At 62.0% G+C, this 56,895-nt stretch carries 56 protein-coding genes (2 of these 56 running past the window's edge); 38 read left to right on the plus strand and 18 right to left on the minus strand.

The features are described from left to right. Positions 1-345, plus strand: the 3' portion of a protein-coding gene (locus tag IB264_RS27310; RefSeq protein ID WP_025428154.1) for a response regulator. Its footprint begins 33 nt before the window's first position; only the last 345 of its 378 coding nucleotides appear in the window; its start codon lies off the left edge, out of view; the stop codon is at positions 343-345. Between the two features lie 163 nt (positions 346-508). Here the strand turns inward: IB264_RS27310 and cysQ are convergent, their stop codons facing one another. Continuing rightward, complete coding sequence (cysQ, locus tag IB264_RS27315; RefSeq protein WP_025428153.1) at positions 509-1,285, minus strand: 3'(2'),5'-bisphosphate nucleotidase CysQ; 777 nt, start codon at positions 1,283-1,285, stop codon at positions 509-511. A 228-nt stretch (positions 1,286-1,513) separates the two neighbouring features. On the opposite strand from cysQ, the gene IB264_RS27320 reads away from it, so the two are divergent. The 25 genes from IB264_RS27320 (at position 1,514) to ureG (ending at position 24,808) form a co-directional block, all read left to right on the plus strand. Next, positions 1,514-2,764 (plus strand): sarcosine oxidase subunit beta family protein, encoded by a 1,251-nt coding sequence (locus IB264_RS27320; protein WP_025428152.1) that lies wholly within the window; start codon positions 1,514-1,516, stop codon positions 2,762-2,764. Between the two features lie 185 nt (positions 2,765-2,949). Beyond that, positions 2,950-3,228: a sarcosine oxidase subunit delta gene (locus IB264_RS27325; RefSeq protein WP_025428151.1), complete on the plus strand. Its 279-nt coding sequence runs from the start codon at positions 2,950-2,952 to the stop codon at positions 3,226-3,228. Then, complete coding sequence (locus tag IB264_RS27330) at positions 3,225-6,182, plus strand: sarcosine oxidase subunit alpha family protein (protein ID WP_025428150.1); 2,958 nt, start codon at positions 3,225-3,227, stop codon at positions 6,180-6,182. Before IB264_RS27325 ends, IB264_RS27330 begins: the two co-directional genes overlap by 4 nt. A 10-nt stretch (positions 6,183-6,192) precedes the next feature. Next, positions 6,193-6,747, plus strand: coding sequence for a sarcosine oxidase subunit gamma (locus IB264_RS27335; protein ID WP_025428149.1), 555 nt, complete (start codon positions 6,193-6,195; stop codon positions 6,745-6,747). Between the two features lie 243 nt (positions 6,748-6,990). Then, positions 6,991-9,417 (plus strand): FAD-dependent oxidoreductase, encoded by a 2,427-nt coding sequence (locus IB264_RS27340; RefSeq protein WP_025428148.1) that lies wholly within the window; start codon positions 6,991-6,993, stop codon positions 9,415-9,417. Between the two features lie 291 nt (positions 9,418-9,708). Next, positions 9,709-10,611, plus strand: coding sequence for a branched-chain amino acid ABC transporter permease (locus IB264_RS27345; RefSeq protein ID WP_025428147.1), 903 nt, complete (start codon positions 9,709-9,711; stop codon positions 10,609-10,611). Between the two features lie 4 nt (positions 10,612-10,615). Next, entirely contained in the window at positions 10,616-12,001 is a 1,386-nt protein-coding gene (gene livM, locus IB264_RS27350; RefSeq protein ID WP_025428146.1) for a high-affinity branched-chain amino acid ABC transporter permease LivM, read from the plus strand. Continuing rightward, positions 12,001-12,888: an ABC transporter ATP-binding protein gene (locus tag IB264_RS27355; protein WP_025428145.1), complete on the plus strand. Its 888-nt coding sequence runs from the start codon at positions 12,001-12,003 to the stop codon at positions 12,886-12,888. Before livM ends, IB264_RS27355 begins: the two co-directional genes overlap by 1 nt. Continuing rightward, complete coding sequence (locus IB264_RS27360; RefSeq protein ID WP_025428144.1) at positions 12,885-13,610, plus strand: ABC transporter ATP-binding protein; 726 nt, start codon at positions 12,885-12,887, stop codon at positions 13,608-13,610. Before IB264_RS27355 ends, IB264_RS27360 begins: the two co-directional genes overlap by 4 nt. Before the next feature lie 24 nt (positions 13,611-13,634). Further along, positions 13,635-13,979 (plus strand): DUF6867 family protein, encoded by a 345-nt coding sequence (locus IB264_RS27365; protein ID WP_025428143.1) that lies wholly within the window; start codon positions 13,635-13,637, stop codon positions 13,977-13,979. Positions 13,980-14,094: 115 nt separating this feature from the next. Further along, positions 14,095-15,213: a branched-chain amino acid ABC transporter substrate-binding protein gene (locus IB264_RS27370; RefSeq protein ID WP_025428142.1), complete on the plus strand. Its 1,119-nt coding sequence runs from the start codon at positions 14,095-14,097 to the stop codon at positions 15,211-15,213. A 226-nt stretch (positions 15,214-15,439) separates the two neighbouring features. Then, on the plus strand, positions 15,440-16,414 hold the full coding sequence (locus IB264_RS27375) for a D-glycerate dehydrogenase (RefSeq protein ID WP_057216127.1): 975 nt from the start codon (positions 15,440-15,442) through the stop codon (positions 16,412-16,414). 117 nt (positions 16,415-16,531) lie between these two features. Next, the gene (locus tag IB264_RS27380) at positions 16,532-17,365 is read left to right on the plus strand and encodes an urease accessory protein UreD (RefSeq protein ID WP_025428140.1); all 834 of its coding nucleotides are present in this window, start codon (positions 16,532-16,534) and stop codon (positions 17,363-17,365) included. A gap of 25 nt (positions 17,366-17,390) precedes the next feature. Beyond that, entirely contained in the window at positions 17,391-17,693 is a 303-nt protein-coding gene (locus IB264_RS27385; protein WP_057216125.1) for an urease subunit gamma, read from the plus strand. A gap of 12 nt (positions 17,694-17,705) precedes the next feature. Beyond that, positions 17,706-17,960: a DUF1272 domain-containing protein gene (locus tag IB264_RS27390; RefSeq protein ID WP_025428138.1), complete on the plus strand. Its 255-nt coding sequence runs from the start codon at positions 17,706-17,708 to the stop codon at positions 17,958-17,960. Positions 17,961-17,979: 19 nt separating this feature from the next. Further along, on the plus strand, positions 17,980-18,285 hold the full coding sequence (locus tag IB264_RS27395; RefSeq protein WP_025428137.1) for an urease subunit beta: 306 nt from the start codon (positions 17,980-17,982) through the stop codon (positions 18,283-18,285). Between the two features lie 5 nt (positions 18,286-18,290). Continuing rightward, the gene (locus IB264_RS27400; RefSeq protein ID WP_371412313.1) at positions 18,291-18,710 is read left to right on the plus strand and encodes a lysozyme inhibitor LprI family protein; all 420 of its coding nucleotides are present in this window, start codon (positions 18,291-18,293) and stop codon (positions 18,708-18,710) included. 2 nt (positions 18,711-18,712) lie between these two features. Next, a complete protein-coding gene (locus tag IB264_RS27405) occupies positions 18,713-19,360 on the plus strand; it encodes a hypothetical protein (RefSeq protein ID WP_025428135.1) in 648 nt (215 codons plus the stop codon). A 4-nt stretch (positions 19,361-19,364) separates the two neighbouring features. Beyond that, positions 19,365-21,077, plus strand: a complete 1,713-nt coding sequence (ureC, locus tag IB264_RS27410; RefSeq protein WP_057206528.1) for an urease subunit alpha — start codon at positions 19,365-19,367, stop codon at positions 21,075-21,077. A gap of 13 nt (positions 21,078-21,090) precedes the next feature. Beyond that, positions 21,091-21,792 (plus strand): TIGR02117 family protein, encoded by a 702-nt coding sequence (locus IB264_RS27415; protein ID WP_025428133.1) that lies wholly within the window; start codon positions 21,091-21,093, stop codon positions 21,790-21,792. A 195-nt stretch (positions 21,793-21,987) separates the two neighbouring features. Next, entirely contained in the window at positions 21,988-22,527 is a 540-nt protein-coding gene (locus IB264_RS27420; RefSeq protein WP_025428132.1) for a peroxiredoxin, read from the plus strand. 94 nt (positions 22,528-22,621) lie between these two features. Next, positions 22,622-22,918 carry a putative quinol monooxygenase gene (locus IB264_RS27425; RefSeq protein ID WP_025428131.1) on the plus strand — a complete coding sequence of 99 codons (297 nt, stop codon included), beginning with the start codon at positions 22,622-22,624 and terminating at the stop codon, positions 22,916-22,918. 1 nt (position 22,919) lies between these two features. Beyond that, positions 22,920-23,393, plus strand: coding sequence for an urease accessory protein UreE (gene ureE / locus IB264_RS27430; RefSeq protein WP_025428130.1), 474 nt, complete (start codon positions 22,920-22,922; stop codon positions 23,391-23,393). After that, positions 23,386-24,057, plus strand: a complete 672-nt coding sequence (locus tag IB264_RS27435) for an urease accessory protein UreF (protein WP_025428129.1) — start codon at positions 23,386-23,388, stop codon at positions 24,055-24,057. The genes ureE and IB264_RS27435 overlap by 8 nt, the downstream gene beginning before the upstream one ends. Positions 24,058-24,187: 130 nt before the next feature. Next, the gene (gene ureG, locus IB264_RS27440; protein WP_025428128.1) at positions 24,188-24,808 is read left to right on the plus strand and encodes an urease accessory protein UreG; all 621 of its coding nucleotides are present in this window, start codon (positions 24,188-24,190) and stop codon (positions 24,806-24,808) included. 201 nt (positions 24,809-25,009) lie between these two features. On the opposite strand, the gene IB264_RS27445 is transcribed toward ureG, so the two are convergent. From IB264_RS27445 to IB264_RS27485, 9 genes are all read right to left on the minus strand, one after another. Then, complete coding sequence (locus IB264_RS27445) at positions 25,010-25,690, minus strand: Crp/Fnr family transcriptional regulator (protein WP_025428127.1); 681 nt, start codon at positions 25,688-25,690, stop codon at positions 25,010-25,012. Positions 25,691-25,925: 235 nt separating this feature from the next. Beyond that, positions 25,926-29,240, minus strand: coding sequence for an efflux RND transporter permease subunit (locus IB264_RS27450; protein WP_025428126.1), 3,315 nt, complete (start codon positions 29,238-29,240; stop codon positions 25,926-25,928). A gap of 14 nt (positions 29,241-29,254) precedes the next feature. Continuing rightward, a complete protein-coding gene (locus IB264_RS27455; protein WP_025428125.1) occupies positions 29,255-30,442 on the minus strand; it encodes an efflux RND transporter periplasmic adaptor subunit in 1,188 nt (395 codons plus the stop codon). A 536-nt stretch (positions 30,443-30,978) separates the two neighbouring features. Then, positions 30,979-31,971, minus strand: coding sequence for an ABC transporter substrate-binding protein (locus IB264_RS27460; protein ID WP_025428124.1), 993 nt, complete (start codon positions 31,969-31,971; stop codon positions 30,979-30,981). Positions 31,972-32,068: 97 nt separating this feature from the next. Then, positions 32,069-32,938 (minus strand): ABC transporter permease, encoded by an 870-nt coding sequence (locus IB264_RS27465; RefSeq protein ID WP_025428123.1) that lies wholly within the window; start codon positions 32,936-32,938, stop codon positions 32,069-32,071. Beyond that, positions 32,935-33,819, minus strand: a complete 885-nt coding sequence (locus tag IB264_RS27470; RefSeq protein ID WP_025428122.1) for an ABC transporter permease — start codon at positions 33,817-33,819, stop codon at positions 32,935-32,937. The genes IB264_RS27465 and IB264_RS27470 overlap by 4 nt, the downstream gene beginning before the upstream one ends. A 2-nt stretch (positions 33,820-33,821) precedes the next feature. Then, positions 33,822-34,157 carry a hypothetical protein gene (locus tag IB264_RS27475; RefSeq protein ID WP_025428121.1) on the minus strand — a complete coding sequence of 112 codons (336 nt, stop codon included), beginning with the start codon at positions 34,155-34,157 and terminating at the stop codon, positions 33,822-33,824. After that, the gene (locus tag IB264_RS27480; protein ID WP_225906277.1) at positions 34,154-34,576 is read right to left on the minus strand and encodes a GNAT family N-acetyltransferase; all 423 of its coding nucleotides are present in this window, start codon (positions 34,574-34,576) and stop codon (positions 34,154-34,156) included. The genes IB264_RS27475 and IB264_RS27480 overlap by 4 nt, the downstream gene beginning before the upstream one ends. Positions 34,577-34,619: 43 nt before the next feature. Beyond that, entirely contained in the window at positions 34,620-35,411 is a 792-nt protein-coding gene (locus tag IB264_RS27485) for an ABC transporter ATP-binding protein (protein ID WP_025428119.1), read from the minus strand. Positions 35,412-35,532: 121 nt separating this feature from the next. Here IB264_RS27485 and IB264_RS27490 point away from each other — a divergent pair, with 121 nt between their 5' ends. After that, positions 35,533-35,946 (plus strand): cupin domain-containing protein, encoded by a 414-nt coding sequence (locus IB264_RS27490; protein ID WP_025428118.1) that lies wholly within the window; start codon positions 35,533-35,535, stop codon positions 35,944-35,946. 98 nt (positions 35,947-36,044) lie between these two features. Here IB264_RS27490 and hydA read toward each other — a convergent pair whose 3' ends face one another. Both hydA and IB264_RS27500 read right to left on the minus strand, forming a co-directional pair. After that, a complete protein-coding gene (hydA, locus tag IB264_RS27495; RefSeq protein WP_025428117.1) occupies positions 36,045-37,499 on the minus strand; it encodes a dihydropyrimidinase in 1,455 nt (484 codons plus the stop codon). 82 nt (positions 37,500-37,581) lie between these two features. Further along, positions 37,582-38,832: a Zn-dependent hydrolase gene (locus IB264_RS27500; RefSeq protein WP_025428116.1), complete on the minus strand. Its 1,251-nt coding sequence runs from the start codon at positions 38,830-38,832 to the stop codon at positions 37,582-37,584. Positions 38,833-39,117: 285 nt separating this feature from the next. Between IB264_RS27500 and IB264_RS27505 the strand changes: the two genes are divergently transcribed. Next, complete coding sequence (locus tag IB264_RS27505; protein WP_025428115.1) at positions 39,118-39,771, plus strand: TetR family transcriptional regulator C-terminal domain-containing protein; 654 nt, start codon at positions 39,118-39,120, stop codon at positions 39,769-39,771. Positions 39,772-39,783: 12 nt separating this feature from the next. Here the strand turns inward: IB264_RS27505 and IB264_RS27510 are convergent, their stop codons facing one another. The 4 genes from IB264_RS27510 to IB264_RS27525 form a co-directional block, all read right to left on the minus strand. Further along, positions 39,784-40,713: a DMT family transporter gene (locus tag IB264_RS27510; protein ID WP_051509177.1), complete on the minus strand. Its 930-nt coding sequence runs from the start codon at positions 40,711-40,713 to the stop codon at positions 39,784-39,786. Positions 40,714-40,761: 48 nt separating this feature from the next. Further along, positions 40,762-42,438 carry an adenylate/guanylate cyclase domain-containing protein gene (locus IB264_RS27515; RefSeq protein ID WP_025428113.1) on the minus strand — a complete coding sequence of 559 codons (1,677 nt, stop codon included), beginning with the start codon at positions 42,436-42,438 and terminating at the stop codon, positions 40,762-40,764. Between the two features lie 139 nt (positions 42,439-42,577). Beyond that, entirely contained in the window at positions 42,578-42,736 is a 159-nt protein-coding gene (locus IB264_RS34820) for a VOC family protein (RefSeq protein ID WP_143347943.1), read from the minus strand. Between the two features lie 128 nt (positions 42,737-42,864). Then, entirely contained in the window at positions 42,865-43,764 is a 900-nt protein-coding gene (locus IB264_RS27525; protein ID WP_025428111.1) for a LysR family transcriptional regulator, read from the minus strand. A gap of 106 nt (positions 43,765-43,870) precedes the next feature. On the opposite strand from IB264_RS27525, the gene IB264_RS27530 reads away from it, so the two are divergent. After that, on the plus strand, positions 43,871-44,893 hold the full coding sequence (locus IB264_RS27530) for an NAD(P)-dependent alcohol dehydrogenase (protein ID WP_025428110.1): 1,023 nt from the start codon (positions 43,871-43,873) through the stop codon (positions 44,891-44,893). Positions 44,894-44,947: 54 nt separating this feature from the next. On the opposite strand, the gene preA is transcribed toward IB264_RS27530, so the two are convergent. Both preA and IB264_RS27540 read right to left on the minus strand, forming a co-directional pair. Beyond that, positions 44,948-46,261, minus strand: coding sequence for an NAD-dependent dihydropyrimidine dehydrogenase subunit PreA (gene preA / locus IB264_RS27535; protein ID WP_192434419.1), 1,314 nt, complete (start codon positions 46,259-46,261; stop codon positions 44,948-44,950). Between the two features lie 20 nt (positions 46,262-46,281). Continuing rightward, positions 46,282-47,643, minus strand: a complete 1,362-nt coding sequence (locus IB264_RS27540) for an NAD(P)-dependent oxidoreductase (RefSeq protein ID WP_025428108.1) — start codon at positions 47,641-47,643, stop codon at positions 46,282-46,284. 312 nt (positions 47,644-47,955) lie between these two features. On the opposite strand from IB264_RS27540, the gene IB264_RS27545 reads away from it, so the two are divergent. From IB264_RS27545 to IB264_RS27585, 9 genes are all read left to right on the plus strand, one after another. Beyond that, a complete protein-coding gene (locus tag IB264_RS27545) occupies positions 47,956-48,909 on the plus strand; it encodes a sugar-binding transcriptional regulator (protein ID WP_025428107.1) in 954 nt (317 codons plus the stop codon). 209 nt (positions 48,910-49,118) lie between these two features. After that, complete coding sequence (locus IB264_RS27550) at positions 49,119-50,429, plus strand: sugar ABC transporter substrate-binding protein (RefSeq protein ID WP_025428106.1); 1,311 nt, start codon at positions 49,119-49,121, stop codon at positions 50,427-50,429. Between the two features lie 143 nt (positions 50,430-50,572). After that, positions 50,573-51,445 carry a carbohydrate ABC transporter permease gene (locus tag IB264_RS27555; protein ID WP_025428105.1) on the plus strand — a complete coding sequence of 291 codons (873 nt, stop codon included), beginning with the start codon at positions 50,573-50,575 and terminating at the stop codon, positions 51,443-51,445. A 5-nt stretch (positions 51,446-51,450) separates the two neighbouring features. Beyond that, positions 51,451-52,281, plus strand: a complete 831-nt coding sequence (locus IB264_RS27560; RefSeq protein WP_025428104.1) for a carbohydrate ABC transporter permease — start codon at positions 51,451-51,453, stop codon at positions 52,279-52,281. Positions 52,282-52,292: 11 nt separating this feature from the next. Next, positions 52,293-53,294, plus strand: a complete 1,002-nt coding sequence (locus IB264_RS27565) for an ABC transporter ATP-binding protein (RefSeq protein ID WP_025428103.1) — start codon at positions 52,293-52,295, stop codon at positions 53,292-53,294. After that, entirely contained in the window at positions 53,291-54,064 is a 774-nt protein-coding gene (locus IB264_RS27570; protein ID WP_025428102.1) for an L-iditol 2-dehydrogenase, read from the plus strand. The genes IB264_RS27565 and IB264_RS27570 overlap by 4 nt, the downstream gene beginning before the upstream one ends. Before the next feature lie 40 nt (positions 54,065-54,104). Further along, entirely contained in the window at positions 54,105-55,589 is a 1,485-nt protein-coding gene (locus IB264_RS27575; RefSeq protein WP_025428101.1) for a mannitol dehydrogenase family protein, read from the plus strand. Between the two features lie 110 nt (positions 55,590-55,699). Further along, complete coding sequence (locus tag IB264_RS27580; RefSeq protein WP_025428100.1) at positions 55,700-56,368, plus strand: HAD family phosphatase; 669 nt, start codon at positions 55,700-55,702, stop codon at positions 56,366-56,368. A gap of 97 nt (positions 56,369-56,465) precedes the next feature. Beyond that, positions 56,466-56,895 carry the start of an FGGY-family carbohydrate kinase gene (locus IB264_RS27585; RefSeq protein ID WP_057206516.1) on the plus strand. It continues 1,154 nt past the right edge of the window, so only the first 430 of its 1,584 coding nucleotides appear in the window; the start codon lies at positions 56,466-56,468; the stop codon falls past the right edge of the window.

A 56,895-nucleotide genomic window follows, 5' to 3' on the forward strand; every position in this document is an offset into this window, starting at 1 on the left:
ACAGTGCTCGTTCTGGAAGACAATTTCATCATCGCGATGGATGCCGAAGAAATCCTGAAATCGATGGGTATCAGCGATGTCCAGATCGCCGCCAACGCCGATCAGGCGATGAAGCTGATTGCCGCCCAGTCGTTCGATTTCATCATCCTCGACGTCAATCTCGAGGATGAGACCAGCTTTGCGGTAGCGGATGCGATCCTCGCCCGCGGCTTGTGTTTCGGCTTTACCAGCGGCTACGGCGACGCGGAGATCTTCCCGGCGCATCTGCGGGGTATCCCAAGGATCGACAAGCCATTCAACGAGAGTTCGATCGGCAACCTGATCGCCACGGCCACCAGGCGGTGAGGCGGCTAGAGCCGTAGCCTCGGTCTCTTAATCTCGCCGGGTTCTGCATCAAGCCACCGGCTGAGAGCGGCGGTGGCGATGGTGAAATGACATCGCGTGGCGGCGAGGCGTTACCGGTCTCACGTCCATATCGTAATGACGCTCGTTCTGGCCGATTCCGGCCTCAGGTCTTGCCGCGGGAGACGAACCAGGGATTGGCAAAATCGCTGTCGCTCGTCTGATTGCGTTTGCCATAGGTGAGCGGCGTGCCTTCCATCGTCAGCGTCTCGCCGCCGGCCGCGCGCAGGATGGCATCGCCGGCGGCCGTGTCCCACTCCATCGTACGGCTGAAGCGCGGGTAGACGTCGGCAAGGCCGTCGGCCAGCAGGCAGAACTTGAGCGAGGAGCCGACGGCCTCGTAGTCGGTGATCCCATGTTCGGCGAGATAGGCAACGGTCTCGGCACTGTTGTGCGAGCGGCTCGCAAGCGCCACCAGCCGATCGCCGCGACTGCGACAGCCGATCACGGTTTCAGGTCCGACGTGAAAGGCTTCGGAGACCACTGCTTTCAGTGCCTTGCCGCCGGCGGCGGCGTAGAGGATGCCGAGTGCCGGAGCGTAGACGACGCCGGCAACTGGCGCGCCGTTTTCGATCAACGCGATGTTGACGGTGAAGTCGTTGTGGCGGCCGATGAATTCCTTGGTGCCGTCGAGCGGGTCGACGAGAAAGAATGACTTGCCTGAGATGTCGGGGATGGAGCCGGCCGCGACCGATTCCTCAGCCACGACGGGAATGTCAGGAAAGGCGGCGGCAAGATCGGCCAGGATGATGCGCTCCGCACACGCGTCGGCGTCCGTCACGGGCGAACAGTCGGGCTTGTAGGTCACTGCCGGGCCGGCGTTGTAGATGTCGAGGATGGCGCGCCCGGCGGCGATCGCGGATTTTTGCAGAATGTCGAGCATTGCCTGTCGTCTTTCGGGCCTTTGTCGGGCCATACCACACTCAACGACAGAAGTTGCCCATAGTTTTAGACGGTTCCTACGAAATGTCGTGTCGCAGGCGCCGGTTACGCGAGTTTTCGTGCCTTGCGGCAAATGGCCGGCTTGATTTTTGCAGCTGCGAGAAGCTTGCATCTTTGCTCCTCGCGCCGGCTGTGCAAATGTGCCGACGCAACTGAACTGGATGACTTCATGCGTTATTCCGCATACTCGATCGTCAGGAACGCCCTTTCCGGAAACCTGAACTGGAAACCGCAATGGCGACAGCCTCAGCCGAAATCCCATTATGACGTAATCATTGTCGGTGGCGGCGGCCATGGTCTTGCGACCGCCTACTATCTCGCCAAGGAATTCGGCGTGAAGAACGTCGCGGTGCTCGAAAAGGGCTATCTCGGATCGGGCAATGTCGGCCGCAACACCACGATCGTGCGCTCCAATTACATGCTGCCCGGCAACGAACCCTTCTACGAATTCTCGATGAAGCTCTGGGAAGGGCTTGAGCAGGACCTGAACTACAACGTCATGCTCTCCCAGCGCGGCGTCATCATGCTTTACCACAGCGACGCCCAGCGCGACGCCTATGTCAGGCGCGGCAACGCGATGTGGATGGAAGGGGTTGCGGCCGAGTTGATCGAGCGCGAACAACTGAAGAAGATGATCCCCTTCCTCAATTATGATCATGCGCGCTACCCGATCCTCGGGGGCCTCCTGCAGCGGCGCGCGGGCACCGCCCGCCATGACGCCGTCGCCTGGGGTTATGCGCGCGGGGCGGACCAGCACGGCGTCGACATCATCGAGCATTGCGAGGTGACCGGCATTCGCCGCGAGAATGGCGTCGTCACCGGGGTGGAAACGTCAAAGGGCTTCATCGGTTGCGGCAAGCTGGCGCTGGCAGCGGCCGGCAACTCCTCGCGCGTCGGCGAGATGGCCGACCTGAAGCTGCCGCTCGAAAGCCACGTGCTGCAGGCCTTCGTGACCGAGGGGCTGAAGCCGTGCATCGATCACGTGATCGTCTATGGCGGCGGACACTTCTATATCTCGCAGTCGGACAAGGGCGGACTGGTCTTCGGCGCCGAGATCGACGGTTACTCCTCCTATGCCCAGCGCGGTAATCTAGCGACGGCCGAACATGTGATGGAGGAGGGGGTGTCGATGATCCCCGGCCTGTCGCGCGTCCGGGTGCTGCGCGCCTGGGGCGGTGTCATGGACATGAGCATGGATGGATCGCCGATCATCGACCGCACCTCGATCGACAACCTCTACCTCAATTGCGGTTGGTGCTACGGCGGCTTCAAGGCGACGCCGGCCTCGGGCTACTGTTTCGCGCATCTCATCGCCAGGAACGACACCCACCCGGTGGCGCGCGCCCTGCGGCTCGATCGTTTCGCGCGGGGCTATGCGGTCGACGAGGCAGGGGCCGGGCCGCAGCCCAATCTTCACTAGAGCATCCCGCTTTCAAGTGGAATCACTGAAAGCGGATAAGATGCTCTAGAATCAAAGTGCTAGAGCGTCCTTTGTGCGTTCATCTGAACGCACGGCGCTCTAGATCGGCGCGAGCCGGATGACGACCATCCGGCTGACCAGGAATATTGAGGGAGCTGTGTTGAGGCTCCAGGATACGGAAGACAATGGCAAGCCTGATCACCTGTCCCCATTGCGGGGTCCGCCCGAAGGAAGAGTTCGCAATCCGTGGCGATGCGTCGGTCATTCGGCCGGCGCCTTCAGCCTCGGATGAAGCCTGGCATGACTATGTCTATGTGCGCGCCAACCCACGCGGCCGAACGGTAGAACATTGGCATCATGTTGCCGGCTGTCGCCGGTTCCTGGTTGTCGAACGCGACACGGTCACCCATGAGGTCTATTCGGCTGTCGACGGTGCGGCCGCGGCGCGTGAGGCGCAGCGATGACCGCTTATCGCCTGTCCGCCGGCGGTCTTGTCGATCGCAGCAAAGTGCTGAGCTTCACCTTCGACGGCAACCCGCTGCGCGGCTTTGCCGGCGATACGCTTGCCTCTGCCTTGCTTGCCAACGACCAGATGCTGGTCGGCCGCAGCTTCAAGTACCACCGGCCGCGCGGCATCGTCAGTGCCGGGCCGTCGGAGCCGAACGCGCTCGTGACCCTTGGTTCGGGCGCCCGCAGCGATCCGAATACCAAGGCGACGGTCGCCGAGCTCTATGCCGGCTTGACGGCGAAGAGCCAGAACCGCTGGCCATCGCTCGGGTTCGATGTCTGCGCGGTCAACGGCCTGCTTTCGCCGTTTCTCGGCGCCGGCTTCTACTACAAGACCTTCATGTGGCCCCGCCAGCTCTGGGAAAAGCTTTATGAGCCGGTGATCCGGCGGGCCGCCGGTCTCGGGCGGGCGGTGCTGGAACGCGACCCCGAGAGCTATGAAAAATCCTGGGCCTTCTGCGATTTGCTCGTCGTCGGCGGCGGACCGGCGGGTCTGATGGCCGCCTTGACGGCCGGTCGCGCCGGGCTTCGCGTTATCCTGGCGGATGAGGATTTTCGCCTCGGCGGATCGCTGCTGTCGGAAACCGAAACGGTTGACGGTGCGTCGGCGCCCGCGTTTGCAGATCGTGCCGTCGCTGAACTGAAGTCACTCGAAAACGTCACGCTTCTGCCGCGCACCACGGTCTTCGGCTGGTATGACGACAATGTCTTCGGTGCGGTCGAGCGCGTGCAGAAACATGTGGCCGAGCCATCGACCAAGCTGCCGACCGAACGCGTGTGGCGCATTGCCGCCAAGCGCGCTCTGCTGGCGACCGGCGCTGAAGAGCGGCCGCTGGTGTTTGGCGGCAATGATCGCCCCGGCGTGATGATGGCCGGCGCCGTTTCGACCTACGCTAAGCGTTATGGCGTTTCTGCCGGCAAGTCGGTTGCAATCTTCACCAGCGGCAGCAGCGGCTATCGCACGGCTCGCGACCTGTCGGCGAAGGGCGTTGCGGTTTCGACTATCATCGACAGCCGACCGGAGACCAACGATGTCGCACCCGATGGCGTGCGGGTGATCCGCTCCGGCTCGATCGTCGACACCAGGGGCAGGAGGCGGCTGTCGGGCATCGTCGTCGAGCGCTCGGGCTTTGAGGAACTGATCGCCTGCGATGCGCTTGGCATGTCCGGTGGTTGGAGCCCGGTCATTCATCTCGCCTGCCAGCGCGGCGCTCGGCCGGTGTGGTCGGATACCCTTAAGGCATTCGCAGCACCCGATGTCGGCAATGCCCTTCGGGTCGCTGGAGCGGCCAATGGTGTCTACACGCTTGCCGGCTGCCTGCGCGACGGTGCCGAGAAGGCGACTGCGATTGCCTCAGAGCTTGGCTTCAACGCGGCCGCAGCACTGCTGCCGGTGACTGAGCCCGAGGTTGAACCTTCGTTTGCTGCTGTATGGTATGTGCCCGGCGCCAAGTCGAAGGCCTTCGTGGATTTCCAGAACGATGTGCACGCGAAGGATCTCGGTCTCGCGCTGCGCGAGGGTTTCGGCCATGTGGAGCACGCCAAACGCTATACCACCAGCGGCATGGCGACCGACCAGGGCAAGCTTTCCAATATCAATGCGGTCGGCATTCTCGCCGGCATGCGTGGGGTGAGTCCGGCCGAGGTCGGCACGACCACGTTCCGGCCGTTCTACACGCCGGTCTCCTTCGGTGCGCTGGCGGGGACATCCCGCGACAGCCACGCGACGCCGACCCGCAAGTCGCCGCTACACGAATGGGCGAAGAAGCACGGCGCGACCTTCGTCGATTCCGGCCTCTGGTTCCGCTCGGCCTGGTTCCCGCGCGCCGGCGAAAAGACCTGGCGCGAAAGCGTCGACCGCGAGGTCCTCAATGTTCGCGCCAATGTCGGGCTCTGCGATGTGTCGACGCTCGGCAAGATCGAGGTTTTCGGAGCTGACGCGGCGGAGTTTCTCAACCGGCTCTATTGCAACGCCATGCTGAAGCTGCCGGTCGGCAAGGCCCGTTACGGATTGATGCTGCGCGAGGACGGCTTCGTCTTCGACGACGGCACCGTGAGCCGGCTGGCGGAGGACCACTTCTTCGTGACGACGACCACTGCCATGGCCGGCGCGGTCATGTCCCACATCGATTATTGCGCGCAGGTGCTGTGGCCCGATCTCAAGGTCAGGTTCTGCTCGTCAAGCGATCAGTGGGCGCAGATGGCGATTGCCGGCCCGAAGGCGCGCGATGTGCTGCAGCAACTGGTCGACGAGGATATCTCGGAAACGGCTTTCCCGTTCCTGTCGGCACGCGCAACGGCGCTTCGCGGCGGCATCCACGCCCGGCTGTTCCGCATCTCATTTTCCGGCGAATTGGCCTTCGAACTTGCCGTTCCCGCCGGTTACGGTGAAGCGGTTGCCGAGCAGATCATGGAGGCCGGGCGAGCGCATGATATCTGCGCCTACGGTGTCGAGGCATTGAACGTGCTGCGGCTTGAAAAGGGGCTTCTGACTCATGCGGAATTCGACGGCCGCGTGACACCCGACGATGCCGGGCTTGGGCGCATGTTTTCGGCGCAGAAACCCGATTTTATCGGCAAACATCTGTCCGCACGCTACGGCCTGACGGCGGCAGACCGTATGCAGCTTGTCGGGCTGAGGCCGGTGGACAAGGACAAGGACATGCGTGCCGGCGCTCATCTTCTGAAAGAAGGCATGAAGCCGTCGACGCTCAACGATCAGGGCTGGGTCAGCTCCGCCGGCTATTCGCCGGTTTTGGGGCAGCACATCGCGCTTGCCTTCCTCAAGTCCGGGCGCGAGCGCTACGGCGAAAAGATCGTCGTCTGGGACAAGCTGCGCGATCACGAGGTCATCGCCGAGGTCTGCGACCCGGCGTTCGTCGATCCCGAAAACAAGAAGCTGAAAGCCTGAGGAGGCGGTGATGGTTCGCGACTACAACAACCGCCATGCGCTCGACCAGAAGCTGCGCGGCACCCCGAAGCCCGCGAATGCGGATCACCTCGAGGTCGGCCATTGGCAGGCAATCGCGACTGTGCTCGCCCATGTCGGACTTGAAGCGGCGGTACAACGGGCGCTTTCGTCGACACCCGACCTGTCGTTGCGTTATTGCGGACCCGGCGAGTGGCTGGTGGTGTCGCAGGTCGATACGCCAGTCGGGCTCATGCGCCGTCTCGATATGCTGTGTGGCACGCAGGCGCATGTCGTCGACCAGAGCGACGGCCGCGTTCTGTTGCGCCTCTCCGGGCCGTCCGTGCGGCAGATCCTGGCCAAGGGCATCGGCGTCGATCTCCACCCTGCGGCCTTCGCACTGGGTGGCAGCACCAATGTGCTTTGCGGCCATATCGGCATCAACCTGGCGCGCACCGGCGAGAACGCATTCGAGTTGATCGTTTCGCGCAGCTTTGCCGAATCGCTCTTCGACGACCTGATGGCGATGGGCCGCGCGTTCGACCTTTCGGCCGCTTTTTCCGACTAAAATCAAATGCGGCATCGAATGCCGCATTTGGGTCGCCAACCCGCCAGCAGATGGCGGAAACGGACAAGCGTTCTTCGCAGCCACGTCTTTAACGCGGCCATCTTTCTGACTAGGCTTTGCCCTGCTCGCCGCACGCTGTTCCCGTGCCTGAACAGACCGGGTGGGCGGTAGTCGTGCCTGACCCTTTCTTCCTGAAAACTGAGCCGCGCTTCGCCCGGATGCGCGGGAAAGCGGAGTGTGCGCATGAAAAGCCATGCCAGAGTCGTCGTGATCGGTGGCGGCGTTGTCGGTTGCTCGATCCTCTACCATCTCACGAAGTTCGGCTGGACCGACGTGGTGCTGCTGGAGCGATCGGAGCTGACCTCCGGTTCGACCTGGCATGCCGCCGGTGGCATGCACACGATCAACGGCGACCCCAACGTCGCCAAGCTGCAGAAATACACCGTCGAACTCTACAAGGAGATCGAGGAATATTCCGGCCAGGACATCGGCCTGCACATGACGTCGGGCATGATGCTGGCCGCGACCAAGGAGCGTTTCGACTGGATGAAGTCGATCCTCGCCAAGGGCCGCTACATGGGGCTCGAGGCCGAGCTGCTGACGCCCAAGGAAGCGCACGACCTGATGCCGCTGCTGGATCCAGATCAGTTCGTTGGCGCGGTGTTCGACCCGGTCGAGGGCCATCTCGATCCCTATGGAACGACCCATGCCTATGCCAAGTCGGCCAAGAAGAATGGGGCCGAGATCTATCTGCACACAAAGGTCGAGGATCTCGTGCAGCGCGAGGACGGATCCTGGCGCGTCATCACCAATCAGGGCGAAATCATTGCAGAGCATGTGGTCAACGCCGCGGGCCTCTGGGCGCGCGAGGTCGGCCGCATGGTCGGGCTGGAGCTGCCCGTTCTGGCGATGGAGCATATGTATCTCATCACCGAAGATATGCCCGAGGTCATCGAGTTCAACCAGACGCGCGGCAAGGAGCTGATGCACTGTGTCGATTTCGATGGCGAGATTTACTTGCGCCAAGAGCGCAATGGCATGTTGATGGGCACCTATGAGAAAGCCTGCCGCCCCTGGTCGCCGGTGACGACACCCTGGGATTTCGGCCATGAGCTGCTGGCCGAGGACATCGACCGCATCTCGCCGGAACTCGAGGTCGGCTTCCGGCATTTCCCGGCCTTCAACAGAGCCGGCATCAAGAAGGTCATCAACGGGCCCTTCACCTTTTCGCCGGATGGAAACCCGCTGGTCGGGCCGGTGCGGGGGCTGCGCAATTTCTGGTCGGCTTGTGCCGTCATGGCCGGCTTCAGCCAGGGCGGCGGCGTCGGCCTGGCGCTTGCCAACTGGATGATAGACGGCGATCCCGGCTTCGACGTCTTTGCCATGGACGTGGCGCGTTATGGCGATTTCGCCACGCTTGCCTATACCAACGCCAAGGTGCGCGAGAACTATTCGCGCCGTTTTTCCATCCGTTATCCGAACGAGGAGCTGCCGGCCGCACGGCCGCTGCTCACGACGCCGATCTATGACCGGTTGAAGGCGGCCGGTGCCGTGTTCGGTGCTTCCTATGGCCTGGAAACGCCGCTGTGGTTTGCACTTGCCGGTGTCGAGGATCACTTCTCCTGGCGCCGCTCGACCGATTTCGACACGGTCGGCGACGAAGCCCGCGCGGTGCGCGCCGCTGTCGGGCTGATGGAAACCTCCGGCTTTGCCAAATACGAGATCAAGGGGGCGGGGGCGGAAGCCTGGCTCGATGGGATGCTCGCCTGCCGTATCCCGGCTGTGGGGCGGATGTCGCTGGCGCCGATGCTGAAAGACGATGGCAAGCTGATCGGCGACTTCACGCTCGCCAAGCTCGGTGAACAGGATTTCCTCCTCATCGGCTCCGGCATCGCCGAGGATTATCATATGCGCTGGTTCGAGGCGCACCTGCCAGAGAATGGCTCGGTCTCGATCCGTCCGTTGAAGCTGGAGCTTGTCGGGCTGTCGATCGCCGGGCCGAAGGCGCGGGACGTGCTGGCGGCGCTGACCCATCTCGACGTCGGTGATAAGGCCTTTGCGTTCATGGATATTCGCCGGATGAATCTCGGTATGGCGCCGGCGATCGTCGGTCGGGTCAGCTATACCGGTGACGTCGGCTACGAGATCTGGATGAAGCCGGAATACCAGCGCTACCTGTTCGATCTGATCCTGGAAAAGGGTGCGGCCTTCGGCATCCGGCTGTTTGGCCTTCGCGCCCTCAATGCCCTCAGGGTCGAAAAATCGTTCGGCAGCTGGTCGCGCGAGTTTCGGCCGCTCTACGGTCCGCTGGAGGCCGGCCTTGGCAGGTTTGTGGCGCTCGGTAAACCGGCGGGTTTCATCGGAAAGGCGGCGGCAATGCGCGAGAAGGCAGAAGGCGGACAGCTTCGTCTGCGCACCTTCCTGCTCGAGACGCGCGATGCCGATGTCATCGGCGACGAACCGATCTATTTCGACGGCGCGGTGCGCGGTTGGGTGACATCCGGCGGCTATGCCCACGCCAGCGGGGTGTCGGTGGCGCTTGGTTACGTGCCCAAGGAGATCGCTGATGAAGAGGCAGGCTGGGCGATCGAACTGCTCGGTGAGATCCTGCCGGCGCGGTTGCAACCCTACCCATTGTTCGACGCAAACGGTGAGCGCATGCGTGGTTGACGGGAGGCAAATCGGCGAGCTGGTCTTGTTGCTTGCCGATTCATCCACAGGCCGGATTGCACGCGGTTTTAGACTAAAGTTGACTATTCCCCAGGCGAGACGTGCATTTTTTTTGTTTTTTATGACTTCAAAAGCGTCAAATCGATTTTATAGGCGAAGATTTTGCCGCTCCCACGTTTTTTAGCTTTTCTTTTCGTTTGAAAGAGGTATGGAATCGATCAACAGAACGCTCAACAATGAGCTCAAAAAACAAGAGACCGGACCTTATGGATCTGGTCCAGGGGAAGATTGATGGAGTATTTCGTCCAGCAGCTCGTCAATGGGCTGACTCTTGGGTCTATTTATGGTATGATCGCAATTGGTTATACCATGGTCTACGGCATCATTGGCATGATCAACTTCGCCCACGGCGATATCTTCATGCTCGGCGGTTTTGCCGCTTTGATTGTCTTTCTGCTTCTCACAACATTCATGGCTGGCATACCGGTTGTACTTGCCCTGTTGCTGATGATGATCGTCGGCATGCTGACGGCGGCGCTCTGGAACTGGACCATCGAGCGGGTGGCTTACCGGCCGCTACGCGGTTCGTTCCGCCTGGCTCCGCTAATCACGGCAATCGGCATGTCGATCGCCCTGTCGAACTTCATCCAGGTGACGCAGGGACCGCGCAACAAGCCGATCCCGCCGCTCGTTTCCTCGGTTTACGAGGTGTTGGGCATCACGATCTCGCTGAAGCAGATCATCATCATCATCATCACGGCGATCCTGTTGTCCGTGTTCTGGTACATCGTCAACAAGACGCCGCTCGGGCGCGCTCAGCGCGCAACGGAACAGGACCGCAAGATGGCGGCCCTCCTGGGTGTTGACGTCGACCGTACCATCTCGGTGACCTTCGTCATGGGCGCAGCGCTCGCTGCTGTCGCCGGCACCATGTACTTGATGTATTATGGTGTGGTCGTCTTCACCGACGGATTTGTTCCGGGGGTCAAGGCCTTTACTGCAGCTGTTCTTGGCGGCATCGGCTCCTTGCCGGGCGCTGTTCTCGGCGGGTTGCTGATCGGCCTCATCGAGTCCCTCTGGTCCGCTTATTTCACCATCGACTACAAGGATGTTGCGACGTTCTCCATTCTCGCAATCGTCCTGATCTTCAAGCCGTCTGGCATACTCGGACGACCGGAAGTCGAGAAGGTATAAATCAATGGCAAACATTGCTTCTACATCTGCAAGCGCCGGCAGTGATCTGACGGCGCGGGCCCTGCGCGAGGCTGTCTTCGCGGGCCTTATCTCTCTCGGCCTCTTCGTCTTGTTCGTCGGCCTGAAGAGCGACCAGAACATTCGCAACGAGCTGGTCCTCAACCAGCGCTGGGGTCTGCTTGCGATCTTCGTGATCGTCGCCGCCGTCGGCCGGTTCCTGATGGTCGCCTATATCCAGCCGGCAATGGCGCGCCGCAAGGCCGCCAAGGCCGAAGCGGAGGAGGTCGTTAGGGAAGAGAGCTTCTTCAAGCGCAATTTCTCGAAGATCGCGATCATTGCGCTCGTTCTCTATCCGCCTGTGATCGTGGCGCTCGTCGGTGCGCAGGGCTCGCTGAAGTGGGTCGACAATTTCGGCGTCCAGATCCTGATCTACGTGATGCTCGCCTGGGGCCTCAACATCGTCGTCGGCCTGGCAGGTCTGCTGGACCTCGGCTATGTCGCCTTCTACGCGGTGGGTGCCTATTCCTACGCGCTGCTGTCGACTTATTTCGGGCTCTCCTTCTGGGTTCTGCTGCCGGTTGCCGGTATTCTCTCGGCCTGCTGGGGCATGGTCCTCGGATTCCCGGTCTTGCGGCTAAGGGGTGACTACCTGGCGATCGTCACGCTCGCCTTCGGGGAAATCATACGGCTTGTCCTCATAAACTGGACCGAAGTGACCAAGGGAACGTTCGGCGTCTCCGGCATCGCCAAGGCGACCCTGTTCGGCATCAAGTTCGACGCTTCCAAGGATGGTTTTGCAGCGATGATGGGGCTCCCCATGTCGTCGGCCTACTACAAGATCTTCCTGTTCTATTTGATCCTTGGCCTTTGCATGCTGACGGCCTTCGTCACCATCCGCCTTCGCCGGATGCCGATCGGCCGCGCCTGGGAAGCGCTGCGCGAGGACGAGATCGCCTGCCGCTCGCTCGGCATCAACACGGTCACGACAAAGCTTACCGCCTTTGCAACGGGCGCCATGTTCGGCGGCATCGCAGGTTCGTTCTTCGCCGTGCGCCAGGGTTTCGTCTCGCCGGAATCCTTCGTGTTCCTCGAATCCGCGGTCATTCTGGCGATCGTTGTTCTCGGTGGCATGGGTTCGCTCACCGGTATCGCCATCGCCGCGGTGGCGATGATCGGCGGCACGGAAATCCTGCGCGAGCTTTCCTTCCTGAAGGCGATCTTCGGACCGGACTTCACGCCTGAACTCTACCGTATGCTGATCTTCGGCCTGGCGATGGTCGTCGTGATGGTCTGGAAGCCGCGCGGTTTTGTCGGCTCGCGTGAGCCGACAGCGTTCCTGCGCGAACGCAAGGCGATCTCCGGCAGCTTCACCAAGGAAGGGCATGGCTGATGGCCCTCGAGACAACGACAATGACAAAAGATCCCATTCTCTCGGTTGAGCACCTGTCGATGCGCTTCGGCGGTCTCATGGCCATCAACGACTTCTCCTTCGAAGCCTATCGCGGTGACATCACCGCGCTGATCGGCCCGAACGGAGCCGGCAAGACCACGGTGTTCAACTGCATCACCGGCTTCTACAAGCCGACCATGGGCATGATCACCATGAAGCAGAAGTCCGGTAAGGAATATCTGCTGGAGCGCCTGCCGGATTTCGAGATCACCAAGCACGCCAAGGTCGCGCGCACCTTCCAGAACATCCGGATGTTCTCCGGCCTGACGGTGCTGGAAAACCTGCTGGTCGCACAGCACAACAAGCTGATGCAGGCGTCGGGCTATACCTTCCTCGGACTGCTCGGCTTTCCCGCCTACAAGCAGGCCTCGAAAGAATCGATCGAATTTGCCCGCCATTGGCTGGAAAAGGCGTCGCTGGTCGATCGTGCCGACGACCCGGCCGGCGATCTGCCCTATGGCGCCCAGCGGCGGCTCGAAATCGCCCGCGCCATGTGCACCGGACCGGAACTCCTATGCCTTGACGAGCCGGCAGCCGGTCTCAATCCGCGTGAATCGCTGGCGCTCAACGAGTTGCTGCAGGGTATCCGCGGCGAAACCGGCACCTCGATCCTGTTGATCGAGCACGACATGTCGGTGGTGATGGAGATTTCCGACCACGTGGTCGTTTTGGAATACGGTCAGAAGATTTCCGACGGCAACCCGGATTTCGTGAAGAACGATCCGAGGGTCATTGCGGCCTATCTGGGTGTCGAGGATGAAGAGGTCGAAGAGGTGATCGAAGAAATCGAGGAAATCGAAGGCGGACAGGGAGGATCCAAGCCATGAGCGCGCCTCTGCTGCAAGTAAAGGCCGTCGAGACCTACTACGGCAATATCCGGGCGCTGAACGGCGTCGACGTCGAAGTGCATCGCGGTGAAATCGTCTGCCTGATCGGCGCCAACGGCGCTGGCAAGTCGACGCTGATGATGACGATCTGCGGCAGCCCGCAGGCGCGCACCGGCGCGGTCATGTTCGAAGGTGAGGAAATTACCCGCATGCCGACGCACGAGATCGCGCGTCTTCGCATCGCGCAGTCGCCGGAAGGCCGTCGCATTTTTCCGCGCATGACCGTATTCGAAAACCTGCAGATGGGCGCAAGCCTCGACAACCTCAAACATTTCAACGAGGACGCCGAGAAGGTGTTCTCGCTGTTCCCGCGACTTAAGGAGCGCCAGGCTCAACGCGGCGGTACGCTTTCGGGCGGCGAGCAGCAGATGCTGTCGATCGCCCGCGCGCTGATGGCGCGCCCGAAGCTCCTTTTGCTGGACGAGCCATCGCTCGGCCTGGCGCCGCTGATCGTTAAGGGCATCTTCGAAGCCATCAAGAAGCTGAACAAGGAAGAGGGACTGACCGTGTTCCTCGTCGAGCAGAATGCGTTCGGCGCCTTGAAGCTTTCCGACCGCGGTTACGTGATGGTCAACGGCCGCGTGACGATGAGCGGCTCGGGCAAGGAACTGCTCGCCAATCCGGAAGTCCGCGCGGCCTATCTCGAAGGCGGCCGCCATTGATGCGCCGCATCTGGAGTTTGTGACATGCAGGGTATTCTCTACGAAGAAGTGTCGGTCTGGCAGTTTCTTTTCATCACCTGTGTTCTGGGCGGCTGGACCGCGTGGAGAACGGGAAAGAGCGTCGCCGAGGGCTGGGAGGAGCTTCCGCGCCTCTTCGTCTATGTGGCGCTGCTGGGGCTTGGGATCCGCTTCGTGCACCACGCCCTGTTCGGAGGTACGATGTTCAGTCTGCATTACTATATCGTGGACACGGTCGTACTTTTGTTGTTTGCTACCGCAGGTTTCCGGTACTACCGGACCAAGCAAATGACCAATAACTACTATTGGCTCTATGAGAAGGCTTCGCCTTTCTCCTGGAAAGCCAAATAATGGGAACAGCGCGCGCCGGCCGCCGCGGCCGGTGCGAAAGAAATACCGGCGCGAATTACGGTGGGCATTGCGCAGGTTGGTAACGAGACCCGCTCGGATAATTGGGAGTAACAAAATGAAAAAGTCTCTTCTGTCGGCCGTTGCGCTGTCGGCAATGGTCGCTTTCAGCGGCACCGCATGGGCTGATATTCTCGTTGGCGTTGCTGGCCCGCTGACCGGCCCGAACGCTGCGTTCGGTGCACAGCTGCAGAAAGGTGCCGAACAGGCTGCTGCAGACATCAATGCTGCCGGCGGTATCAATGGGGAACAGATCAAGGTTGTACTCGGCGACGACGTTTCCGACGCCAAGCAGGGCGTTTCGGTCGCCAACAAGTTCGTCGCTGACGGCGTGAAGTTCGTTGTCGGCCACTTCAACTCGGGCGTGTCCATCCCGGCTTCGGAAGTCTATGCCGAAAACGGCATTCTCCAGGTAACGCCGGCTTCCACCAACCCGCAGTTCACCGAGCGCGGCCTCTGGAACACCTTCCGCACTTGCGGTCGTGACGACCAGCAGGGCGCAGTTGCCGGCGCCTTCCTTGCCGCCAACCACAAGGACGCCAAGATCGCCGTCATTCACGACAAGACCCCTTATGGTCAGGGCCTTGCCGACGAAACCAAGAAGTCGATGAACGAAGCCGGCCTCAATGAAGCCCTCTATGAAGGCATCAACACCGGCGACAAGGACTTCTCGGCCCTCATCGCCAAGATGAAGGAAGCCGGCGTCTCGATCGTCTACTACGGCGGTCTGCACACCGAAGCTGGCCTGATCATGCGCCAGATGAAGGACCAGGGCCTCAAGGCTACCCTGATGTCGGGCGACGGTATCGTTTCGAACGAACTGGCCTCGATCGCAGGCGACGCTGTTGACGGCACGCTGATGACGTTTGCTCCGGATCCGCGCAAGAACCCGGCTGCCAAGGAACTCGTCGAGAAGTTCCGCGCCGCCGGCTTCGAACCGGAAGCCTACACGCTCTACGCCTACGCTGCTCTGCAGGTTGTCGCCGAAGCTGCCAAGGCTGGCGGCACGACCGATCCGCAGGCCGTTGCCGAAGCGATCAAGGCCAAAGGCCCGTTCAAGACCGCAATTGGCGAACTCGGCTATGACGAAAAGGGCGACATCACCCGTCCGGACTACGTCATGTACACCTGGAAGAAGGGTGAAGACGGCAAGTACAGCTACTTCGAAAACGAGTAAATCTCGCTTCGAGGTTCGTTGAACCACGTCAGAACTTCGAAAGCCCGGCGAGCGATCGCCGGGCTTTTTGTTTCTGGACGGGTGTTAACGGGGATGGCGATGATTCTCGTCGGACTTCGCCTCGGCAAGGCATTGCACCGGGCCTCTTTCGTTGGGCCGCGCGGGCTGTCTCTCGCCGTCATTTCGTGCACTATCGCCGAACGATTCTGTTTTTAGAGGTTGTCCCATGAGTTCCAAGCCGCGCATTCTCGTCACCCGCCGTTGGCCCGAAGCGGTGGAGCGCGTGCTGGCCGAGCGGTTTGATGGCGTCTTGAACGAGAGCGACGTACCGATGTCGGCCGATCAGCTGGCAAAGGCGCTGCGCGGCTTTGACGCGGTGCTGCCGACGGTCTCCGACCGCCTGCCGGCAAGCCTGTTCGACGGCGGCGACATCAGGGCAAAGATCCTCGGCAACTATGGTGTCGGTTACAACCACATCGATGTTGCCGCCGCCAAGGCCGCAAACATCGCCGTTACCAACACGCCCGGCGTTCTGACCGATTGCACTGCCGATATCGCCATGACGCTGCTGCTTGCCGTCGCGCGGCGTGCGGGCGAAGGGGAGCGTCAGATCAGGGCCGGCGAATGGACCGGCTGGCGGCCGACCCACATGATTGGCAGCAAGGTGACCGGCAAGACGCTGGGGATCATCGGTTTCGGCCGCATCGGCAAGGCGATGGCAAAACGCTGCCATTTCGGGTTCGACATGGAGGTGGTGTTCTACAACCGCTCGCGTGTCGATGCGGCGGAAGCCGCACGCTATGGCGCGCGCCAGCTCGGTACCGTCGACGAGGTGCTTGCGATTGCGGATTTCGTCTCGTTGCACTGCCCCGGCGGTGGCGAGAACCGGCACCTCATCAATGCCGAGCGGCTGGCGATGATGAAAAAGGGCGCCTATCTCGTCAACACCGCGCGCGGCGATGTGGTCGACGAGCCGGCGTTGATCGAGGCGCTGAAGAACGGAGTGATCAAAGGCGCCGGCCTCGATGTTTTCGAGGCGGAACCGAATGTGCCGGAGGGCCTGCGGGCGCTCGAAAATGTCGTTCTGCTGCCGCATCTCGGCAGCGCGACCGAGGAGACACGCGTCGCGATGGGCATGAAGGTGGTCGACAACATCACCGCCTTCTTCGAGGGGCGAGAGCCGCCGGATAGGGTCGCCTGAGATGGTGGCTGTTTGATGGGCAAACGCTGCCCATAAAGCAATCACCTTGCCGATTTTCTTTGCAAAACAATAGCTTGACTTGGCGCCTCGGGATGCCGACGATGTCGGCCGATGAACATGAGCAATGCGGCTATCATCGCCCCGCAGCGGGCGTTCGGAAAAGGACGACTGGTCGCGAAAGTGGCCGTCGGTCAAACGCGCGTTGCCGAGCTTTACCAGGAAGGCTGCGCAAAGATTCGGCTGCCGAAAACCTTCGATACTTCGATGGAAGCCGTGCTGATCAACTCGTCGGGTGGGCTCACCGGCGGCGACCGCATGCTCTGGGAGATCGAGGCCGGTGCGGCGACCGAGCTCACCGTCACCACGCAGGCCTGCGAGAAGATCTACAAGGCGAGTGCCGGCACGGTCGATGTCACGACACGCATCGACGTGGCGGCTGGCGCACGCGTCGATTGGCTGCCGCAGGAGACGATCCTGTTCGACCGCGCATCGCTGACACGCTCGCTCGATGTCGAGCTCGAGGACGGCGCGACGTTCCTTGCCGTCGAGGCCGTGCTGCTCGGCCGCAAGGCGATGGGCGAAGCGATGCAGACAGGCCTCTTGCGAGATCGCTGGCGCATTCGCGTCGGCGGCCGGCTGTTGCATGCCGAAAACCTGACCTTTGCCGATGATATCGCCGCTCTTGTCGCCCGGACTGCAGTGCTCGGCGGCAGCGTGGCATTTGCGACGCTGTTCTACACCGGACCGGATTGTGAATTGCTGCTGCCGCGGCTGCGCGCACTCCTCGAAACGCAAGTGGGGGCGGGCGTCAGCCACATCAAGCTCGGTGGTCGCGACAAGCTGGTTGCGCGCTTTGCTGCCGCGGACGGCTTCTCGCTCAGAAAAATCCTCATCCCGGTCATTTCGCACTTGCGCAAGCAAGAGACAGTGCCGAAAGTCTGGGTCCTCTAATCCACAATCAAACCGGTGGCGACGCATGAATCTTACCCCGCGCGAAAAGGACAAGCTGTTGATTTCCATGGCTGCGATGGTTGCCCGCCGCCGCCTGGAGCGCGGACTCAAGCTTAATCATCCAGAGGCGATCGCGCTGATTACTGACTTCGTTGTCGAAGGTGCGCGTGACGGCCGATCGGTCGCGGAGCTGATGGAGGCGGGCGCCCATGTGATCACCCGTGCACAGGTGATGGAGGGGATCGCGGAGATGATCCACGACATCCAGGTGGAGGCGACCTTCCCTGACGGTACCAAGCTCGTCACTGTGCACGAACCGATCCGCTGAGGAGGCTGAGACATGTTGGCACTGCGTCCGAACTGCGAATGCTGCGACAAGGATCTGCCGCCAGAGAGCCGCGACGCGATGATCTGCACCTTCGAGTGCACCTTTTGCGTCGATTGTGTCGAAGGCACGCTCGGTGGCACCTGCCCGAACTGCGGCGGCGAGTTTACCCGGCGCCCGGTACGCCCGGCCGCGCTGCTTGTGAAATATCCGGCATCGACCGAACGGGTGCTGAAGCCGCTCGGCTGCGCCGACGTCGACGCGGCCTGACAAGGGAGAGGGAACTCAGATGATCCCAGGGGAAATCATTGCCGCAAGCGGCGATATCGAACTCAACCACGGGCTTGAGACGGTGACGATCGAGGTCTCCAATACCGGCGACCGGCCGGTGCAGGTCGGCAGCCACTATCACTTTGCCGAGACCAATGCCGGGCTCGACTTCGATCGCAGTGCCGCCCATGGCAAACGACTGGACATTCCCGCAGGCACCGCCGTCCGCTTCGAGCCGGGACAGAAAAGACAGGTCACGCTCATCCCGCTTTCGGGCAAGCGCGAGGTTTTTGGTTTCCGCCAGCAGGTCATGGGAAAGCTTTGAGCATGATGATGCGAACGACGCTTATCGCGAGCGCCTTGCTGCTGGCGGCCATGCCCGCGCTGGCGCAGGAGGATGATGTCGATTGCGCCAATGCAATGACGCAGGCGGATATGAACATCTGCTCCAACAAGGATTATGAGGCGGCCGACGCTGAACTCAACACGGTCTACAAGCAGACCGTTGCGGCGATGCGGGCCAAGGACAAGGAACTGGGTGACATCAGCGCCGACTATGTCGGCGCGGAGGAGGCGTTGAAGAAGGCGCAGCGCGCCTGGATCGGCTACCGCGACGGCCAGTGCGAGCTTGCCGGCTTCGAAGCGCGCGGCGGATCGATGGAGCCGATGCTGGTATCCGGCTGCCTGGCGCAGCTGACTGCGGCCCGCACCACGGAACTCAAAGAGCTGCTCGAGCCCACGGAAAACTAGCGCTGATGTCTGGCCGCACCATCATGATCGTGGGGAATGGAGAAGTGCCGGAAGGCGCTGCGGCAACGATCGATACGGCCGATGTCGTCATTCGTTTCAACGATTGCCGTTCTGTCGGCACCGGCGGGGCGAGGACCGATATCGTCGCCGTCTGCAATACTGGCCGGCCGGCGCTTGCCATGCTTGGTGGCGGGCGCTGGAAGAACAGCGCCGCCGTGCGGCAGGCACGCGAGATCTGGAGCGTTCGGTCGGCTGAAAAGTTTGCCGGCATGCGCGCGGCACTGGCCGAAACGCATCCGGATCTCGACGACTTCTGCGACGACTACACTTGCGGTTTCGAGAGTTTTACAACGGCGACCGGCCGGGTGCATCGGGTCGTCCCCCTCGCAGCGCACGAGCAGCTGGACCGGGATCTGTCGCGGTTCGCGCCCACGCCTTATGTCGTGCCGTCGAGCGGCATGGTCGTGATTGCCGACGTGCTTTCCGGTTTTGCATCGGCCGACGATCTGGTCGTTCTGGCTGGCTTCGGCCATGTCGGTTGGGAGTGGCATCCCTTTGCCGCCGAGCGCCGGTACGTCGACGCACTTGCGGCCGAGGGCCGTCTTCGCCGTCTTTCCCCTTCTTCTTCAGACTTGTCCCAAGGAGCCTGAACCCATGCCCTACAAAATGTCGCGCGCGGCCTATGCCAACATGTTCGGCCCGACGGTCGGCGACAAGGTTCGGCTGGCCGACACGGAACTGTTCATCGAGGTGGAGAAGGATTTCACCACCTATGGCGAAGAAGTGAAGTTCGGCGGCGGCAAGGTGATCCGCGACGGCATGGGCCAAAGCCAGGTGACGCGAGCGGCGGGTGCGGTCGACACCGTGATCACCAACGCGCTGATCGTCGACCACTGGGGCATCGTCAAGGCGGATATCGGGCTGAAGGACGGGCGCATCGCGGCGATCGGCAAGGCCGGCAATCCCGATATGCAGCCTGGCGTGACGATCATCGTCGGTCCGGGCACCGAGGTGATCGCCGGCGAGGGCAAGATCGTCACCGCCGGCGGCATGGACAGCCATATCCACTTCATCTGCCCGCAGCAGATCGAGGAAGCGCTGATGAGCGGGCTCACCTGCATGCTCGGCGGCGGCACGGGGCCGGCGCATGGCACGCTCGCGACCACCTGCACGCCCGGGCCCTGGCATCTCGCCCGCATGATCGAGGCTGCGGACGCCTTCCCGATGAACCTTGCCTTTGCCGGCAAGGGCAATGCCTCGCTGCCCGCCGCGCTGGTCGAGATGGTGCTTGCGGGCGCGACCTCGCTGAAGCTGCACGAGGATTGGGGCTCGACGCCGGCTGCCGTCGACTGCTGCCTTGGTGTTGCCGACGAGTACGATGTGCAGGTGATGATCCACACCGACACGTTGAACGAGAGCGGTTTCGTCGAGGACACGATCGCGGCGATCAAGGGCCGCACGATCCATGCCTTCCACACGGAAGGGGCGGGTGGCGGCCATGCGCCGGATATCATCAAGATCTGCGGCCAGCCGAACGTCATTCCGTCGTCGACCAACCCGACCCGACCCTACACCAAGAACACGCTGGCCGAGCACCTGGATATGCTGATGGTCTGCCATCACCTGTCGCCGTCGATCCCCGAGGATATCGCCTTTGCCGAAAGCCGGATCCGTAAGGAGACGATCGCCGCCGAAGACATCCTGCACGATATCGGTGCGTTCTCGATCATCTCGTCCGATAGCCAGGCGATGGGCCGCGTCGGCGAGGTGGCGATCCGCACCTGGCAGACGGCCGACAAGATGAAGCGCCAGCGCGGCGCGCTGCCGCAGGAAACCGGCGACAACGACAATTTCCGGGTCAAACGCTATATCGCCAAATACACCATCAACCCGGCGATCGCCCATGGCCTCAGCCATGAGATCGGTTCGCTCGAAGTCGGCAAGCGCGCCGACCTCGTCCTCTGGAAACCGGCTTTCTTCGGCGTCAAGCCCGACATGGTGCTGATCGGCGGAACGATCGCCGCAGCACCGATGGGCGACCCCAACGCCTCGATCCCGACGCCGCAGCCGGTGCACTACCGGCCGATGTTCGGCGCCTATGGCAAGAGCCGCACGAACTCCTCCGTCACCTTCGTCTCGCAGGCCTCGCTCGATGGCGGGTTGGCGGCCAGGCTCGGCGTTGCCAAACAGCTCGTCGCCGTCAAGAACACCCGCGGCGGCATCGGCAAGGCATCGATGATCCACAACAACCTGACGCCGCATGTCGAGGTCGATCCGGAGACCTACGAAGTGCGGGCCGATGGCGAGCTCCTCACCTGCGAGCCGGCGACGGTTCTGCCGATGGCGCAGCGTTATTTCCTGTTCTGAGCGGCAAACGATTTTGTCTCGAAAAAGCGGTAGCTGGCGGGCCTTCAAGTGGACCGCCTACGGGGTGTCGGGTCTTGTCCTGGCAGTCGTCCTCGGGATGGTCGTGCCGCGACCGCTGTTGCCGAAGACGGCCACGGCCGCTGCGGTTGAGCCGGCTGTTGCCGGCGAACGCGTCCTGATCCTCGCCAGTCCGATCCACACCGATATCGCCATTCCCCTCAATGACGAGACGCGGACGCGGTTTGCCTTCGCCGGCGAGGCAGGCGTGCCTCTGGATCACCCGGAGGCGCGATGGCTGATCTTCGGCTGGGGTGGCCGCTCGTTCTACCTGGAAACGCCGACATGGTCGGAGCTGAAGCCAATGCCGGTCTTGAGGGCGCTGGCGCTCGACCGTTCCGTTATGCATGTCGATATTGCCGGGGCGATCGTCGAACCCCAGCCGTCGGTTACGAGCGTTGACCTCAAGCGCGCCGAGTTCGAGAAGCTGATGACGTTCATCTCCGGAAGCTTTGCCAGGAACGGCGGCGCCGTCTTTCCGATCGAGGGCTTTTCCTATGGTTATGCCGACCGCTTCTTTGAGGCGGAGGGCAGCTTCAATGCACTGTTTGGATGCAACACCTGGACGGCGCGGGCATTGAGAGAAGCCGGACTGCAGACGGGGTTCTGGAATCCCTTGCCTTCCACTCTTGGCCTGTCCCTGCGGCTACACAACTGAGACATTGTCCGCGCCGGTTCGGGATCGCCACAGGCATGCGCTTGTCGCATGTCTGCCATGCGCGGGTGTGAATCGACGCCTTTCGTGCTGCACCGCAGCGGAATTTCCGGTAGGAAACGAGCTGATATTTTCCTCGATCGCGACTGTTCTCCCAAGGCCGCTCGCAATCGAGTGCCTGCACTGAAGGAGATGACCATGCTCGGCAGAAAAGTACCCTCCGTAACGTTCCGCACCCGCGTTCGCGATGAAGCCGTCGGCGGCTCCAACCCGTTCCGTTGGCACGACGTTTCCTCCGACGATTACTTCGCCGGCAAGCGTGTCGTGTTGTTTTCGCTGCCGGGCGCCTTCACGCCCACCTGCTCGACCTTCCAGCTGCCCGACTTCGAAAAGCTGACGGCCGAGTTCCGCTCCGAAGGCGTTGACGAAATCTACTGCATCTCGGTCAACGACGCCTTCGTGATGAACGCCTGGGGCAAGTCGCAGAGCCTCGAGAACGTCAAGCTGATCCCCGATGGCTCGGGCGAGTTCACCCGCAAGATGGGCATGCTCGTCGCCAAGGATAATCTCGGCTTCGGCATGCGCTCCTGGCGCTATGCTGCCGTTGTCAACAACGGTGTCGTCGAACAGTGGTTCGAAGAGGAAGGCTACTCCGACAATTGCGACAGCGATCCCTACGGCGTTTCCTCGCCGCAGAACATTCTCGAGACGCTGAAGTCGCAGAAGCTCGCAGCCTGATCCGGCTGACGACGGATCGATTTTTGAAACCCCGGTGCTAGCGCCGGGGTTTTTTCTTGCTACAGTGCCAGGCAGAAAAGATGTCGAGGGTTCAATGGTTTACATTATTGCATATCTGACGGCGCACCCGGGCAAGGGCGTGGAAATCCTGACGCTGGCCGAGCCCCTGATCGAAGGAACGCGGCGGGAGGCAGGCTGCATCAGCTACGAGCTCTATCAAAAGCCTGCCGATCCCGACGCGCTGGTGTTTGTCGAAACCTGGAAGGACAAGGCCGCGGTCGACGCCCATTTTGCCGAGCCGCATCTGAAGGCGTTCCAGGTCGCGACGGCGGATCTGCTGGTCGAAGCGCGCATCGAGCTCGTGCACCCGGAAAAGGTCGAGGTGCTCTGAGATGCCCTATCGGTCGACCGAGGTACTTTCGCCCGGACCCAGGGACGAGGCGCCGTTGCACAGCATCACCTTGGCCCACGATGCGCGGCATCTGCGCCGCAAGCTGCTGCATCTCGAAAACGACGATGTCGTCATGCTTGACCTGAAGGAAGCGGTGATGCTGGCCGACGGCGACCTGCTGGTGCTCGAGGGTGGCGGTCATATCCGCATCGTTGCGGCATCCGAAGCGCTTTACGAGATCCGTCCGCGCGACCCGTTGCATCTCGTCGAACTGGCCTGGCATCTGGGCAATCGCCACCTCCCGGCGCAGATCGAGACAGGCCGCATCCTGATTTCCCGCGATCCGGTCATTCGGGCGATGCTTGAGGGGCTGGGGGCGGCGGTCGTCGAAATCTCCGAGCCGTTCCATCCGCTGCGCGGCGCTTATCACGCGGCCGGAGGCCACGATCACGGCCACCACCATCACCATGGCTGAACGGGTCGACACGCAGGCGCTGCTTCGCCTCGTGACCTGGCTGTCGCCGGCTTTCCCGGTCGGCGCCTTCTCCTATTCGAACGGGTTGGAGCAGGCAGTTCACGATGGCCATGTCAGCGATATCGAGAGCCTGCGGCTGTGGCTGGAGACGCTTCTTTGCCACGGATCCGGCTGGAACGATGCGGTGCTGCTTGGCGAAGCCTATCGCGGTTTCGGCGAGCCGGTGCAGCTTCAATCCGTGATCGAGCTTGCCGAGGCGATGGCGGCAAGTTGCGAACGGCACATGGAAACCATGCTGCAGGGCGAAGCCTTTCTGGCGGCAGCGCGGCATTGGCCGCACACCGTGCTCGATCGGCTGGGAGAAAGAACCGCCTATCCGGTCGCCGTCGGTGCGGTTGCGGGTGCCCACGCCACAGGCCTCGAGCCGGCGATTGCCGCCTATCTGCATGCGTCCGTATCCAATGCCGTATCGGTGGCCATTCGCTGCGGCGTCACCGGCCAACGTGACGGCGTCGGGCTGATCGCAGCCCTTGAGCCGACCATCGCTGCAGTGGCGCGAAAGGCGAGCGCCGCATCGCTGGAAGACCTTGGCTCGGCCACGATCGCAGCCGATATTTCATCTCTCAGACACGAGACCCTGCATTCGCGGCTGTTCCGCTCGTAAGCGTGCGCGGCCATAGAGCGTTTCCAGTTCGGACGGAGACGTGGAAACGCTCTATCTCTTTGTTTTTACGCGTTTCCTAGCGGAGAAGGTTTCACGCTTTTCCTGGAAATGCTCTAGAAAGGAACGTCACATGGCATCGAAGAATGGTCCCCTGCGTGTCGGCATCGGCGGGCCTGTCGGTTCGGGTAAGACGGCGCTGACGGACAAGCTCTGCAAGGCGATGCGGGAGAATTACTCGGTCGCGGTCGTGACCAACGACATCTACACCAAGGAAGATGCCGAAGCGCTGGTGCGCATGCAGGCGCTGCCGTCGGACCGCATCGTCGGCGTCGAGACCGGCGGATGCCCGCACACGGCTATCCGCGAGGATGCGACAATCAACTTGCAGGCAATCGCCGATCTCAACCGTCGCTTTCCCGATCTCGATATCGTCTTCATCGAATCCGGCGGCGACAATCTGGCCGCCACCTTCTCGCCTGATCTGGCCGACCTGACGATCTATGTCATCTCCGTCTGCCAGGGCGAGGAAATCCCGCGCAAGGGCGGGCCGGGCATCACCAAATCTGACCTGCTTGTCATCAACAAGCGGGATCTGGCGCCCTATGTCGGCGCCGACCTCGACGTCATGGATCGTGACGCGACCCGGATGCGGGCGGAAAAGCCCTTTGTCTTCACCGACATGAAACGCGGCGACGGCGTCAACCGGATCGTCGATTTCCTGACGCTGCATGGCGGGCTTAGCTCGAGGTAGCGCCTGGGTCGAGCCGGGGCCACAGGGAGGAATGGTCGTCCTTCGTGATCGTGGGCGACGAGATTCCGCTTTTGCGTTGTGGCCTGCTGCGACCGCTAGCTAGAGCGCTTCCGATTTAGACGGAACCGCACAAACGCTCTATCTCTTTGTTTTTACGCATTTCCGGACGGAAAACCGCTTCGCACTTTTCCTGGAAATGCTCTAGAACCGTTCCAGCGCCTGACGGTCGTGGATCTCGATCATGCGTCCTTTAACGGTGACGCCGGAGCGGCGAAGAGCCGAAAAGGCCCGCGACAGCGCCTCTGGCGCCAGGCCCAGCTTGCCCGCCAGCACATTCTTCTGGAACGGCAGCCGGAACGAGAAGGTCGTCGAGCCATCCGGGCAGTGACCGAGGATGTAGCTCGCGACCCGCTGTGGCGCCGTCAGAAGACGATCCTCTGCCAGGCAGTCCTCGGCCATCTGGCCATGACGGCAGAGCAGCTCCATCAGCGCCTGGGCAATATCCGGATGCTGCTCGGCGAGCTTGCGCAGATTGCGGCTGTCGAGGCGGGCGATGGTCGAGGACCCGATGGCCTGTGCGTTGGCGGTGGCGCGGTGCCCGAGGAACATGGCGCTTTCACCGAAGAGCTCACCCTTTGGAAAGACGGCGATGTCGGCCTCGCGCCCATCCTTGCCGAGCCGGTAGACGCGCACAAGGCCGGACAGGACGCAGAAGACGCTGTCAATGGGTTCGTCCTGATGAAACAGAATGTCGTGTTCTTCGTGGTTCGTTACGACGGCGCCTTCGAGAACGGCATCGGATGCTGTCGGTGACAGCTTCTCGAAGAAGCGGGAGCCCAGCAGCACCGCTCTGTCATTCGAGTTCAATCGCAAGGTCTTCATCACACCGGCCCTGAGGTAAAGTCTAGAGCGTTTCCGCCTTAGAAGGAGCACGAAAACGCTCTTGCTCCCCGTTTTTACGCATCTCCCGACGAAAAGCTGCTTCGCACTTTCCTGGAAATGCTCTGGTGTCAGGGTAACCGGGCTTTTGAAACGTCAATTGACCTCGATCAAACAATTCTCACAAAAAAGCCCGCACCGGTGGGTGCGGGCCCGATTTTCAGGTGATTTTTGGCCACTATTCGGCAGCGAGCGCCGGATGATTGATTACCTTGCCCGTTTGCTTGCCTTTCGACTGCCCGTCCTCAATCGTTTTCAGGCGCTCTTCCAGGCCCTCGATCGTCTTGCCCTGGTCGTTGACGAATTCGGTCAACGCCTCGCGGTCGAGCGGCAGGTTTTCCTCGTCCTTCTTGCCGACGAGGCGGCCGAAGATCCAGGCGAGCAGGCGCGACAGATCATCCATGATCAGGAAGAAGGACGGTACCACGACGAGGCTGAGGATCGTCGAGACGATGATGCCGCCGATGACCGCGATCGCCATCGGCGCCCGGAACGAACCACCTTCGCCGACGCCGAGTGCTGAGGGCAGCATGCCCGCCGACATGGCGATCGAGGTCATGATGATCGGGCGGGCGCGCTTGCGGCCCGCTTCGATCATTGCCTGCGTGCGATCCATGCCGTGGTGCATCATCTCGATACCGAAATCGACCAGCAGGATCGCGTTCTTGGTGACGATGCCCATCAGCATGAGGATACCGATCAGAACCGGCATCGACAGCGAGTTCTGCGTCAGGATCAGGCCGGCAGCGACACCGCCCATGGCAAGCGGCAGCGAGAACAGGATGGTGAAGGGCTGGATCACATCCTTGAACAGCAGGATCAGCACCACCAGCACCAGCATCAGGCCGAGCAGCATGGCATTGACGAAGCTTTCCTGCATCTCCTCCTCGACCTCGGCGTCACCGCTCTTGAGGAGTTGAACCGTGCTCGGCATCTCGGCATCGTTTGCAATCTGCTCGAACCGTGCAGAGGCGGTGTTCAGCGCCACGCCGATCGGGAGATCGGCGCCAAGTGCAACGACACGGTTGCGATCGTAACGTTTGATCGAACTCGGGCCTTCTGAATAGTTGATATCGGCAACGCTCGACAGCGGCACCGTCAAGCCCGAAGCGGTCTGGATCTTCAGGTTGCGGATCGCGGCGATATCCGTGCGGAAGTCACGGTTGATCTGGACGCGGATCGGTATGAGCCGACCATCGAGGGCAATCTTCGTCAGCGCCGCGTCGATATCGCCGATTGTGGCAACACGGATGACTTCCGAGATTTGCGCGGTGGTAATGCCAAGGCGTGACATCTGCTCGTCACGCGGACGGATCTGCAACTCTGGACGGGGCAGGGCGCCGTCAGGGCTGACATTGGCCAGGAGTGGATCGCTGCGCAGCTTGGCTTCGAGAATTGCAACGGCCTGGTCCAGATCCGTCTCGTTGTTCGAGAGCAGGTTGAAGGACAGCTCTCGCTCACCGCGGTCGTTGAGCTTGATGACCCGGACGTCCGGAATATCCCGGACGCGGGCAAAGATTTCCTTTTCGATCTGGGCCTGAGGAATGATGCGGCCATCTGGCTCAAGCTTCGGCAGGTATTGGCCGATGACCGGCAGGCCGCCAATGACGTCGTTGACGATCTTGTTGAGAAGCGAGTGGTCGCGCTTTTCCAGCAGCACCGTCACGGTAGCCCGGCGCAGTTCCAGGTCGCCCTTGGGTGAGGCACCGCCGAGCACGAAGACGCTGTCCACGCCCTCGAGGTCCTTGACCCTCTCATAGATCTGCGCGGTCGTGCGGTCCGTGTCTTCGAGCATGGCATCCGGGGCCAGTTCGACGGAGAGGCTGACGCGCGACGTGTCGTCCGGGGGCAGGAAGCCGCCGGGCACGAACAGGAACAGCGCGGCCATGGAGGCCACGGTGACGCCGATGGCGATGAGCACCGTTAGGTAGCGCATGTACCAGCGCTTCGTGGTTGCATGAACCAGGCGCGTATACTTGCGCATCAGGTAGCCGTCTTCGAGATGATGTCCATCAAGTTTGGATGGACGCATCAGATAGGCGGCCATGACGGGCGTGATCAGCCGTGCAACCAGCAGCGAGAAGAACACCGAGACGGCGACAGTCAGGCCGAACTGGATGAAGTACTGGCCAACGATGCCCGGCATGAACGACACCGGTATGAACACCGCGATGATCGTGAACGTGGTCGCGATAACCGCAAGGCCGATTTCGTCTGCTGCTTCGATCGCCGCCCGATAGGGCGACTTGCCCATATGGATATGCCGCTCGATGTTCTCGATCTCGACGATCGCGTCATCGACGAGAATGCCGGTCGCCAGCGTCAGCGCCAGGAAGCTGACGAGATTGAGCGAGAAGCCGAGCAGTTCCATGACCCAGAAGGTCGGTACCGCCGAGAGCGGCAGGGCGACGGCGCAAATCAGCGTGGCGCGCCAGTTTCGCAGGAACAGCATGACGACGATGACGGCAAGCAGTGCGCCTTCCATCAGCGTATGCAGGGCCGCTTCATAGTTGCCGTAGGTGAAGTAGACGGAATCGTCGACCATCTCGATGGTGACGTCAGGGTTGGCCGCGCGGATCTTTTCCAGCGACTTGGCAACGGTTTCGGCAACGCTGACTTCACTGGCACCCTTGGCCCGGAAGACCGCGAAGGTGACGCCGGGATTGCCGTTGAAGCGCGAAAAGGAGCGGGGCTCCTCATAGGTATCGGTCACGGTGCCGAGTTCGGAAAGACGCACGAAGCGACCGCTTGGCACCGAGATCATCGTGTTGGCAAGCTGGTCGACATTGCGGGCGTCGCCGAGCGTACGGATCGCCTGTTCGCTGCCGCCCACCTGACCGCGGCCGGAGCCCAGGTCCATGTTCATGCGTCGAAGCTGGCCATTGACGTCGGCGGCGGTGATCCCCAGCGAATTCAGCTTGTCCTCGCTAAGCTCGACGCGAACCTCGCGGTCGGCACCGCCGTAGCGATCGACCCGGCCGATGCCGCTCTTGCCCTGAATTTCGCGCTTGATGACGTCGTCAACGAACCACGAGAGTTCTTCCAGCGACATGCCCGGTGCAGAGACGGAGAAGCTCTGGATCGCCTGGCCTTCGACGTCGACCTTGGAGACGATGGGCTCTTCGATCGAGGTGGGCAGGTCGCCGCGGATGCGGTCGATGGCGTCCTTGACGTCCTGGACGGCCTGGGTCGTGGGTACTTCCATACGGAAGATCACGGCCGTGGTCGATGTGCCGTCGTTGATCGTCGACTGGATATGGTCGACGCCGGTGACGCTGGCGACCGCGTCCTCGATTTCCTTGGTGACCTGGGTTTCGAGTTCGGCCGGCGAGGCACCGCTCTGCGCCACGCTGATCGACACGATCGGCACGTCGATGTTGGGGAAGCGGGTGATCGGCAGGCTGAAGAACGACTGATAGCCGAGCACCAGCAGCACGAAGAAGGCGAGGATCGGAGCGATCGGATTTCGGATGGACCAGGCTGAGAAGTTCATGGTCACGGTTCCTGTCAGTTGGTCGCTGGTTGCGCTGGTTTGACGGGGTTGATGCGGTCGCCGTCGCGCACATAGGCGCCGGCCCTGGCGACAACCTCTTCGCCGGCCTTCAACCCCTCGACCACCTCGACGAACTTGCCATCGGAGATGCCGGTCGTCACCGGGATGATGTTGACCACACCGTTGTCGACCTTGCGCACGATGGTCTTGCCGTTCTCATTGGTAACCGCCGTTTGCGGCAGAACGACAGCTGTTTTCTCTTCGGCGGTGATGATGGCGCTGGCATACATGCCGGAGCGTGCCTTGGCGGTGTCCTTGAGGCTGATGAACACGGTGCCGAGCCGGGAAACGGGATCGACCGTCGGGGCGATCAGGCGGATGGCGCCCTCGACCTTGGTGTTCCCGCCGGCAAGCGTGATCGTCGCCGGCTGGCCGACGGCAAGCTTGATGATGTCGGCTTCGGCGACATCCGCTTTCATCTCGATCGCGCCATCGCGGATCATCGCAAACAGCGGTTCGCCGCTGCCATTGGCGATCGCACCGATCTTGGCGTTCTTGGCGGAAATGACGCCGGCGACCGGGGCCTTGACCTCGGTGCGGGTGAGGCGAAGATCGATGTCGTCGATCTGGGACTGCGCCACCTTGATATCGGCCTTGGAGACCGCAGCGGCCTGTTCGGCGGAGCGGACCCGGGCACGGGTGGCCGCGGCAAGAGCGCGGACGCGATCGGCTTCCGCCGTCGAAACGGTGCCGTTCTTGGCAAGCTCCGCGTTGCGATCGCTGACGCGTGTCGCTTCTTCGGAATTGGCCTTTGCTTCGCTAAGTTGAGCGGTGAGCTGCGCCAGCCCGGCTTCCGCCTTGGCGAGCGCCGCTTCGAGCTGGCTCTTTTCAAGCCGCAGCGCGTCGTCGTTGAGAACCACCAGCACGCTGCCTGCTTCGACCTTGTCGCCGATATCGACATTGAGCGAGCGGATCGACAAGCCCTCGACCAGCGGCGCGACATAGATCTGCTCAACCGCCTGTATCGTCCCGGTTGCAACGACGCGATCGCTGATCGACTGATCGACTGCCTCGGTCACGACGATCGACGGCAGGCTCTGCGCGGGCTGCGCCTTGGCTGGTTCCTCGGCAAATGCACTTGAAAACGGAGCAATCATCATCGCAACGCAAACGCTGAGAGCAGGTAATACTTTCTGAGCCATCGGCTTTACAATCCTGGCAACGGAAACGACATAAAAAGGAACTGTGCCTTCGCAGGCCGGATCCCAATGCAATCAAGCGATTTTCAGTTTCGCCGACGCTTGTCTTCGCGGATTAAGCGAAACAAGGCATAGGCGCACGGCCATTTTCATTCATGCGCCACTCGCACGGTATCAGACCGTGAGCGCGGGCAGGACGGGGAGAGGCTCCCGCAGGCAAACTATTCGGAAAAATCAACTCCTCCGTGTTGCTTGCCTCCAACAAACATCCGCGCCTATGTAATCTTCACATCATCTGCTTACAAGTGCGGTGAAGTGATGGTTCCTCAATATTTCTTCCGTTCTGCAATCTTGGTTGCAATCTCGACACGATCTTGACAATCGAGGCGCATCAACGGCCCGTTGGCCCCGAATTGCCACCCCCACGCCCGGAAATTCGAGGCAACCTTAGCGGGCCATGAAAGGCCTGCACGCAAACGGAAGAGGGCCGCGCGATGGCTGTCGCGCGACCCTCTTCTGTCATTCGGTTTGTTTTCTTCCTACTTCAACGCGGCGTCGGTGATCTCGTGCGTCCAGGCGCCTTCCGGCTCCTTGGAGATGACCGGATCGGAACCGCCCGAAAGCAGCGACTGCACGGTGCGCTTGTAGTCGGCTTCATCCAGGGCGCCGTTCGAACCGGCGGTCAGCTTGGCCACTTCGCCCATCATGCGCTTCTGGTGCTTTTCGGTCTGGGCACCGGTTGAGTCATTCTCGAGAACGATGTCGGCTGCTTCATCCGGGTTCTGTTCGGCATACTTCCAGCCCTTCATCGAGGCGCGCACGAACTTGACCATCTTTTCCTTGAAGGCCGCATCCTTGAGCTTGTCTTCGAGCACGTAGAGGCCATCTTCGAGTGTCGCCACGCCCTGGTCTTCATACTGGAATGTCACGAGATCGTCCGGCTTGATGCCGGCATCGATGACCTGCCAGTACTCGTTGTAGGTCATGGTCGAGATGCAGGCCGCCTGCTTCTGGATCAGCGGATCGACGTTGAAGCCCTGCTTCAGGACGGTCACGCCTTCCGGGCCGCCGTCCGTCGGGATCTTCAGATGCGACATCCACGACAGGAACGGATACTCGTTGCCGAAGAACCAGACGCCAAGCGTGTGTCCCTTGAACTTGTCCGGGCTGGTGACGCCGCTCTCCTTGAGGCAGGTCAGCATCATGCCCGACTTCTTGAACGGCTGAGCGATGTTGACGAGCGGCACGCCCTTTTCGCGGGTGGCAAGGGCTGACGGCATCCAGTCGACGACGACGTCGGCGCCTCCGCCGGCAATCACCTGCGCGGGCGCGATATCCGGGCCGCCGGGCTTGATATCGACGTCGAGCCCTTCTTCTTCGTAGAAGCCCTTGTCCTTGGCGACGTAGTAGCCGGCAAACTGCGCCTGCGTGACCCATTTCAGCTGCAGTGTCACCTTGTCGGCGGCTTCGGCATGGAATGCTGCGAGCGAAAAGACGCCTGCGGCGAGAAGCGATGCAAGTCTCTTGTTCATGTCAGTTCCCTCTTGTTTTTGTTTCATTGTGTTTGAAGTAGGCAATTCGGGACGGAAAACCGTTTCACACTTTTCCTGGAATTGCTCCACGGTGTTCTCAGGCGCGCCCTCCGCGAATGGAAGGATGCCAGAAGGTGACGGCGCGCTCGATGAGCGCCACCACCCCGTAGAAGGCCGAACCTGCCACCGCCGCGACGGCGATTTCGGCCCAGACCATGTCGACGTTCATGCGGCCCACTTCCGTGGAGATCCGGAACCCCATGCCGACAATGGGTGTCCCGAAGAATTCGGCGACGATGGCGCCGATCAGCGCCAGGGTGGAGTTGATCTTGAGCGCGTTGAAGATGAACGGCCAGGCGGCCGGCAGGCGCAGCTTGACGAGCGTCTGCCACCAGGAGGCGGCATAGGTGCGCATCAGGTCGCGCTCCATGTGGCTGGACGCTGCCAGTCCGGCGATGGTGTTCACCAGCATCGGGAAGAACGTCATGATGACGACGACGGCGACCTTGGACTGCCAGTCGAAGCCGAACCACATGACCATGATCGGCGCAACGCCGATGACCGGCAGCGCCGAGACGAAGTTGCCGAGCGGCAGCAGCCCCTTTTGCAGGAATGGCGAGCGATCGATGAGGATGGCGACGACGAAACCAAGGCCGCAACCGAGGGCATAGCCTGTTAGCACCGCCTTCAGGAATGTCTGGCGGAAGTCTGCCGCCAGTGTTGGCAGCGAGTTGATCAGGCGCTGCCAGATCATCGACGGTGCCGGCAGCAGGACGGAGGGTACGGAAAAGCCGCGCACGATGCCTTCCCAGAGCACCAGCAGGGTGATGCCGAAGAGGAGCGGTACGGCGAAATGTGCGGCCCGGTTGGCGGCTTCGCTTTGAAACCGCTGGCGCACCAGCCATTCGTTGAAGGCCCAGGCCGCAAGCCAGAAGACGACGGCACCAATCAGGATCGGAAGATTCATGGCTTGGCCCCCATGCGCTTCAGGACGGCGGTGTGTGCAAAGCCGACGATCATGACCAGCACCGCCGCAAGCGCTGCCGCCATGAACAGCGCCGACCAGATCTGCACCGTCTGGCCATAATAGGAACCGGCGAGCAGGCGCGCGCCGAGGCCGGCTACGGCACCTGTCGGCAGTTCGCCGACGATGGCGCCGACGAGCGAAATTGCGACGGCAACCTTCAGCGAGGTGAAGAGATAGGGCATCGATGACGGCCAGCGCAGCTTCCAGAAGGCCTGCGCTTGCGAGGCATTGTATGTGTGCATCAGATCGAGTTGGATCGCCTCGGGGCTGCGCAGGCCCTTCACCATACCGACGACCACGGGGAAGAACGAGAGATAGGTCGAGATCAGCGCCTTCGGCAAAAGCCCGGAGATGCCGATCGCGTTGAGGACGACGATGATCATCGGCGCGATGGCGAGGATCGGGATCGTCTGGCTGGCGATCACCCAGGGCATCAGCGACCGGTCCATGGCGCGGTTGTGCACGATGCCGATGGCCAGGAGAATGCCGAGTACAGCGCCGATGCCGAAACCGAGCAGAGTGGCCGAAAGCGTGATCCAGGCGTGATAGACCAGGCTGCGTTTCGAGGTGATCGGCTTGTTGACGGTCGTATCCCAGATCTCGGCGATAACCTGGTGCGGTGCCGGCAGAACGGGGCGCTCCTGCGCCATGGTGTTGTGAACGATCTGCGAGAAACTGATCTCGGTGCCGGCGCGGGCAGCGGTGTCGCGCTCGAACGGCGCGTTCAGGAACACGACTGCAATGTACCAGACCACGATCAACAGCGCGACGACGGTGCCGACTGGCAAGAGCTTGTCCCTGAGGAAGCTTTCTTCTCTCATCGTCATGCCTTTCCGCTTGCCGGCAGCAAAATCAGGCCCATGGCGGCGATGCCGAGCATGACGCCGGCCGCCTGGGTGAGGCTCAGCTTTTCGCCGAAGACGGCAAAGGCAATGATGTTGACGAGAACCAATTGCACGATGGCTGACAACGAGATTGCAAGGCCAAGCCCGCCGTCGCGCATCAGCTTCACCATGATGATGTTGCCGACCATGTAGAGCCCGAGGGCCAGAACCAGCACGCCGACATGGCTGTTGGAGACATAGGCGCGCGAAGCCGTCGCGCCGCCGAGAAAAATGGTCGTGGCAAGCAGCAGCCAGAGGACATAGGCAAGGTTCATGGCCGTACCCCCGCTCCACGCCAATGGTAGAGAATGTCAGGCAGGCCTTCCTCGTTGTCGCCATCGGTGCGGCTTACGGCAGAGAAGCCCTGGCGTTCGTAGAAGCGCTGGGCGTTGCCGTTTGCCTCGAAGGTCCAGAGGTTCAACTCTGTTGCGGACAGCGACCTCGCGGTCTTGAGCAGATTGCTGCCGACGCCCACGCCGCGGTGGACGTCGTCGACATAAAGCGCCGTCACATAATGATCACTTGAGAGCGCCATGAAGCCTGCGACCCGGTCGTTGCGCTCGGCAACGATCACGGTCCGCTCGGGAAAGACCGTCTCGAGATAATATCGCTCGACGTCGGCATGCTGGTGTATCCGCGGCATCCACGGCGTCGCGTCGATCCAGCGGTTGAGAATGTCGGCGCAGGCACTCATGTCGGCCCGTGTTGCAGGACGGCAAATGGTCGAAGACGCCCCGCTATTCCTCATAGCTGTGCCCCGCTCTCAGGCCCTCGCGCACGCGATGGGCGACCTCGAGAAACTCAGGCGTTTCGCGAATGCCGAGCGGGCGCTCTCGCGGCAAGGGCGATTCGATGATGTCGGTGACGCGGCCGGGGCGAGGGCTCATCACCACGATCCTGGTGGAGAGATAGACCGCTTCGGGAATGGAATGCGTGACGAAACAGATGGTCTTGTTGGTACGGGCCCAGAGCTTCAACAGCTGCTCGTTCAGATGATCACGAACAATCTCGTCAAGCGCGCCGAAGGGCTCGTCCATCAGGAGAAGATCGGCGTCGAAGGCAAGCGCGCGGGCGATCGACGCGCGCTGCTGCATGCCGCCCGACAGTTGCCATGGGTATTTCTTGCCGAAACCGGCGAGGTTGACGAGATCCAGCGTGCGGTCGATGCGCGCCTTCTGCTCCTGCCTGTTGTAGCCCATGATTTCGAGCGGCAGGGCGATGTTCTTCTCGATGGTGCGCCAGGGATAGAGGGCGGCCGCCTGAAAGACATAGCCGTAGGCGCGTTGCCGCCGCGCTTCCTCGGGCGTCATGCCATTGACGGTGATCGTACCGGAGGTCGCCTTTTCCAGATCGGCGATGACGCGCAGGAACGTCGTCTTGCCGCAGCCGGAGGGGCCGATGAAGGAAACGAAATCCCCCTTGGTCACATCCAGATTGACGCCGGTCAGGGCGTTCACCGGGCCGTCGGCGGTCTCGAAGGTCAGACAGAGGTCCCGGGCCGAAACCACGGATGCGGTATTGGACGTCATCGGCGAATACTCATTCTGGCTTGGCTGTGTCAGACTGCTATCCGGACCGGCAACATGCAATCGCGGATTTGTAAGCGGAGCCGTTTGCTGCTGGTTTTTCAGGGAATTCTGGAGAACAGTCATGTCTCGATCATCCAATCCTGGCTGTCGCGTGGTTCGCCCCGGCAGCGGACATGCCGGAAAGCAGGGGCTCAGCTATTTCGAGGGCATCGCGGCGGAAACCGTTGGGGCGACCGGCATCTGCATGCACCTCCTGACAATCCCGCCCGGCGCCCGTGCCAAGGCGCATCTGCACGAGGACCATGAGACGGCGATCTACGTGCTGTCGGGCGAGGCGCACACTTGGTTCGGCGAGCGGCTCGAGGAGCATGCCGTCGTTCGCGCCGGCGAGATGTTCTACATTCCGGCCGGCGTGCCGCACCTGCCGGCAAACCTCTCCGATGCACCCTGTTCGGCCGTGATCGCCCGCACCGACCCCAATGGGCAGGAAAGCGTCGTCCTCTTGCCGGAGCTTGACGCTCTCGTGCCCGGGTGACGCGACCAGCAAACGCGCCGAAGCGTCCCGCCGGTGCGGCGGAACATGTCCGGTGGGACAGAGTGGTGGGAAGACGTGCAGGCCGTGAAGCACGGGGATCACACGCCTGTTGCCGGGATGCCGCTGCGCTGGACGGCGCGGGGGGCGGTGACTTCCTTCCAGGTGGTGAGCGCGGTGCTGACGGCCGGGAACGGATCGCGGCGGACGAATTCGCCATGGCCCTCGCGCGTCTTGACCGTGTTTTCCTCGATGGCGACGACGCCGCGCGTCAGCGTGTAACGCGGCAGGCCCTTTACTTCCTTGCCCTCGAAGACGTTGTAGTCGATCGCCGACTGCTGGTTCTTGGCCGAGATCGTCTTCGACCGCTTCGGATCCCAGACCACCAGGTCGGCGTCGGCGCCGACGAGAACAGCGCCCTTCTTCGGGTAGATGTTGAGGATCTTGGCGATGTTCGTCGACGTGACGGCCACGAACTCGTTCATGGTGATGCGGCCGGTGTTGACGCCGTGGGTCCACAGCATCGGCATGCGATCTTCAAGCCCGCCGGTGCCATTGGGGATCTTGGTGAAATCGCCGACGCCGGAGCGCTTCTGCTCTGAGGTAAAGGCGCAATGGTCGGTCGCGACCACCTGCAGCGAACCGGATGCGAGGCCGGCCCAGAGACTATCCTGGTGCAGCTTGTTGCGGAACGGCGGCGACATCACGCGGCGGGCGGCGTGGTCCCAGTCCTTGTTGAAATATTCGGTTTCGTCGAGCGTCAGGTGCTGGATCAGCGGTTCGCCGAAGACGCGCATGCCCTTGGCGCGGGCTCGGCGGATTGCTTCATGCGCCTGTTCGCAGGAGGTGTGGACGATGTAGACCGGGCTGCCCGCCATGTCGGCGATCATGATCGCCCGGTTGGTTGCCTCGCCCTCGACTTCGGCCGGCCGCGAATAGGCATGCGCCTCCGGGCCGTTGTTGCCTTCCGCCAGCAGCTTCGCCTGCAATTGGGCAACCACGTCGCCGTTTTCCGCGTGGACGAGCGGCAGCGCACCCAGGCCGGCACAGCGCTGGAAGGACGAGAACATCTCGTCGTCGTCGACCATCAACGCGCCCTTATAGGCCATGAAGTGCTTGAAGGTGTTGATGCCTTTGTCCCTGACGATGGTCTCCATCTCGTTGAAGACCTGCTCGCTCCACCAGGTGATCGCCATGTGGAAGGAATAGTCGCAGTTGGCGCGGGTCGACTTGTTGTGCCACATATCCAGCGCTTCGAGCAGCGACTGGTTGGGCGAGGGCAGGGCGAAATCCACGACCATGGTCGTGCCGCCGGCGAGTGCTGCCCGGGTGCCACTTTCGAAATCGTCGGAAGAGTAGGTACCCATGAAGGGCATTTCGAGGTGGGTGTGCGGGTCGATGCCGCCGGGCATGACGAAACAGCCGCTGGCGTCGAGCGTTTCGTCGCCTTTGAGGTCCGGGCCGATCTCGATGATCCTGCCGTCTTCAATCTTCACGTCCGCCTTGTAGGTCAGATCGGCGGTGACGATGGTTCCACCCTTGATGACAGTGCTCATTGATTTTCATCCTCGCGATTGTGCTTCCGGTGGCCCTTGGGCCGCCACGAAAAAGGGCGGAACTTTCGTCCCGCCCGCAAACTCATTCGACGATTTCGGCCGTTTCAACGACGGCGTGGAAGAGGACGTCGGCGCCGGCGCCGGCCCACTCCTTTGAGATGTCCTCCGCCTCGTTGTGGCTGAGGCCTCCGACGCAGGGGCACATGACCATGGTCGCGGGCGCGACCTTGGCTGCCCAGCAGGCATCGTGTCCGGCACCTGAGATCAGGTTCATGTGGCTGTAGCCGAGCCTTTCGGCGGCGTTGCGCACGGCAGTGACGAGTTTCGGATCGAAGGTCACCGGTTCGAAGTGGCCGATGGCCTCGACGGAGCAGCCGACGCCGAGCGCATCGGCGATCTCAGGCGCTTCCGCCTCGATCTTGGCGCGCATGCGGTCGAGCTTGGCCTTGTCGGGCGAGCGGATATCGACGGTGAAGACGACCTTGCCGGGCAGCACGTTGCGCGAGTTGGGCGAGAAGACCACCTGACCGACGCCGCCGACGGCGCCCGGCTGGTTTTCCATCGCCACGCCCTGAACCATCTCGATGATCCGCGACATGGCCAGGCCGGCATTGACGCGCATGTTCATCGGGGTCGAGCCGGTATGCGCCTCGCGCCCGGTCAGTGTGAACTCCAGCCACCACAGGCCCTGACAATGGGTGACGACGCCGATATCCTTGTTTTCGGCCTCGAGGATAGGGCCTTGCTCGATGTGATATTCGAAATAAGCGTGCATCTTGCGGGCGCCGACCTCTTCGTCGCCGACCCAGCCGATGCGCTTCAGTTCGTCGCCGAAGGCCTTTCCTTCCGGGTCCTTGCGGGCGTAGGCAAATTCCTGGCTGTGCACGCCGGCAAAAACGCCGGAGGCGAGCATCGCCGGCGCAAAGCGCGCGCCTTCCTCGTTGGTCCAGTTGGTGACGACAATGGGGTGCCTGGTCTTGATGCCGAGATCGTTCATCGAGCGCACGACCTCGAGGCCCGAGAGCACGCCGAGCACGCCGTCGAACTTGCCGCCGGTCGGCTGGGTATCGAGATGAGAGCCGACATACACAGGAAGGGCATCCGGGTCGGTGCCGGGCCGGGTGAAAAACATGTTGCCCATGGTGTCGACGCCCATGGTCAGGCCGGCCTGATCGCACCAGGACTGGAAGAGCTTGCGGCCCTCGCCATCCTCGTCGGTCAGCGTCTGGCGGTTGTTGCCGCCGGCGATGCCCGGGCCGATCTTGGCCATGTCCATTAACGTATCCCACAGGCGGTCGGCATTGACGCGCATGTTCTCGCCAGGTGCTGCCACGGCGGTCTCCTCATTTTTTTGGGCGGCACCTTGGGTGGTGCATGCCCCTCACGTTCCCTTGGTCAAATCCAGGCTTGGTTTTTTCTGGTGCCCTTCGATCAGTCGTTGCCTTTGCTGGCGAACTGGCTGATAATTTGACCGGTTGGTAAAACATTACAACTTCCGTTGCGGCACTCAAGTCGGAAAAACAAAAAAACGAAGTTGTTGCCCGAAAAGATGGCGGCGCCGAAATTTGGGCAGATACGACCTGTGCGGATGAACGCGCAGGCACCTGCAGGGGGCGAAATGGTACTTCCGAGAGCGGCCAAGACCCAGAGGCGTACACGCATCCAGGAGGAGAAGGAAGAGCGCATTCTGGAGGCAGCGCTGGAGGTGTTTTCGGCGAACGGCTTTCGCGGCGCGACCGTCGATCAGATCGCCGATGTGGCCGGCATGTCGAAGCCGAACCTGCTCTATTATTTCCGCACCAAGGAAGCGATGCACCGCGCGCTGATCGATCGCGTGCTCGATACCTGGCTTGATCCGTTGCGTGCCTTCGACGCCGAGGGAAACCCGGTTACCGAGATCCGCAGCTACATCCGGCGGAAGCTGGAGATGGCGCGCGATTTCCCGCGCGAAAGCCGGCTCTTCGCCAATGAGGTCCTGCAAGGCGCGCCGCATATCGAAGACGAACTCAAGGGGCCGCTGAAGGAGCTTGTCGATGAGAAGGCGGAGGTCATCCGCGCCTGGACCAAAGCCGGCAAGATCGCCAAATGCGACCCCTACCACCTGATCTTCGCGATCTGGTCGACGACGCAGCATTATGCCGACTTCGACGTGCAGGTGCGCGCCGTGCTCGGGCAGGGCAATTCCGGCGAGGGTCGGTTCGAGGATGCGGCGCGGTTTCTCGAGCGCCTGTTCGTCGACGGGCTGCAGGTGAGCGAACAGCCTGCCGCCTGAGCGCCGTTGGGATCAATCCGGCAGCAATGCCATCAACGCCAGCCCGCAGGCCGTCGTCAGTGCCCCGGCGAGAACCGGCAGGCTGACCCAGCCGTGACCGAGAATGCCCTCAAGCAGAATGATGAAGCTGGGCGTCAGATAGCCGTAGCCGAGCACTTTCGACGATGGCAGGCGCAGGGATGCGTATTGCAGCAGGAGGAAGGTGATCGCGGTGGTGACGACGGCCAAATATGCGACGGCGATCCAGACGATGGCCGGCAGGCTTGGAAAGTCGGTGCTGGCAAGGCCTGCGGCGCCGGGTACAAGCAGCCACGGCACGGTGCAGGCGGCAACCCAGAAGCCGAAGGCGAAGGGGTTTTCCTTGCGGTCGAACTTGCGGATCAGCGGCACGTAGATCGCGTGGCAGATGACGCCGACGAAGAAGATCAGCTCGCCCTGGCCGATGTCGAAGGCGAGGATTGCCTGGATGTTGGCGCGAAAGATCACCCAGACGGCGCCAAGTGCTGCGATGATCAGGCCTGCGAGCACGCCGGGACGGGTGTGCTGGCTGAGCAGTAGAAAGGCAAAGCCCGCGCTCAAGAGCGGCATCAGCGTGAAGACGGCGCCCGTCGACACCGGGTCGGTGAATTCCAGCGCCTTGAACATCGTCAGCATGTAGACGGCGATCAGCCCGCCGAGGATGAGGAAGCGCCACAACTGCCTGGGGATCCGAAACGGCACCCTGGCGTAACCGAAGGTGAGCACGCCAAGCACCACGACGGTCAAGAGATAGCGCCAGAGCGTCAGCGGGCCGGCGCCCATGTGCTGTGCCGCCAATCCGCCGAAGGAGAAGGAACCGGCGATGAGCGCCGAAAAGGTCAGCATCGCCAGATGCGCCTTGAGCTTTTCGACGCCCTTGGCGTGGCTCTGGTGCGCCGTTTTCGGCGAGACATCCTGTTTCATGCTGGCTTCCGGATCCGGTGCTGAAGACTCGAGCGAGCGCCCATACACCTAAGCCGGAGCGGGTGAGGGTTGCAAGGCCTTGGCGATATCGCCGGCATCTTCGACGATCCAGGTTTCGAGGGTCGCCTGGCGTCCGCGAAGGCTGATGTCGAGCCGCTTGTGCGCCTCCATCACCACACCGGCGCGATTGACGAGCTCGGCCGAAACGGCGAGTTGGGCGTCGTGTTCCTTGGCAAGGCCTTCGAGCCGGCTTGCCGTATTGATGGTATCGCCGACGGCAGTCAGAGACGTCGCCTGTCCATAGCCGATCTCGCCGATGATGGCTGGGCCGGCATGCATACCGATCGCGATCCGCAGCGGCTCGTCGAGCTCGCCCTGGAAGGTCTGGTTGAGAGCATCGATGCCCTTGGAAATGCGCACCGCGGCTGCAAGCGATTGCTGGCAGGCCTCGGTAAACGAGTTCTTCAGGCCGAAGATTGCCAGCGCGCCATCGCCGATGAACTTGTCGATGACCCCACCGGAATCCTCCACCGCCTCGCCGACCATCTCGAAATAGCGGTTGAGGAGGAAGACCGTATCGAAGGGCAGCTTATGCTCGGCGATGCTGGTGAAGCCGCGCAGGTCGCAGAAGAGCACGGCGATACGCCGCTCGCGCCCCTCGCCATCCTGGCGCACCAGCTGCTTCTTGATGCCGATGCTGTCGGTATCGAGGATAGGCACGACGGTGACGTTGTGGATCGGACGGAACTGGCAGGCAAGGCGGACATTGTCGGGTGCGCCGATCCGTGTCAGCGTCGTCAGCTCGGCATCTTCCGGCCCCGGCTGGCCTTCGAGACCCTGAATCACGCGCACGCGGCAGGTAGAGCAGCGGCCGCGACCGCCGCAGACCGAGACATGCGGGATGCCGGCGGCGCGGCTTGCCTCCAGCACGCTGAAGCCGAGATTGACGGTGGCGACACGGCCATCGGGGTAGCGCACGCGGATGCGCCCACCCTTGGGCAGGACGCGCAGGGCAAACGTGCCGACGATCAGCCCGGCAAAGCCGAGATAGAGACCGAGCCGGATATTCTCGAGCAGGTCGACATCGAAGGCCGGCTTGGCTTCAGCGCTGTCGCCATAGCCGCCATGCTCCGCATAGACGCGCTCGACCGAGCGGGCGCCGCTGAAGAAGCCGAGAAGCGCGAAGATCGGCACGAGGATCGCGATCGTGTAGAGCAGGACCTCGTAGCGCGGAAACCAGGTCCGTCCGCGCATCCAGAACCAGGCGCCGAGGCAGCCGTGGCTCCAGGCGAGCAAAAGGGCGAGAGATTGGCGAGTGGCATTGGTCCAGCTGGACCAGAGCGCCCGCAGCATGCCGGGATAATCGGCCTCCACTCCGGTCAAAAGCGGTTCGACCCGTGCGGCGGTCACGTGGCCCAGCAGCAGGAAGGGCAGGCTGAGGCCGAAGACGATCTTGAGCGCTTCGCGCATCGGCATGCGCAGCGTCTGGCGGCGATACAGGCTATCGAGTGCCATCATGAAATGCGCAAGCAGCGCACCATAGAGCAGCACCGTGCCGGGCACGCTGTGCCAGGCGACGTTGAAGACCTTGCGGCCGGACTCCATGGCATCGATGGAGATCAGTCCGAGCGAATGGTTGAGAAAATGGGCAAGGATGAACGTACCAAGCACTGCCCCGGAAACGAGGTGAATGCGCTTGCGTCTATTGGCGGAAATGATCGTCAAATAGCGAGCCCAGCTCTGCCGGCGAAACACCGGCTTCGGTTATTTCCCCCTTTATTATCCAGATCGCATACGCCGACAACTTACCTTTTCTACACAATCTGTTTCGTTATCGTGTCTTGCGCGTCATTGGCCACTGGCGCTATTCGGCGGGGTTCGGCTGCCAAAGCTCGATCGGGTTGCCTTCGGGGTCGTAGAGCCTGGCGGAGCGGCCGTTCGGATAGGTTTGCGGGTCGGCTGTCACCTCGATGCCCGCAGTACGAAGCTGCTCCGTCATGGCGTCGACGCGGAAGTTCAGCATCCACATCTGTTGGCTTTGGCCGAAACAGTCGGTGTCGCGCTTGAACGGGGCGAAGACGGTGCTGCCGGCGCGTTGCCTCCTTGCTTGGCTTCCGACGCCTCCGCTCGCAACAGGGATAGCCGTTGGCGTCATTCCATCATGGGCGGCAGCCGCGCGGCAAGGGTATCGATGAGCAGCCGCAGCTTTGGCGGCATATATTGGGTTTTCGGCCAGACGACATAGGTGCCGTAGGACAGAGCGGGCACATCGGCGAGTATCTGCACGAGCGAGCCGGAAGCGATGCGGTTGCCCACCAGCCAGCAAGGCAGCCAGGCGATGCCGAAGCCGTCGGCCGCCGCGTCGGCGATCGACGTCAGGTCGTCGAGCCGCAGACGCGCCGGCGGCGTGACGGTCTGCGTCTGGCCGGCCTTCACTGGAAAGGACCAGGCGAGAGGTTGTCCGCTGCGCCGATAGAGGATCGCCTGGTGCGCCGTCAGGTCTTCGATCGTCTCCGGTGCGCCATTCGCTTCGATATAGGCCGGGGAGGCGCACACGGTCATGCGCTGGTCGGCGATCTTGCGCATCATCAGTTCGGGCTCATCCCGTTGCGGGCCGGTGCGGATGGCGAGATCGAAGCCGTCCTCGACAAGGTCGACGTTGCGATCGCTGAAGTTGAGGTCGAACTCCAGCCGTGGATGTTGCTGCAGCAGTTTCGACAGCAACGGCATGATGCATTGGCGGCCGAAATGCACCGGCATCGACAGGCGCAGCCGTCCCTGTATCTCCTGTTTGCCGGATTCCAGCAGCGCCTCGCCGGCTCTGATTTCGCTGAGCGCCCTCTGGCAGTTTTCGTAGAACAGCTGACCCTCGTCGGTCAGGCTCTGGGTGCGGGTGGTGCGATGAAACAGGCGCACGCCCAGCCTTTGCTCCAGCTTGGCGACGGTCTTGCCGACGGCTGAACGCGACAGGTTGAGCCTTTCGGCGGCGGCGGAAAATCCGCCCGCGTCGGCCGCCTCCACGAACACCGAAACGCCGTTCAGGTAGCTCATCTTGTATCCCTCATGGAACCAATATGACGAAATCATATCGCAACTGGAGAGATAATTTCAACGCTATGCTTTCTCCATCAGATCAAATCCGATGAAAGGAAAGACCATGGCGAGACTGATGAAGGAATGGACCATCGATGCGTTCGGCCCTCAGAACCTGAAGCTCACGGAGCGGCCGATCCCACAGGCGGGGCCGGGCGAGGTGCTGGTTCGCACGACCGCCTTTTCGCTCAACTTTCGCGACAAGCTGGTGCTCGAAAACGGCATGGGCATGCCGCTCGTCTTCCCCTTCGTGCCGGGCTCCGACATGGCCGGCGTCGTCGAGGCGGTCGGCAGCGACGTGACGCGCTTTCAGGCCGGCGATCGGGTCATTTCCGTCTTCGACCCCAGCTGGATCGACGGTCAAAAGCCGGGAACGGCCCGTCAACCGACGTCGTTTGCGCTCGGCGGTCTCAATCCGGGCGTTGCTTCGGAATATGTCACGTTCCCGCAAGACTGGTTCGTCCATGCGCCAAAGAGCCTTGACGATGGCGAGGCAAGCACCTTGCCCTGCGCCGGTGTAACGGCCTGGTACGCGCTGGTCGAGAAGGGGCGGCCGAAGGCCGGCGACCGCGTCGTCGTGCAGGGGACGGGTGGTGTCGCGCTGTTCGGGTTGCAGATCGCCAAGGCGCATGGGGCCGAAGTCATCGTCACGTCGGCAAGCCGGGACAAGCTCGATCGCGCCCTCGAGCTCGGTGCCGACCATGGCATCGACCGCCTGTCGGAAGACTGGGTGGAGCGTGTGCTTGAGATCACCGGCGATCACGGCGCCGATCATATCCTGGAGCTTGCCGGTGGCGCCAATCTCGGCCGGTCGCTGCATGCGGTGGCGGTGCAGGGACGGATCTCGGTCATCGGGGTGCTCGAAGGCGCCGAGATCTCGGCGCCGGCGCCGCTGGTGCTGTTGAAATCGCCTGTCATCCAGGGCATCGGCGTCGGCCATCGCCGGGCGCTTGAGGACCTCGTCGCGGCTGTCGATCAAACCGGTCTGAAGCCTGTGGTCGATGCGCGCTATCGGTTTGCGGATTTCCGCGAGGCACTGGCGCATCTCGATCGCGGCGCCTTCGGCAAGGTGGTGGTCGCGGTCTGATCGAACACCAATTCCCGACGCCGCCGGACAAGAATCCGGCGGCGTCGGTTTTGGTCATTCCGCTGCCTGGCGGGCCATCGGATTGTTCGGATGCGTCGTCCAGTTGGCATAGTTCGGATCGACCGGCTTGCCGGTGCGTTGGTCCATGGCGCCTGCCGGCAGTTCTTCCATGGTGATGCAGTTCTCGACGGGACAGACGCTGACGCAGAGGTTGCAGCCGACGCACTCGTCGTCCATCACCTCGAAGTGGCGCACCCCGTTGACGAACTGGGTGATCGCCTGGTGCGAGGTGTCCTCGCAGACGATGTGACAGCGACCGCATTTGATGCAGGAATCCTGATCGATCTTGGCCTTGGCGATGTAGTTGAGGTTGAGGTACTGCCAGTCGGTGACATTCGGCACGGCGCGACCGGTGATGTCGTCGAGGTTGCGGTGACCCTTGGCATCCATCCAGTCGGACAGGCCGGAGATCATTTCCTGGACGATCTTGAAGCCGTAGGTCATTGCCGCGGTGCAGACCTGCACGTTGCCGGCGCCAAGCACCAGGAACTCGGCCGCATCGCGCCAGGTGGTGATGCCACCGATGCCTGATATCGGCAGGCCGTAGGTTTCCGGATCGCGGGCGATTTCGGCGACCATGTTGAGCGCGATCGGCTTGACCGCCGGGCCGCAATAGCCGCCGTGGGTACCCTTGCCGCCGACCGTCGGGTTCGGGGCGAAGTTGTCGAGATCGACGGAGACGATCGAGTTGATCGTGTTGATCAGCGACACTGCGTCGGTGCCGCCGGCCTTGGCGGCGCGGGCCGGCTTGCGGACGTCGGTGATATTGGGCGTCAGCTTGGTGATGACGGGCATGCGCGTGTACTGCTTGCACCAGCGAACGACCATTTCGATATATTCCGGCACCTGTCCGACAGCGGCGCCCATGCCGCGTTCGGACATGCCGTGCGGACAGCCGAAATTGAGCTCGATGCCGTCGGCGCCGGTTTCTTCGACCAGCGGTAGGATCGTCTTCCAGGCCTCTTCCTCGCAGGGCACCATGATCGATGCGATCAGGGCCCGGTCCGGCCAGTTCATCTTGACCTGCTTCATTTCCCGCAGGTTCACATAAAGGTCGCGGTCGGTGATGAGCTCGATGTTGTTGAAGCCCAACAACCGGCGGTCGGCGCCCCAGATTGCGCCGTAGCGCGGGCCGTTGACGTTGACGACAGGCGGTCCTTCCTCGCCGAGCGTCTTCCAGACGACGCCGCCCCAGCCTGCCTTGAAGGCACGCTCGACGTTATAGGCCTTGTCCGTCGGCGGCGCGGACGCCAGCCAGAACGGGTTCGGGGATTTGATGCCGACAAAATTGTTGCGAAGATCAGCCATTGTTCCGTTCTCCCGATCCGTTATGCAACGGCGCTCGCGCGCGGCATGGCCGCGGCGAAAGCCCGGTTGATCGCTTCAGCGGCATCGCGGCCCATGGCGACGGCGGAGACCGTCAGGTCCTCGCCACCCAGCACGCAGTCGCCGCCGGCCCAGACATTGGCGAGCGAGGTCTTGCCTTCGGCATCGGTGACGATGCGGCCGGCTTCGAACGTGAGCGATCCGAGGCCGGACGCCTCGAAGGACTGACCGATCGCCTTGAAGATCTGGTCTGCGGCAATGATACCCGTTTCGCCCGTCGTCGTCAGCTTTCCATCGACGAGCGTAGTGTATTCGAGTTCGATCCCGGCGACCTTGTCGTCCTTGAGCGCGATGCGCTTGGGCTGCAGCCAGTGGCGGATGGTGACGCCCTTGGAGGTGGCCAGGTCCTGCTCGAACTCGGACGCGTTCATGTGCTCCTTGCCGCGGCGATAACAGATCGTCACTTCCTCGGCGCCGAGCAGCTTGGCCTGGACGGCGGCGTCGATGGCGGTCATGCCGCCACCGAGAACCACGACCCGGCGACCGACCGGAATGTCGGCCTTGGTCTTCGACTGGCGAAGGGCGGCGATGAAATCGACGGCGTCGTCTACGCCCTCGGCGGTTTCGCCTTCGAGGCGCAGCGCGTTGACGCCGGCAAGGCCGAGACCGAGGAAGACGGCGTCATATTGTTCGGTCAAATCGCCAAGCGAAAAATCGCGGCCGAGCGCCTGGCCGTGGCGGACTTCGATGCCGCCGATCGACAGCACGTAGTCGACCTCGCTCTGGGCGAAATCGTCGACGGACTTGTAGGCGGCGATGCCGTATTCGTTGAGGCCGCCGGATTTCTCACGGGCATCGTAGATGACGACCTCGTGGCCCTTGACCGCAAGGCGGTGGGCGCAGGCAAGCCCCGCTGGCCCGGCGCCGACGACGGCAACCTTTTTGCCGGAGGTCGCAGCGCAGGTGTAGAACTGCTTGTTCTCCTTCATCGCGATATCGGTCGCATAGCGCTGGAGGCGGCCGATCTCGACCGGACGCTCCTCAGCCGTGTTGCGCACGCAGGCCTGCTCGCAGAGCGTTTCGGTGGGACAGACGCGGGCGCACATGCCGCCCAGGATGTTCTGGTCGAAGATCGTCTTTGCCGAGCCGATGGGGTTGCCCGTCGATATCTGCCGAATGAACAGCGGGATATCGATGGAGGTGGGACAGGCCGTCATGCAGGGCGCGTCATGACAGAAATAACAGCGGTCGGAGGCGACCAATGCCTCGTGCCTGTCGAGGGCTGGATGGAGGTCGGAGAAATTGGTTTCGTAGTCCGCGAGCGGCAGGCGGCCGCCGAGGATCCCAGATTGCGTCGTTCCCATTTTTGGCTCCCAATGTTTTCTCAGGATGATGGAACGGTAACACGCTTTATTTTTTTATCAAACGGTAAAAGTTTGGCATCGAAATGCTGGGAAAGCCTTGCGATCCGGGGATTTGCTGCAGACCTGCCAAGCCATTGTTCTTGACTGCTGTTTGACAGGGCAGGGCAAATAGTGGCAGCAAATCAGAGCGGGATGAGGAAAAGTGTGTGCGGTTTTCCGCCCGCATCCCGCTCTAACTTAGGGGAAGCGATCGCGATGTTTTGAGTTGATTCGACCCAAAACATCGCGATCGCGGGGGAATGGAGAAGTGGCATGGCGCGACGGGCTGAGGCGAACAACAGGCTTGATGATGCTGCCCGCGCGGGCTGGTTATACTATGTCGCCGGCCGTACCCAGGACGAGATCGCCACGGTCATGGGCATTTCGCGCCAATCGGCCCAGCGGCTGGTTTCGCTTGCCATGGCGGAGCGCCTGATCAAGGTCAGGCTCGATCATCCGATTGCCGCATGCCTGGAGGCTGCCGAACGGCTTCGGGAAAAATACGAGCTAAAGCATGTGGACGTGGTTCCGAGCGATCCCGGATCGAGTTCGACCACGGTCGGCATCGCCGAGGCAGGGGCCGCCGAGATCGAGCGCTGGCTCAAATTAACCGAGCCCCAGGTTCTGGCGATCGGTACGGGCCGGACCCTGAAGGCGGCGATCGACCAATTGCCGGCGATGGAATGTCCGCAGCATCGCATCGTGTCCTTGACTGGCAATATCAGGCTCGACGGCTCGGCCGCCTATTACAACGTCATCTTTAGCATGGCCGATGCCGTCAAGGCGCGGCATTTCCCGATGCCTTTGCCGGTTCTCGCCTCCTCGCCGGAGGAGCGCGCGGTGCTGCACAGCCAGAGCCTCGTCCAGGTGGCGTTGAAGCTGGGCGCGGAGGCGAATGTCGCCTTTGTCGGTGTCGGCGAACTCGGCCCCGAGGCGCCGCTTTGCCAGGACGGATTTCTGTCGCAGGACGAGATGGGGCAGCTGACGAAGTCCGGCGCCGCAGGGGAAATCTGCGGCTGGATGTTTGACCACGACGGCGCATTGCTGGCGGGCAGTTTCAACGACCGTGTCGCCTCCGTTCCTCTGCCATCGCGCGACAATGCGTCGGTGATCGGGCTTGCCAAGGGGCGGCGCAAATATGAGGCGCTGAAGGCCGCGCTCAAGGGGCGGATCATCAACGGCATTATCACCGATGAGGCGACCGCCGCCTATCTGCTCAACGCCTGATCGCAGCGTTTCTGCTTGGGAAGGGCCGGCCATGCGCCGGCCCTTTGGCGTTCATATCACCACCTGCTGATAAAAAATCCGCAATCAAAACAGATTCATAACGGCTCTGGTTGCAGCGCAGCAACGAAAGCGGATTGACATTTTTTCACAAGAAGTGAGTAATTGCCCATGAGCAAGGCAAATGCTCAATTTCTTCTGGGAGGAAGTCGATGAATTTGAGAACTTTCCTGCTGAGCACGTGCTCGGCAGTCGCTCTGGCAGGTCTGGCCCAAGCAGAAACGCTGACCATTGCGACCGTGAACAACGGCGACATGATCCGAATGCAGAAGCTGGCGGATGAATTCACGTCCAAGAATCCGGACATTACGCTCGAGTGGGTGACACTCGAGGAAAACGTGCTGCGCCAGCGCGTGACGACGGATATTGCCACCAAGGGTGGCCAGTACGACATCATGACCATCGGCACCTACGAAGTGCCGATCTGGGCCAAGCAGGGCTGGCTTATGCCGCTCGACAATCTCGGCGCCGACTACGACGTCGACGACCTGCTGCCGGCGATCCGCTCGGGCCTGACCATAGACGACAAGCTCTATGCCGCACCGTTCTACGGCGAAAGCTCGATGGTGATGTACCGCAAGGACCTGTTCGAAAAGGCCGGGCTGACCATGCCCGACGCGCCGACCTGGGACTTCATCGCCGACGCGGCGCGCAAGATCACCGACAAGGGCAACGAAGTCTACGGCATCTGCCTGCGCGGCAAGGCGGGCTGGGGCGAGAACATGGCCTTCCTGACCGCAACCGCGAACGCCTTCGGCGCCCGCTGGTTCGACGAGAACTGGAAGCCGCAGTTCGACCAGCCGGAATGGAAGAACGCGCTCGACTTCTACGTCAAGCTGATGAATGACGCCGGACCGCCCGGTGCATCCTCGAACGGCTTCAACGAAAACCTGTCGCTGTTCCAGACCGGCAAATGCGGCATGTGGATCGACGCGACGGTTGCGGCCTCGTTCGTGACCAACCCGAAGGAATCGACGGTTGCCGACAAGGTGGGCTTCGCGCTTGCACCTGACACTGGCCTCGGCAAACGCGGAAACTGGCTCTGGGCCTGGAATCTTGCCATCCCCGCCGGTTCGCAGAAGGTGGCCGCGGCCGAGAAGTTCATCGCTTGGGCAACCGGCAAGGACTATCTGAAGCTCGTTGCCGACAAGGAAGGCTGGGCCAACGTTCCTCCGGGCACGCGCACATCGCTCTACGCCAACCCTGAGTACCAGAAGGCAGCGCCCTTCGCGAAGATGACGCTCGACTCGATCAATGCAGCCGACCCCAAGAACCCGGCCGTCAAGCCGGTGCCCTATGTCGGCGTGCAGTTCGTGGCGATCCCTGAATTCCAGGGGCTCGGCACAGCAGTCGGGCAGCAGTTCGCGGCGGCTCTTGCCGGTCAGATGACCGTCGACCAGGCGCTTGCCAGCGCCCAGCAACTGACCGAGCGTGAGATGACCAAGGCCGGCTACATCAAATAAGGCTCCCAAGGGCCCGGGGTGCCGGCCGCAAATGGTTGGCGCCCCGGTAATTCCTGGAGGCAGTCAAGGGGCCCACGCGGGTAAACGCGCTGGCCCGACCCGATATCGAAACAGCGTTGAATTCCGTCATTTGGGGGGACGCCATGGCGACCTTGCACACCCGCTCCGCCGCGCGTTTGATGATCGCGCCCTCGGTGCTTCTGCTTCTGGCCTGGATGATCGTTCCGCTGGCCATGACAATCTACTTCTCATTCCTGCGCTACAATCTCTTGATGCCGGGAATGGAGGAGTTCGCGGGCTTTTCGAACTACAGCTACTTCCTCACCGATCCCGCCTTCTTCCAGGCGATCTTCAACACGCTCGCCATCGTGCTGGGCGTGCTCTTCATCACCGTCGTCGGCGGCATTGCGCTGGCGCTTCTTCTCGATCAGCCGATGTTCGGTCAGGGGATCGTGCGCATCCTGGTGATCGCGCCGTTCCTGATCATGCCGACCGTCGCCGCGCTGGTGTGGAAGAACATGTTCATGAACCCGGTCAACGGGCTGTTCGCCTGGCTGGCCAAGCTCTTCGGACTGCAGCCCTTCGACTTTCTCGCCAATGCACCCCTGATGTCGGTGATCCTCATCGTCGCCTGGCAATGGCTGCCCTTTGCGACGCTGATCCTTTTGACGGCGCTGCAATCGCTCGATGAAGAGCAGAAGGAAGCAGCCCAGATGGACGGCGCCAGCGCCTGGAGCCGCTTCATCTATCTCGTGCTGCCACATCTTTCTCGTGCGATCACCGTGGTGATCCTGATCCAGACGATCTTCCTGCTCTCGGTCTTTGCGGAAATCCTGGTGACGACCAATGGCGGTCCGGGCACGCAGAGCACGAACCTCACCTTCCTCGTCTATGCGCAGGCCCTGCTGCAGTTCGACGTGGGCGGCGCATCCGCCGGCGGCATCATCGCCGTCATCCTCGCCAACATCGTCGCATTCTTCCTGATGCGCATGATCGGCAAGACGCTGGAGGCTTGATACCGATGGCACGCACTGTCTCCACCCAAAGAAAGATCGTCGTCACGGTCGTCGCCTGGACGATCGGCATCCTGATCTTCTTCCCGATCCTGTGGACGTTCCTGACGAGCTTCAAGACCGAGGCAGAGGCGATCGCCTCGCCGCCGTCCCTGTTCTTCTTCGACTGGACGACGGAGAACTATCATGAGGTCCAGAGCCGATCGAACTACTTCCTGCACTTCATGAACTCGGTCGTCATCTCCTTCGGCTCGACGCTGATCGGCCTGATCATCGCCATCCCGTCTGCCTGGGCGATGGCGTTCTCGCCGACCAAGCGCACCAAGGACGTGCTGATGTGGATGCTCTCCACCAAGATGATGCCGTCGGTCGGTGTGCTCGTGCCGATGTACCTGTTGTTCCGCAACACCGGCCTGCTCGATACCCGCACCGGCCTCGTCATCGTGCTGACGCTGATCAACCTGCCGATCATCATCTGGATGCTCTACACCTACTTCAAGGAAATCCCCGGCGAGATCCTCGAGGCGGCACGCATGGACGGAGCATCGCTGTCCAAGGAGATCATCTATGTGCTGACGCCGATGGCGATCCCGGGCATCGCCTCGACGCTGCTCCTCAACATCATCCTTGCCTGGAACGAGGCGTTCTGGACGCTGAACCTCAGCGCCGCGAAGGCGGCGCCGCTCACGGCCTTCATCGCCTCCTATTCGAGCCCCGAAGGCCTGTTCTACGCCAAGCTCTCGGCGGCCTCGACCATGGCGATTGCCCCCATCCTCATACTCGGCTGGTTCTCGCAGAAACAGCTCGTGCGCGGCCTCACCTTCGGCGCGGTCAAATAAGGGATACGACAATGGGAAACATTACACTCAGAAACGTCTCGAAGGTCTTCGGCGCCCATGCCGTCATCCCGTCGATCGACCTCAATATTGACGATGGCGAGTTCGTCGTCTTCGTCGGCCCGTCGGGCTGCGGAAAATCGACGCTGCTCAGGCTCATCGCCGGGCTAGAGGATGTCAGCGATGGTGAGATCGTCATCGACGGCAAGAACGCCACCGAGCTGCCGCCAGCGCAACGTGGACTTTCGATGGTGTTCCAGTCCTATGCGCTCTATCCGCATATGAGTGTGCGCTCGAACATAGGCTTCCCGTTGAAGATGGCGAACGAGGACAAGGCTGTCATCGACAAGAAGGTGGCCGACGCAGCGCGTGTGCTCAACCTGACCGACTATCTCGACCGAAAGCCTCGCCAGCTTTCCGGCGGCCAGCGCCAGCGTGTCGCCATCGGCCGCGCGATCGTGCGCCAGCCGAAAGCTTTTTTGTTCGACGAGCCTTTGTCGAACCTCGACGCAGCACTGCGCGTCAACATGCGGCTCGAAATCAGCCAGTTGCACCAGGATCTGAAGACGACCATGGTCTACGTCACCCACGATCAGGTGGAAGCCATGACCATGGCCGACAAGATCGTGGTTCTCAACCGGGGGCGCATCGAGCAGGTCGGCTCGCCGCTCGACCTCTATCACAAGCCGGACAATCTCTTCGTGGCGGGCTTCATCGGGTCGCCGCGGATGAACTTCGTTTCCGGTGCGCCGGCTACCGCCTACCAGGCGCACACTATGGGCATCCGGCCCGAGCATCTGGTGCTTTCAACGGAAAACGGCACCTGGGCCGGCACGGTCGGCGTTGCCGAGCACCTGGGCTCGGACACCTTCCTGCACGTCAACGTCGACAATATCGGAACGATGACCGCGCGTGTCAGCGGCGATTTCGCCGTCGCCCACGGGGACCGGGTGTTCCTGACGCCCGACGCCCAGCGCGTCCACAGGTTCGACGACAAGGGACTGGCAGTTCGATGAAACGTCTTCACGGGAAAAGCGCGCTGATCACCGGATCCGCGCGGGGTATCGGTCGTGCCTTCGCCGAAGCCTATGTGCGAGAAGGCGCCACAGTGGCGATTGCCGACATCAATCTGGCGCGGGCGCGTGAGACCGCATCGGAAATCGGCCCGAGCGCCTATGCCGTCGAGATGGATGTGACGCAGCAGAACTCCATCGACGCGGCGATCGCATCGGTTGTCACCGAGGCCGGTGGTCTCGATATCCTCGTCAACAACGCCGCGCTCTTCGATCTCGCGCCGATCGTCGAGATCACGCGTGAAAGCTATGACCGGCTGTTTTCGATCAATGTTTCGGGGACGCTGTTCACGATGCAGGCGGCTGCCAAACAGATGATCGCCCAGGGCAGGGGCGGCAAGATCATCAATATGGCGAGCCAGGCAGGCCGGCGCGGCGAGGCGCTGGTCGCCGTCTATTGCGCCACCAAGGCAGCGGTCATCAGCCTGACCCAGTCGGCGGGGCTGAACCTGATCAAGCACGGCATCAACGTCAACGCCATTGCGCCCGGCGTCGTCGATGGCGAGCACTGGGACGGCGTCGACGCACTGTTTGCCAAATACGAGAACCGCCCGCGCGGCGAGAAGAAGAGGCTCGCGGGAGCGGAAGTCCCCTATGGGCGCATGGGAACGGCCGAGGATCTCACGGGCATGGCGATCTTCCTCGCTTCTGCCGAGAGCGATTACGTCGTTTCGCAGACCTACAACGTCGATGGCGGCAACTGGATGAGCTGAGGCCCGTCTCCGGACGATGCCTCGATAAGGAAACGAGACCATGACGACCAAACTTTCTCTTGCCGCGCTCGACGCAGTGAAGGCCAAGGCCGGCGTGCCGAGCTACGATCGCGCCGATCTGAAAGCCGGTATCGTGCATTTCGGTGTCGGCAATTTTCACCGTGCCCATCAGGCCGTCTATCTCGACGATCTCTTCAATGCCGGGCACGACCATGACTGGGCGATCGTCGGTGCCGGGGTCCTTCCCTCCGATGAACAAATGCGGGCAAAGCTCGCGGCGCAGGATTTCCTGACGACGGTGGTCGAGCAGGACAACAACCGCACCGGCGCGCATGTGACTGGCGCGATGATCGACTATCTCAGGCCCGGCGACGTCGCTGGCATCGTCGCCAGGCTTGCAGACCCGGCGATCCGCATTGTTTCGCTGACGATCACCGAGGGCGGCTATTTCATCGATCCAGCCTCCGGCGTTTTTAATCCGACCCACCCGGCCATCGTTGACGATGCGCAAAATCCCGCCGCGCCGAAGACGGTCTTCGGTTTGATCGTTGCCGGTCTGAAGGCACGCCGCGACGGACAAATTCCGCCGTTCACGGTGATGTCATGCGACAACATTCCGGGCAATGGCGAGGTGACCCACGCTGCGGTTTCAGGCCTTGCCCGGCTGTTCGATCCTGATTTCGCCGACTGGATCGACGCCAATATCGCCTTTCCGAACGGCATGGTGGACCGCATAACGCCGGCCACGGGCGCACGCGAAATCGGCATCGTCGCAACCGATTACGAGATCGAGGATGGCTGGCCGGTGTTTTGCGAAGAGTTCAAGCAATGGGTGCTGGAGGATCATTTTCCGCAGGGACGCCCGGCGCTCGAAAAGGTCGGCGTGCAGTTCGTGCCCGATGTTGCGCCCTATGAGCACATGAAGATCCGCATCCTCAACGGCGGCCACGCGGCAATCGCCTATCCCGCAGCCCTGCTCGACATTCATTTCGTCCACGAGGCGATGGAGGAGCCGCTGATCCGTGATTTTCTCGCCAAGCTTGAGCATGACGAGATCATTCCGGTCATTCCGCCGGTGCCGAACACCGATCTCGGCGATTATTACAAGCTGATCGAGATGCGCTTTTCCAACCCGAAGATCGGCGACACGATCCCGCGGCTTGCACAGGACGGCTCCAACCGGCAGCCGAAATTCATCCTGCCCTCGACGGCCGACCGGCTGGCGCGGGGCGAAGACGTCGTCGGCCTGGCGCTGGTGTCAGCGCTCTGGTGCCGCTACTTCGACGGCACGACCGATAGCGGCAAGCAGATTGTCTTCAACGACCAGAACGCCGAACGGCTTCAGGCGGCAGCCCGTGCCGCAAGGCAGGATCCGACGGCTTTTCTGGCGCTGTCGGACATTTTCGGCGAGGTCGCCCAATCCGATCTCTTCCGCAAGCGCTTCACCCACGCATTGAAAACCCTCTGGGAAAAAGGTACGCGCGCTACGCTCCAGCTTTATCTGGACGGCAAGCTTACTGCATAATTCCTTAGAACGGGGCCCGATTTAAGGATGAAATTACGCAGCAATTCAAAGAGTTACAGCGACGTTGGCGCGTCTTAAAAGATGCGCGGCGCTGTAAGGGGTAGGGTGTTATGGCCGACGGCGCGTCCAGGTTGGTGATCTTCGATTGCGACGGCGTGCTGGTTGACAGCGAGCCGATCTCGCTCGAAGTCCTGGTCGACGTGCTGGCGGCGGCAGGCGTGTCGATGACCACGGAGGAGGCGACCGAACGGTTTCTCGGGCGCAGCCTGAAAAGCATGTCTGCCATACTTCACGACGAATATGGCCTGGCGACAGACGACGCCTTTCTCGAAGAAATGCGCACGCGGCTCTATCAGCGTTTCCGTACGGAGTTGCAGCCGATCGCCGGTATTCGCCGGGCGGTCGAAGACCTTGGCGTCGCCTGTTGCGTCGCCTCGTCCAGCCAGCCGGAACGCATCCGGCTGTCGCTGACCGTCACCGGTCTGATCGATCTTTTCGAGCCGAACATCTTCTCTGCAACGATGGTCAAACATGGCAAACCGGCGCCCGACCTGTTTCTGCTGGCGAGCCGGGAGATGGGCTATGCACCCAAGGATTGTATCGTCGTCGAAGACAGTCCGGCCGGCATCGAAGCCGCGCACGCCGCTGGCATGCGGGCCTTTGCCTTCGCCGGTGGCGGACATGCGCGCAGCGACCGTCATCGACAGACACTCGCCAAGCTCGACCCCGACGTGCTGTTTGACGACATGGGCGAATTGTTACAGTTTGTCCGCCAATAGTGCATAATTCCTCAAGTCGAAATCGATTTGATGGGAAAATTATGCGGCAGTTTCAAGATGTTGCAGCGTGCTGTAACGGGGACGGGGATCTCCATTGATGCGTGAATTCGTCGTTGCGGTCGATGTCGGTACCGGCAGTGCCCGTGCCGGAATTTTCGACCGGAATGGCAGGCTTCTGGCGCGTGCCGACCTGCCGATCGCCATGAACCGGCCGGAAGAAAATCATGCCGAACACGATTCGGAAGATATCTGGAGAGCTGTCTGCGGCTCGGTGAAAGCTGCCAGAGACAAGGCCGGCATCGCGCCGGAGAGCATTGCCGCCATCGGTTTCGATGCAACGTGTTCGCTCGTGGTGCGCGACCGGAGCGGCGCGCCGCTTTCCGTCAACCGAAAGGGCGAGGCGCGCTGGGACACAATCGTCTGGCTCGATCATCGGGCGCTGACGGAGGCCGATTTCTGTACCGCCACCGGACACCCGGTCCTCGATTTCTCCGGCCGCGTCATGTCGCCGGAGATGGAAATGCCGA

Origin of the sequence: Ensifer sp. ENS11 (assembly GCF_014851895.1) — a bacterium.
Classification (GTDB): Bacteria; Pseudomonadota; Alphaproteobacteria; order Rhizobiales; family Rhizobiaceae; genus Ensifer; species Ensifer canadensis.

Bases quoted from the DNA above. Each gene is read 5' to 3' on its own strand.
- cysQ (WP_025428153.1), bottom strand. From the start codon at position 1,285: ATGCTCGACATTCTGCAAAAATCCGCGATCGCCGCCGGGCGCGCCATC.
- IB264_RS27320 (WP_025428152.1), top strand. From the start codon at position 1,514: ATGCGTTATTCCGCATACTCGATCGTCAGGAACGCCCTTTCCGGAAAC.
- IB264_RS27325 (WP_025428151.1), top strand. From the start codon at position 2,950: ATGGCAAGCCTGATCACCTGTCCCCATTGCGGGGTCCGCCCGAAGGAA.
- IB264_RS27330 (WP_025428150.1), top strand. From the start codon at position 3,225: ATGACCGCTTATCGCCTGTCCGCCGGCGGTCTTGTCGATCGCAGCAAA.
- IB264_RS27335 (WP_025428149.1), top strand. From the start codon at position 6,193: ATGGTTCGCGACTACAACAACCGCCATGCGCTCGACCAGAAGCTGCGC.
- IB264_RS27340 (WP_025428148.1), top strand. From the start codon at position 6,991: ATGAAAAGCCATGCCAGAGTCGTCGTGATCGGTGGCGGCGTTGTCGGT.
- IB264_RS27345 (WP_025428147.1), top strand. From the start codon at position 9,709: ATGGAGTATTTCGTCCAGCAGCTCGTCAATGGGCTGACTCTTGGGTCT.
- livM (WP_025428146.1), top strand. From the start codon at position 10,616: ATGGCAAACATTGCTTCTACATCTGCAAGCGCCGGCAGTGATCTGACG.
- IB264_RS27355 (WP_025428145.1), top strand. From the start codon at position 12,001: ATGGCCCTCGAGACAACGACAATGACAAAAGATCCCATTCTCTCGGTT.
- IB264_RS27360 (WP_025428144.1), top strand. From the start codon at position 12,885: ATGAGCGCGCCTCTGCTGCAAGTAAAGGCCGTCGAGACCTACTACGGC.
- IB264_RS27365 (WP_025428143.1), top strand. From the start codon at position 13,635: ATGCAGGGTATTCTCTACGAAGAAGTGTCGGTCTGGCAGTTTCTTTTC.
- IB264_RS27370 (WP_025428142.1), top strand. From the start codon at position 14,095: ATGAAAAAGTCTCTTCTGTCGGCCGTTGCGCTGTCGGCAATGGTCGCT.
- IB264_RS27375 (WP_057216127.1), top strand. From the start codon at position 15,440: ATGAGTTCCAAGCCGCGCATTCTCGTCACCCGCCGTTGGCCCGAAGCG.
- IB264_RS27380 (WP_025428140.1), top strand. From the start codon at position 16,532: ATGAGCAATGCGGCTATCATCGCCCCGCAGCGGGCGTTCGGAAAAGGA.
- IB264_RS27385 (WP_057216125.1), top strand. From the start codon at position 17,391: ATGAATCTTACCCCGCGCGAAAAGGACAAGCTGTTGATTTCCATGGCT.
- IB264_RS27390 (WP_025428138.1), top strand. From the start codon at position 17,706: ATGTTGGCACTGCGTCCGAACTGCGAATGCTGCGACAAGGATCTGCCG.
- IB264_RS27395 (WP_025428137.1), top strand. From the start codon at position 17,980: ATGATCCCAGGGGAAATCATTGCCGCAAGCGGCGATATCGAACTCAAC.
- IB264_RS27400 (WP_371412313.1), top strand. From the start codon at position 18,291: ATGATGCGAACGACGCTTATCGCGAGCGCCTTGCTGCTGGCGGCCATG.
- ureC (WP_057206528.1), top strand. From the start codon at position 19,365: ATGCCCTACAAAATGTCGCGCGCGGCCTATGCCAACATGTTCGGCCCG.
- IB264_RS27420 (WP_025428132.1), top strand. From the start codon at position 21,988: ATGCTCGGCAGAAAAGTACCCTCCGTAACGTTCCGCACCCGCGTTCGC.
- IB264_RS27425 (WP_025428131.1), top strand. From the start codon at position 22,622: ATGGTTTACATTATTGCATATCTGACGGCGCACCCGGGCAAGGGCGTG.
- ureE (WP_025428130.1), top strand. From the start codon at position 22,920: ATGCCCTATCGGTCGACCGAGGTACTTTCGCCCGGACCCAGGGACGAG.
- IB264_RS27435 (WP_025428129.1), top strand. From the start codon at position 23,386: ATGGCTGAACGGGTCGACACGCAGGCGCTGCTTCGCCTCGTGACCTGG.
- ureG (WP_025428128.1), top strand. From the start codon at position 24,188: ATGGCATCGAAGAATGGTCCCCTGCGTGTCGGCATCGGCGGGCCTGTC.
- IB264_RS27445 (WP_025428127.1), bottom strand. From the start codon at position 25,690: ATGAAGACCTTGCGATTGAACTCGAATGACAGAGCGGTGCTGCTGGGC.
- IB264_RS27450 (WP_025428126.1), bottom strand. From the start codon at position 29,240: ATGAACTTCTCAGCCTGGTCCATCCGAAATCCGATCGCTCCGATCCTC.
- IB264_RS27455 (WP_025428125.1), bottom strand. From the start codon at position 30,442: ATGGCTCAGAAAGTATTACCTGCTCTCAGCGTTTGCGTTGCGATGATG.
- IB264_RS27460 (WP_025428124.1), bottom strand. From the start codon at position 31,971: ATGAACAAGAGACTTGCATCGCTTCTCGCCGCAGGCGTCTTTTCGCTC.
- IB264_RS27465 (WP_025428123.1), bottom strand. From the start codon at position 32,938: ATGAATCTTCCGATCCTGATTGGTGCCGTCGTCTTCTGGCTTGCGGCC.
- IB264_RS27470 (WP_025428122.1), bottom strand. From the start codon at position 33,819: ATGAGAGAAGAAAGCTTCCTCAGGGACAAGCTCTTGCCAGTCGGCACC.
- IB264_RS27475 (WP_025428121.1), bottom strand. From the start codon at position 34,157: ATGAACCTTGCCTATGTCCTCTGGCTGCTGCTTGCCACGACCATTTTT.
- IB264_RS27480 (WP_225906277.1), bottom strand. From the start codon at position 34,576: ATGAGTGCCTGCGCCGACATTCTCAACCGCTGGATCGACGCGACGCCG.
- IB264_RS27485 (WP_025428119.1), bottom strand. From the start codon at position 35,411: ATGACGTCCAATACCGCATCCGTGGTTTCGGCCCGGGACCTCTGTCTG.
- IB264_RS27490 (WP_025428118.1), top strand. From the start codon at position 35,533: ATGTCTCGATCATCCAATCCTGGCTGTCGCGTGGTTCGCCCCGGCAGC.
- hydA (WP_025428117.1), bottom strand. From the start codon at position 37,499: ATGAGCACTGTCATCAAGGGTGGAACCATCGTCACCGCCGATCTGACC.
- IB264_RS27505 (WP_025428115.1), top strand. From the start codon at position 39,118: ATGGTACTTCCGAGAGCGGCCAAGACCCAGAGGCGTACACGCATCCAG.
- IB264_RS27510 (WP_051509177.1), bottom strand. From the start codon at position 40,713: ATGAAACAGGATGTCTCGCCGAAAACGGCGCACCAGAGCCACGCCAAG.
- IB264_RS34820 (WP_143347943.1), bottom strand. From the start codon at position 42,736: ATGCTGAACTTCCGCGTCGACGCCATGACGGAGCAGCTTCGTACTGCG.
- IB264_RS27525 (WP_025428111.1), bottom strand. From the start codon at position 43,764: ATGAGCTACCTGAACGGCGTTTCGGTGTTCGTGGAGGCGGCCGACGCG.
- IB264_RS27530 (WP_025428110.1), top strand. From the start codon at position 43,871: ATGGCGAGACTGATGAAGGAATGGACCATCGATGCGTTCGGCCCTCAG.
- preA (WP_192434419.1), bottom strand. From the start codon at position 46,261: ATGGCTGATCTTCGCAACAATTTTGTCGGCATCAAATCCCCGAACCCG.
- IB264_RS27540 (WP_025428108.1), bottom strand. From the start codon at position 47,643: ATGGGAACGACGCAATCTGGGATCCTCGGCGGCCGCCTGCCGCTCGCG.
- IB264_RS27545 (WP_025428107.1), top strand. From the start codon at position 47,956: ATGGCGCGACGGGCTGAGGCGAACAACAGGCTTGATGATGCTGCCCGC.
- IB264_RS27550 (WP_025428106.1), top strand. From the start codon at position 49,119: ATGAATTTGAGAACTTTCCTGCTGAGCACGTGCTCGGCAGTCGCTCTG.
- IB264_RS27555 (WP_025428105.1), top strand. From the start codon at position 50,573: ATGGCGACCTTGCACACCCGCTCCGCCGCGCGTTTGATGATCGCGCCC.
- IB264_RS27560 (WP_025428104.1), top strand. From the start codon at position 51,451: ATGGCACGCACTGTCTCCACCCAAAGAAAGATCGTCGTCACGGTCGTC.
- IB264_RS27565 (WP_025428103.1), top strand. From the start codon at position 52,293: ATGGGAAACATTACACTCAGAAACGTCTCGAAGGTCTTCGGCGCCCAT.
- IB264_RS27570 (WP_025428102.1), top strand. From the start codon at position 53,291: ATGAAACGTCTTCACGGGAAAAGCGCGCTGATCACCGGATCCGCGCGG.
- IB264_RS27575 (WP_025428101.1), top strand. From the start codon at position 54,105: ATGACGACCAAACTTTCTCTTGCCGCGCTCGACGCAGTGAAGGCCAAG.
- IB264_RS27580 (WP_025428100.1), top strand. From the start codon at position 55,700: ATGGCCGACGGCGCGTCCAGGTTGGTGATCTTCGATTGCGACGGCGTG.